The organism is Roseibium sp. AWQ4_290 (assembly GCF_056160985.1).
Map to the genome: position 1 here is coordinate 115,343 of NZ_JBSWYG010000011.1, position 57,227 is coordinate 172,569.

Genomic DNA, 57,227 nt, shown 5'->3' on the forward strand with positions numbered 1-57,227 from the left:
ACCGAGTTCGTGATCGAGCAGTTCTGGATCCCGCAGCGCCCGCTTGTTCAGGTCCAGGACTATCTGGCCATTCACAAGCTCGGCATTGCGCCCCCAAAAGGTGCCTTTCACGGCAATTACTAGGGCAAAGGCGGGCAGGCGCGGCGGGCGGTCAGAGCCGATTCAAGAAGGCCGGGGTCGGCCAAGCATCTGCGGGCATACCAAGTTTCTGCTGCATGTCCTGAACTGCCGCCCGTGTGCCTGATCCCAAAATTCCGTCAATCTTGCCAACGTCATAACCCTTGGCGCGCAGCTTCGTCTGCAGCTGTTTCATCTGTGCGTCGCTCAAGCCCTGGTCCGGATTGCCCGCATCATAGCGCGGGGCTCCGGCCAGGCGTGTTGCAAAATAGGCGGCCGAGGTCGTGTAGATGAAGGACTGGTTCCATTCCAGATAGATGTTGTAATTTGGATAGGCGAGAAAGGCCGGACCCTTGCGGCCCTGGGGCAGCAGAAGCGAGGCCTGAAGATTTGACGAAATCTGCCCCCAGCGCGGTTTGACACCGAGCGCGGCCCATTGGGCTCCTGATTTGGTCTTGCCCAGGCCGCTGTCGGCCCAGTTGAGAGACTGGGGCACACTGACTTCCTGAAGCCACGGCTCGTCGCGCTTCCAGCCCAGATGCTCAATGAAGGCGCCTGCGGTGAGAATCGCATCGGGCGCACTTTGTTTCAGGCGCACATGGCCATCGCCATCGCCATCCTGGCCGAATTTGATGATATCTTCGGGAAGCATCTGAACCATCCCGATTTCACCGGCCCAGGCCCCGGTGGTGCGCTGGGGATCCAGATCCCCGTGCTGAACCATTTCGATGGCTGCGATCAGCTGCGGGCGGAACAGTTCCGGGCGGCGGCAGTCATGGGCAAGGGTTGCCAGGGCGTTGACCGTGTTAAAGTCTCCCTGGACAGCACCGTAGTCGGTTTCAAGTGCCCAGAAGGCAGTGATCACCGGGGCGGGCACCCCGTATTGCTGCTCGGTGCGCTGAAAGATACGGGCGTATTTTTTCATGTTCGCCGCACCGTTTTTCATGCGGTAGCTTGAGATGACCCGTTTGGAGAAATCCAGAAAGGTCATTTTGAAGACACCCTGGGACCGGTCTCGTGCAAGAACCTTCTTGTCGATCCGGGCGCCGGCCAGAGTCTTGTCTGCGGCGCGGGCGGACAATCCCTTGGCAACCGCTTCCTGTTTTACACCTGCCAGAAACTGCCTGAAGTCACCACCGCATTGCTGCGCCAGGGCCGCGCTCGAGGTCAGACATAGCCCGGCCGCAAGGGCCACACCAAAAAACGCGGTCGGAAGGGAGGGCGCGAAGGTTTTGCGGCGTGTCATGAATGGGTCCTGTCAGTCTCGAAATTGCTGTCAAGGAGCTCGAGGCCCCTCTCAATCGGGCACAGTTGACGTTGCTTCGCCCGCAAGGTCAACCATTGTGTTTCCTGGCGCGGCCATCATCCACCGGAGGGCTGCGAAACAAGGTTTAGAGCGAATTGCATTTCATCTGATTCGCATTTCGCTGTCTGATATCGAAGCTTTCAAAGCAAAGAGACGAAGCAGTTTGCTCCCGGATATTTACGGCATGTTTTAGTTGCAATCGCCGAAGCTGGAATCGGCTATGATCCCGCCCTCCGGTGTGCGTTTAAAAGGGGAGTTGACGCGCGCTGACGAGCGGCAGCTTGGGGATGGGGCGGGCAGAGGAGCAACGGGGCCAGCCGTGAGGCCGGAGCTTTGCTGAAGGCAAAGTTGATAGGCGGTATCATAAAGCGCTTGCCAGCCGCCCGGCAGCGATCCGAGATTGTTCAGGACGCCAAGGGCACCGCCTGCGCGGGCGCCGCGCGCAGCCCCGGAGTCACCGGCCCATTCACCGCCCAGAACCGACCCGGCCATGCCACCGGATACCGCATCACCCACCACATCCCCGCTGCCCATATGGGCGTTGGCATAATCGGTGGCGTAGATCACGCAATCGGTCCCATCCGCGTGGGCGGCGGCCGGGACCAGCATGACAAGGCTCAATAGGCCGATGCTTGCAGCGACGGTGCTCCGCTCACCCATGTCTGTTCCCCAATCCGGTTGTGCTCACTGGTCCAGCGAGACTAGGCGAGGGGACTTAACAAGCTGATACCTGCCTCACTCGCTGGCTACCTGCGGTTCGGCTTTTTCTATGTATTTCTGGCCGACAAAGCCGATCTTGTCGTTGTATCTCACCCCACACCACCAGGTGCCGCAGTCACTATAGTGGAGGATCGTGTCTTTCGGAATGACGGCAATGATCTCGCCGTCCTGGTTGCCGGTCAGGCGCATGTTGACGGCTTCAAGCGTCCGGCCTGCATTTGGATAGGCCGGGTCGGCGTTGGCAGGTGTCTGCGCTGGCGCAGCTGCGGCGGGTGCAGATTGTGAACGGACCGGGGTTGAGGGGGCCGCTTGCGCAGGCACGGGGGCTGAGGTGGCATCGTCAAGGGAAGACCGGTCCGCAAAGGCGGGGGAAGCGGCAATGTCACGCAAGACGTCAGCCGTGCGGCTTGATGGCTCTTGCGAGCGGGAATTTGACGATCCGGCCGGTTGCGCGGGCTGGACCGGCAGGGGGAAGGCCGGTGTGGTGCCGGACTGTGTCTGGGCAGCGTTTTCGGCCTCAAAGGCTGATTTGATCCGGTCTTCCGCCTTGCGCGCCCCACGGGGCGATGCCGGGCTGGGTGCAGCCTCTTCGGCTTGCGCGGCCTGAGCTGTCTGGGTGGTTGCAGCGCTCTGGGCAAAATGAACGGCCGGTCCGGACTGCGTGGGATCTGCAGGCTGGGCCGCTTTAGCCAGGGCCGCTTTTGCAGCGGCAAAGGCGGCGGCCGCACCGGACAAGGCTTCTTCAGCGCTCAGATCGCTGTTCTCCGCTTCGGACTTCAGGAAACTGCCGAGGTCCGTGGTCAGAACGGCGCCGCCAGCAAGGCCAAGGGCCAGGGTGCTGACCACCAGAAACTTGAAGCTTGGCCCACTGCCCAGCTTCGCCTTGCGCTCGCCCGCATCAAGGGCTTCGGGCCGCACCGGAACGCTTTCATATGTCTCTTCATCAGGTTGCTGAAAAACACTGGGAATATAGAACGTCTCGTCGTCGGATGGTTCGTTCAGCTTGGGCTGGCGGCGGGGAACCGGGCGCATGTCCAGCTTGTTGCTGCTCAATTGCAGGATCTTTGCTGCGAGAGCTGCCGGTTCGACCGCCTCAAGAGAGGTCTCGTCTGATTTGGTGTTGCTCAGTCCCAACGGCGGTTCAGTGTACAGAGGCGGAGGGGACCAGAGGTCTTTTGCCTTGCCCGTTTTGAGACCAGACATATTTGGTGCTGATTTGGCACGGAGTTTTTCATCCAGATCGACGGGGGTGGCTGGCGCTGAGACGGAAAACATGTGGCCCTCCTGTTTTACGGTTCGGACAGGTGATTGCGGTGACCTGTCTGGGTTACCTGCACAGTCAACGGGAGAGCTTGCATTCCAATGCGACCGGACACGGGCCGGATTGCGGCGATCCTTGGGAAATTTTATTAAAATATGTCTTGGCTGTGACTTATCCACCACAGGTTTGTCCCCGTTTGCAAATGCCTAACCTGTCTTTGCGATGCTGGACCCGGGATGGAGTGACTCGTGGTTGCGCTTTCGGGACGTGCAGCCGTAACCCTTTGGGGACAAACGGACAGATTGCAATGTTGCATACGCTTTTGCTGAAAACCGCCGGTGCCTTGTCTGCGCTCGTGATTCTGTGCCAGGGCGCGGGCGCGCAGCAGGCCCAGGAACTGAAAGTCGGCTTCATGGCGACCCTGTCCGGCCCGGCTGCCGTCTATGGCGAGCAAATGCGTGACGGCTTTATGCTGGCTGTGTCCCAGTCCCATGGGGCGTTGGGCGGGGTTCCCGCCAATGTGATTGAGGTCGATGACAAGCTGGACCCGGAATATGCGCTTGAACAGGCGACCAAACTGATCAACGAAAACGGTATTGATGTCCTGGTGGGGGTCAACTTCTCAAAGGTCATGCTCGCGATCCACGAAACGGTGGTTCGCTCCAAGACGCTGTTCATAGGTGCGGGCTCCGGTCCGGCCCCGATCGCCGGGCGCAAATGCAACCGGTATTTCTTTTCCACCGCCGCTCAGGATGATCAGGTGCACGAGACCATGGGGCGCTATGCCAGCCTCAAAGGGTATGACCAGGTCGTCACCCTCGCGCCGGACTATGAAGCCGCGCGGGATGTGATTGCCGCCTTTCGGCGCCATTTCAAGGGGCAGATCACGCGGGAAGTCTACACCAAGCTCGGACAGACGGATTTTTCAGCGGAACTTAAGGAAATCGGCGCAATCGAACCGGATGCGATCTTTGCCTTCATGCCGGGCGGCATGGGGGTGGAACTGATCCGGCAGTTCCAGACCTCTGGGATGAAAGGTATTGTGCCGTTCCTGTCCACCAGAACACTGAATGCGGTCTCGCTGCCTCACACACAGGAAGCCGGAGAGGGGCTCTTTTCTGCCTCTGTTTGGGCTCCAAATCTGGACAATCCGGCCAACAAACGGTTCGTTCGCGAATTCACGCGCGCCTATGGCTATCCGCCCTCGATTTACGCAGCACAGGGATATGATGCGGCCAAGCTCATCCACTTCGCTTTGGAATTGACCGGCGGTGTGAAGGACCAGGAAGCGCTCTTGTCGGCGATCAGCGCGGCGCCTTTTGAAAGTGTCCGTGGGGATTTCCGGTTCAACTCCAACCAGTTTCCGATCCAGGATTTTTATCTGGTGGAGGGGGTGCGCCGGACCAGCAAGCTCTACGAGATGGAGGCGATTGCCCGGGTCTTTGACGATGTGGGCGATGCGTTTGCCGGCTCTTGCCGCATGTAATCCACCGCTGCAGTCAGTCTCGCCTGCAAGAGGGGCGGAAAGGCGTCCATCTCCAACCCCCCTTGTATTCCGGACTGGATAGTCCATATTGGGGTGTATGATAAAGCATGCCCCCAACACGTCAGCTGCCGGCAAGCGTGCCTCCGGGCCGGGCCGTCCGCGTGCCTTTGACGAAGCGGCAGCCCTTGAGGCAGCTTTGGGGGTGTTCTGGAAAAACGGTTTTGAAGCCACATCCCTTGACGACCTGACCAAGGCCATGGGCCTGAGCAGGTCAAGCTTCTATGGAACTTTTGGCAGCAAGCAGGCTTTGTTCCTGCGGGTGCTCAATCAGTACTCCAGGCGGGGCCTTGCCAATTTGAAGGATGTTGCTGACACGGCGGGCGGCGATCCGGTCGCTGCCATGATGCAGGCGTTGTCCGATCCGGAGGGCGGGCCGAAAGGCTGCATGCTGGTCAATTGCATTACGGAACTTGCTCCCCATGATGAGGAGGTGGCCGTCATTGGCCGCCGCCATCTTGAAAGTATCGAGGAGATCTTTGCCAAGGCCATCGACCCGGACGATCCCGCCAGCGTCCGCGACCGGGCGCGTGCCTTTTCCTCCCTTGCCATCGGCACTCTGGCACTCCGCAAAGCGGGCATCCCAGCCGAGCGGATCGCAGAAACCTTGAAACAGGCCAGAACCATCCTGCCGGCCTGAGACACGCCCTTTAGCTAAAGCGAAAACCAAACGGTATGAGATGTGCAGAAATTTGGACTGAATGTTCCAATAATAGGCAAGCACCAACCTTTGAAAGGAAATGAAAATGTCTGAGGCAAACTTGTTCTCCCCGGCAAAAGCCGGCGCCCTTGAGTTGAAAAACCGTATCGTCATGGCCCCCTTGACCCGCAACCGGGCCCGGCCGGAAGACGATGCCCCCTTTGAGCTGCATGCGGAGTATTATGGCCAGCGCGCTGGCGCGGGGCTGATCATCACGGAAGCGTCGCAGATTTCCCCGCAGGGAAAGGGTTATGCCTGGACCCCGGGTATCCATTCCAAGGCCCAGGTCGCAGGCTGGAAGGCGGTGACAGAGGCCGTTCACGCCAAGGGCGGCAAGATTGTCCTTCAGCTCTGGCATGTCGGCCGCGTGTCACATCCGGTGCTGCAGCCCGGTGGAGCAGACCCGGTGGCCCCGTCTGCCATTGCGGCCAGGACAAAGAGCTTTGACGGGGTCCAGTTTGTCGACACGCCAACGCCGCGCGCGCTTGATCTTGAAGAGATCCCCGGCATTGTCGGGGACTTCCGGACAGCAGCGGAAAATGCCAGGCTTGCCGGGTTTGACGGGGTTGAGGTGCATGCGGCCAATGGCTATCTGATCGACCAGTTTCTGCGGGACGGATCAAACAGGCGTGAAGATGCCTATGGCGGCTCGCTGGAAAACCGGACCCGGTTCCTGAAAGAAGTGCTGGATGCGGTGACCGGCGTCTGGGGCAGTGGCAGGGTAGGCATTCGCCTGAGCCCGTTCTCCAATGCCAACGACATTGAAGACAGTGCGCCGCAGGCAACCTTCAGCCATGTGATCAAACTGGTGAACAGCTATGGTCTTGCCTATATGCACCTGATCGAGGGCCAGACCGGAGGGCCCCGCGATCTTCCCGAAGGCGGGGATCTGGCTGCGCTTTATGCGCTGTTTGACGGGGCAAGGATGGGCAATAATGGCTATGACCGGGAGATGGCCCTTGAGGCGGTGGCAACGGGTGCGCTGGATCTTGTGGCTTTTGGCCGGCCCTTCATTTCCAATCCGGACCTTGCCGAACGGCTGGCTGCCGATGCACCGCTCAACGCGCTTGACCCCGATACGCTCTACGGCGGCGGCGCCAAGGGATACACGGACTATCCGGCGCTTGCCGAAAGCACTGAAGCGGCGGAATAGTGACGGCCGCGCCTTTCTGGATTGGCCAGCCCTGATTTGACATCAGGATGGGCAAGGCAGGAGATTAAACGATACGAAAATCCATCGTTTCAGGCTGCCCGGTATCCACATCGTCTAGTTACCTGACTCTGAAGTTGGTCACATTTCCCGGTACGCTTCGAACGAACTTCAGAGTCAAGAAGGAGACTTGCAAGTTTATGTTTCTAGTGTGATTTTCAAATTTGAAATACGCTCCGGCGGTTCTTGCCAAAAGGGGGCGTGTTTCGAGTTCACCACACCAGGCGGCTTGAAGACCAGCCGGTGCCGGGCTCTGCCCGCACCGGCTGTTTTTGCTCAAACCGACACGCTCTTTCAATTCGCGTTCCGGAGAAACGGCTGAAAAGCACGTGCGAAAATAGGGAACCGTACCGTACCGTACACTTTTTTCGGTTTCCGGCCTTTCGTTCTGGACCGAAACCTGTCACACCCCATATTCAGATTGAATTTGGGCGCGGATACCTGTTCTGGAGCGGCTTTTTGCCAGCGGCCGGAGCAGACGCGGCCCGTTGATAAAACAGGGAGAGAAAAATGCCCCCTTACCGCTCCAGAACGTCAACCCATGGCCGCAACATGGCCGGAGCCCGTGGCCTGTGGCGCGCGACCGGCATGAAGGACAATGATTTCGGCAAACCGATCATTGCCATCGCCAATTCCTTCACCCAATTTGTGCCCGGTCACGTTCACCTTAAGGATATGGGCCAGCTTGTGGCCCGCGAGGTGGAGAAGGCCGGTGGGGTGGCCAAGGAATTCAACACGATTGCAGTTGATGACGGCATCGCCATGGGCCATGACGGCATGCTCTACTCGCTGCCTTCGCGTGAAGTTATTTCCGACGCTGTGGAATATATGGTCAATGGCCATTGCGCTGACGCGATTGTGTGCATTTCCAACTGCGACAAGATCACGCCGGGCATGCTGAACGCCGCCATGCGGCTCAACATTCCGGTTGTGTTTGTGTCTGGCGGGCCGATGGAAGCGGGCAAGGTCGTTCTGGAAAACGGCGTGGAAAAATCCATCGATCTGGTGGACGCTATGGTAGCTGCCGCCGATGACCGCATGTCCGATGCAGATGTCCTGTCCATGGAGCAAAATGCCTGCCCGACCTGCGGGTCCTGTTCGGGCATGTTCACCGCCAATTCCATGAACTGCCTGACCGAAGCGCTCGGACTGGCGCTGCCGGGCAACGGGTCGACACTGGCGACCCATGCGGACCGGGAGCGCCTCTTCGTGGAGGCGGGCCATCTGATTGTGGATCTGGCCAAGCGCTACTATGAGCAGGATGACGAGAGTGTCCTGCCACGCAACATTGCCAGCTTCAAGGCGTTTGAAAATGCCATGAGCCTCGACATTTCCATGGGCGGCTCAACCAACACCATCCTGCACCTTCTGGCCGCTTCTCATGAGGGCGAAGTCGGCTTCACCATGGATGATATTGACCGCCTGTCCCGCAAGATCCCGGTTCTGTGCAAGGTCGCGCCTGCGGTGGAAAACATCCACATGGAGGATGTGCACCGGGCCGGCGGGATTTTCGGCATCCTGGGCGAGCTTGACCGCGCCGGGCTTCTTCACGCGGACGTGCCGACCGTTCATTCCGGAACGATGCGGGAAGCTCTGTCCCGATGGGATGTGCGTCAGACCAATTCGGAAAGCGTGCACACGTTCTTCAAGGCGGCCCCGGGCGGCGTGCCGAGCCAGGTGGCCTTCAGCCAGTCCCGGCGCTGGGACGATCTGGACATTGACCGTTCGGCCGGGGTTATCCGCGATGCGGATCATGCTTACAGCAAGGATGGCGGTCTGGCTGTCCTGTTCGGCAACATCGCCGAGGATGGCTGCGTGGTGAAAACCGCCGGTGTGGATGATAGCATCTTGACCTTCACCGGCCCGGCGCGGATCTTCGAAAGCCAGGACAGCGCCGTTTCCGCGATCCTGACCAACAAGGTCAAGGAAGGCGATGTGGTGTTGATCCGCTATGAAGGCCCTCGCGGAGGGCCGGGCATGCAGGAAATGCTCTACCCAACCAGCTATCTGAAGTCCAAGGGGCTGGGCAAGGCCTGCGCCCTGATCACGGACGGGCGCTTCTCCGGCGGGTCCTCGGGCCTTTCCATCGGCCACATTTCCCCGGAAGCGGCCGAGGGCGGTGCAATTGGCCTGGTGGAGGAAGGCGATCTGATTGTCATCGACATTCCGAACCGGGTTCTGAAGGTGAATCTTGCCGATGACGAACTGGCCAGACGGCGTGCGGCCATGGAGGCCAGGGGCGAAGACGGCTGGAAACCGGTTGAAAAAAGAAAGCGCAAAGTGTCCAAGGCCCTTCGGGCTTATGCGCAGCTGACAACCAGCGCCTCCAAGGGCGCGGTGCGCGAGGTCGACTGATCCCCGGCGCGATCCGGGCCAAAGCTTAAGAGGCGGGAGTGATCCCGCCTTTTTGGTGGCAGACCCATTGCCCTGGCGCAGGACCGGCCCCATAACCGGCTAAGTCTTTTTCTGAGAGCAGTTGTCTTTATGGATTCCCTGACCCAATTTGTCCTCGGCGCTGCCGTCTCCACCGTCTGTCTTGGCCCGAAGATCGGCCCGCGCAAAGCGGTTCTGGTTGGCGGTTTGCTCGGAACGCTGCCGGATCTGGATGTGCTGATCCCCTTTGAAGATCCGATCGACAGCTTTGTCTATCACCGGGGCTGGTCCCATTCGCTCTTTGTCCATGCGCTGGCGGCACCTGTCATCGGAGAAGGACTCAGGCTTCTCTTCAAAGGGCTGCGAGCGCACCGGTTCCTGACCTGGGCGGCGGTGTTTCTGGTCTTGTCGACCCATGCGATGCTGGATGCGATGACCGTCTATGGAACCCGCCTGTTCTGGCCGCTTTATGCTAATCCGGTCGGGGTTGGCTCGGTGTTCATCATTGACCCGGCCTATTCCCTGCCGCTGCTTGGTGTGGTGATTTACGCGCTGTGCAAGTCCACCTGGAGCACAAGACTGCGCAGCTGGCTTACGGGCGTGCTTTTGTTTTCAGCAGCCTATCTGGGCCTCAGCGCGGTGCTACAACAGGTTGTCCAGGTCAAGGCGCGTGCACTGTTTGAAGCCGAAGGCCTCGCGCCGGAGCGCATTTATGCGATCGCGGCTCCGTTCAACATCCTTTTCTGGAAAGTGATCGGCCTCAGCGATGACCGCTATGACAATCTTTATCTGTCGCTTCTGGATGGCAGTGGTGCGCCGGAAATCTACGAGCATCCACGTCACCCGGAGCTGAGTGCCTGTCTTGAGGGAACCGCGTCCTTCGCCAAGCTGGCCTGGTTCAGCCGGGGCTATTTCCGGGCGGAACAGGCCGGTGACAAGATCGTAATCTCGGATCTGCGCATGGGGCTGACGCCAAGCTATGCCTTCCGCTTCGCCATTGGCGAGATCGGCAGCAGCGGGGTCAAGGAAATTCCGCCGGAACGGGACCAGGGCCTTGGGCGGATTGACAGTGCGGACTGGGACTGGTTCTGGACGCGGCTTCGCGGGGAACCGGCCGTTCGCAAGGCCGAAGCCGGTTCCGAGCCAGGAACCACGCCCGGACGTGAGCCTGACCCCGGCAGTCCGGCAAGAGAGTCAGCACCGCCGGGTCTTGCCTGCGGGCCGGAGACCTCCAGCACCGGCTGAGGTTGGGATCCAGGAGCCTCACCCCGTCATACTTGAAAGGGAAAGACACCGCGCGGTCGTCACTCTTCGGCAGGCGGTTCGGGCAGGGGGACCAGATGGATCTCTGCCAGCAGTGCAGCCGGATCATGCACTTCCGGCACTTGCTGGCAGTCCGCGGGCGGCTCGGACATCGTATCCTGATGCGCCTTGAGGACGGCGCAGATCGGTATGGCGGCCTGCCGGGTGCCGCCAATGGCAACCGTCATGGCCTCCTGCAGCGTCCCCTCGGTTTCTTTCAGGGCCAGAGCCAGGTGTTTTGCGAACAGGGAAATGGTCCTGTCGGCGGAATAGTTGGCGCTTTGACCGGCACCTGCGGAGGAAATCAGCGCTTCGGGCCGGTTCTTGTGGTCGGCCGAATGGGCATCAAGCAGATGCATGTTCACCGCATAGGAGCCGTTCGTGTCCAGGATCAGGATCACTTCGGCAGCCGGAAGGGTGTGGAGCATGGCGGCAAAAGCCGGCGCGGAAATCCAGGTGCCATTGCTGATTGCCTGATCCGCTGTCTTCGGCTCCTGGTCGGCCCAAAGCTCCAGAACATAGCCATTTTCGGGGGCAGCCTGCGCATCATCCGGCAATCCGAGCGGCAGGTTGGCATAGATGATCAGCCGGTCTTCCGGTCCGAGGCGGTTGGCCAGTTCCGTCACCTTCCGTTTCAGAGCCGGAGCCGTGGCGCCTTCGTTGATCAGGCGGTGCAGGTCCGCGGGGGCAGTTGCCAGCCGGGGAGCCAGTGCTTCGGTGACCTTTTCCAGGCTGTTGCGGCACACTTCGGGCGCCTGGGCTTTCCAGGGGGGGCAGGTGCCGATGGCCAGAATCGTGTTTTTGAGTGGTTTGGCGGAATGCGCGTGGCCACCTGTCAGAAGGGCGCCCGCCAGAAGGATTGCCGCCAGACACGCAAACACCGCAAGCAGGCGGGATGATCTTCCTGCCTGAGCCTTGGTCCAACGGGGGGCTGCGGTCATTTTCTCTCCCGGAGATCCGGTAGGCCGGATCGTATTTCTTTTATGCGTCTGTATCTTATGCGCCCAAATCTTGGCGCCAGCCTGTGAAGGCAGAGCACATTTTTAGGATGAATTCCATAGAACGCTGTCGCGATCCGTTAATCAATGTCCTTTTGCCAAAGGGGGATCAGACCCTTTGAAACCTTCGGAACGGGAGGAAGGCCGGGTGGTTAGCCGCGCAGCTGTTTGAGCTTTTCGATGATATGCACGGTGTCGTCGGTCGGGGTGCCGGTATCCGCATTGCCAACGGCCGTGACCATCTGGATCAGGTCCGGCAATGTGTCCCGGCCGCCCAGGTTCACGGTTTTCTTGATCAGCCTGCGGATCATATCGTCCGGATTGCTGCTTTGATTGGCCAGCCATTTGGAGAATACATAAAGGTCTTCCGCATCCGCCGCCGAGAGCTGAAAGACTGTTTGCAGCTGCTCCAAAATGGCCGCCTGTTCGGCCCGGGAAATCCCTCCATCGGTTTCCGCTGTCAGAACCAGCAGGGCGGAGGCGGTCACACGGGGGTCGTCCACCCCTTCCGTTGGATGCTGATTGGCCCGCGTCCGGAACCCGAACCGGCGGGCGGCCGCCTTCACGTCCTGGGTGGCTTCAAGCACCACCCGTGTGCTGTCGGCAGCCTGCCGTGCCCGGTAAATCCAGAATGCGGCTCCCGCAACAACAGCCAGAAGCGCCAGCAAAATGTGCAAGGGATGTCCTTTCTTTTCTGATCATGTCCGCTGACACTAGATCAGGCTGTGCCAAGGAACCATGACATTTTTCACAGTCCTAAGCTGGGCGTGCGGGTTTTGCCGGAACCAGACGGGAGATAACATTCTCGATGATCTTGTGCCCGGCTTCCTGATCCAGCGACATGATGGATTCAGGATGAAACTGAACAGCTGCAATGGCTTCGCTCTGGTGCTCCACGGCCATGACAACTCCATCCTCTGTCTCTGCCGTGACCCGCAAGCTGTCCGGCAAGGTGTCCCGCTTGGCGAACAACGAGTGATAGCGGCCAACAACCACCGGGGCATTGAGCCCCTCAAAGAGAGTGGAATTTCCAGCCAGGCTGATGGGGGAGGGTTTGCCGTGCATGGGGATGTCCAGCTGGCCAAGTTCAGCGCCGAAATATTCTGAAAGGGCCTGCAGGCCGAGGCAGACGCCGAACATCGGCAGGGCCCGCGCGCGGGCGCGCCCGATGGTGGCCGCGCAGTCAAAGTCCTTCGGATTGCCGGGGCCGGGCGAGAGAACCACCAGATCGGGCGCCACATCGTGAAACACATGATCTGCCACCGGCGTTCTGTAGGTGACCACCTCCGCGCCAGTCTGGCGGAAATAGTTGGCCAGCGTATGGACAAAACTGTCTTCGTGATCCACCAGCAGGATTTTCAGACCCTTGCCCGGTTTGGCTTCTTCCCTGGTTTCGGCGGCACGGGTCGCCAGTCCGGCCTCTCGCACAGCCGCGCGCATGGCCTCGGCCTTCAACTCTGTCTCGGCTTCTTCATCTTCCGGAATGCTGTCATAGAGCAGGGTCGCTCCAGCCCGGATCTGGGCCGTTCCGTCCTTAATTCGCACCGTTCTGAGCGTGAGGCCGGTATTCATGTCGCCATTGAACAGCACGGCGCCGATGGCCCCGCCATACCAGGCACGGGGCGATTTCTCGTGGTCCTCAATGAATTGCATGGCCCAGCGTTTCGGCGCGCCGGTCACGGTGACGGCCCAGGTATGGGAGAGGAACGCGTCCAGCGCATCCATATCCTCACGCAAAATGCCTTCGATATGGTCGACCGTGTGGATCAGGCGCGAATACATCTCGATCTGGCGGCGGCCGATCACCTTGACCGATCCGGGCACGCAAACCCGGCTCTTGTCATTGCGGTCGACATCGGAACACATGGTCAATTCGGCTTCGTCCTTGGCCGAATTGAGCAGTTTCCGGATCTGGGCTTCGTCCTCAATGGCATTCTTGCCCCGCCGGATCGTGCCGGAAATCGGGCAGGTTTCCACCCGCCGGCCGCCGGTCACCCGCACATACATTTCCGGGGAGGCGCCAACGAGATATTCGTTTTGGCCGAGATTGAAGAAGAAGGAATAGGGGGAGGGGTTGATCTGCGCGAGCCGCCGGGAGACAGCTGATGGCGGATTCGCGCAGGGTTCATAAAAGGTCTGGCCAGGCACGGTTTCAAAGAGATCGCCCCGCCGGAAATAATCCTTCGCCTTTTCAACCAGCCGGGCATATTCCCCCGGTTCGTGATCACCGCGTCCAGGATCCCGGTTGGCGGGGGTATAGGGCTGGTTTTCGCCGGTGCGTGCCATGCCCTTTGTAGAGGTGCCGTCTACCACGAAGTCATATTCCAGCACATAGGCGCGCTTGCCGTGGTGATCGACGATCAGGATTTCGTCGGGCAGAAACAGGACCACGTCGCGCTGGTCTTCCGGGCGCTCCAGCTTCAGGTCAATCGGCTCGAACTGGAAGGCGACATCATAGCCAAAGGCCCCATAGAGCCCGAGCTGATCATCCCCGCAGGCAAACAGCTCTTTCAGCGCCCGAACAACGGAAAAGGTCGAGGGCTGGCGAGAGCGTTCCTCTTCGCGGAACGCCCGGTCCGGCTTTGTAACGGTCAGGGAAATCTGCTCCGCATCCGCTGAGAAGGTCCCAACGTCCTCAAGGGCTTCCAGCGTGCGCGCGATCACGGGAAGCAGAACCTTGCCCCGCTCATTGAGCGCACGAACGGTCACGGAGCGGTCAAAGGCTTCCAGAACCAGCGGCGGATTGACCAGGGCCATGTCCCAGCGTGTGTAGCGGCCCGGATATTCGTAGGACGAGGACAGAACCGCGCCCAGCTCGCCGTCGAGCCGGTCGATCCACTCAGACGTACCCTTGTCATAGTCGGAGGGACGCGACGTCCGCAAGATCGTGATCCCGCTTTTTGTTTCAAAAGTCTGGTCCGCCAGTGCCGGCATGGTCTTTGTGTTCCCGCTTCTGGTGGCCGCCGGGAGGGCTGGCAGCCTTTAAACCATCAGGGCCGCCAGCGGTGTCCCGCGGCGGCCCTGATGGTTTATGTCGATCTTGTCAGAACATGAAGGATCGCAGGCCGCCTATGTCGCGCTGCGCCACCACCATGCTGCTGAAAGGATCATGCTCATGCCAAGACGCATAGCCGACTGGGCGGGGGATGGCAATGGAATTGTTGCCGGTTAGCGCATGGGGAGCTGGAGACAGGAGCTTCAGCGCCACCGGCCCGGCCGTCAGTCCGTTTTCGGGGCGTGGGTGCCTTCATCTGGAAAGGGGTTCCAATCGGAAAGACCATATCTCTTCAAAATACGGTCCAGTTCACCACTGCGGCGCAAATCGGCCATACCGTCCGAGAGGGCCTGTGCGATCTCATGGGACTGGGCCTTGGCCGGAGAGAGCGCGATGAACAGATCGTCTTCCTCAAAGGCCTTGGCCAGTCTGAACTCGCCCGATAGCCCCAGCTCATTTGCCTTGTAGGCGAAGGTATTGATGTCTTCGACCACCATGTTGAGCCGGCCGGCCAGAAGTGTCTTGATATTCTGTTCAAGGGCATGCGTACCGCCCGTCTGGACCAGCTCTGAATGGTCTTTCAATTCCCGGTCAATGTCCTCGCCATAGCTGTAGTCGATGATGACACCGACAGATTTCTGGTCCAGCGATGATGGGCCGAGATAGCGCCAGGGATCGTCCTTGCGGACAAAGAGCCCAATCCGGTATTGGCCCTGAGCCTCGCTGGGAAAGACAAATCCTTTTGCCTCTCCCGGCGTGCTGGCATAGATGCCGTCAAAATGGCCGGAGCGGGTCATCAGAAGTGCGCGGGCCCAGGTGATCTGCTCGTAGCGCAGGCGGTAGCCTCGGGGTTCCAGAATGGCCTTGGCAATTTCAATCATATAGCCGGGAGCCTTGGCATCCGGGCCGCAATTGACAGGACACCATTCATCCGCAGCGAATGTGAGGGTCTGTGCCTGTCCGGGGGCGGACAGCACAAGTGCGCCCGTGCAGGTCATCCAGATCATTGTCTTGCCAAAGGAAATCACCTGTCACCCCGTTTGCTGAGTCTGCTCATTGTATTCCGTTAGGGAAATTATTCCAGATGGCAATTTCCGGTTGGTATTGCGGCAATTGTTCGGAACTTAACGGTTTTTCGCTCTACTGCTTGACCGGGACGCGCATATACTGTTTTGCAATGCGACATATTTTGTGCATAGCAATATGCACTGGCGGTGATGAGGGGCACATGGAACAGTACGATCTGATCGTGATCGGCAGCGGGCCGGCCGGGCGCAGGGCGGCGATTCAGGCTGCAAAATTCGGCCGCAGTGTTTTGGTTGTTGAGCGCGGGCGCAGGGTCGGCGGTGTGTCAGTCCACACCGGCACCATCCCCTCAAAGACTTTGCGCGAAACGGTGCTCAACTTGACAGGCTGGCGCGAACGGGGCTTTTACGGCAGCTCGTACCGGGTCAAACAGGACCTGACCGCCGCGGATCTCAGGGCCCGCCTGCATATCACCTTGAACCATGAAGTGGACGTTCTGGAGCATCAGTTCACCCGCAACAAGGTTGATACAGTGCGCGGGGAAGCCAGGTTCCTGGATTCGCATCAGATCGAGGTTCATGGTGAAGCAGGCGAGGTGCTGACCTACCGCGGGGACAAATTCATCATCACGGTCGGCACCCGGCCGTTCCGTCCGGACTATGTGCCCTTTGACGGCGAATATGTTCTCGACAGCGATGAAATTCTTGAGCTGACGGAGATTCCCCGCTCCATTGCCGTAATCGGTGCCGGGGTGATCGGGGTGGAATATGCCTCGATTTTCTCCGCTCTGGATGTTCATGTGACACTTGTCGAGCCGCGCGATTCCATGCTCGATTTTCTCGACAAGGAACTGGTGGCCGATTTCACCCATCAGCTCCGGGACCGGGGGATTTCCATGCGGTTCGGGGCCAAGGTTGAAAAGATCGTCAAGCACGGTCCGGCCGATTGTGAGATCTCCCTGGAAGGGGGGCGCAGCGTGCGCTCCAATGTGATCCTGTTTGCCGCCGGGCGTATGGGCGCAACGCGTTCGCTGCAGCCGCAAAATTGTGGTCTGGGCGTGGACCACAGAGGACGGCTGAAGGTTGATCCGGAAACCTTCCAGACGGAGGTTCCGCATATCTATGCCGCAGGGGATGTGATCGGCTTCCCGAGTCTCGCCTCGACCTCAATGGAACAGGGACGCATTGCGGCCTGTCAGGCCTTGGGCGAACAGGCCTATGATCCGCCGGAATATTTTCCCTATGGCATTTATGCGGTGCCGGAAATTTCCACGGTGGGCATGACCGAGGAAGAAATCCGGGAGCGCGGCATTCCCTATGAATGCGGGGTGGCCCGGTTCCGGGAAACCTCCCGGGGCCATATTATGGGCCTGGATACCGGCATGCTGAAATTGATCTTCTCGCTCAAGACACGGCGGCTGCTCGGTTGTCACATTGTCGGCGAGGGGGCGACCGAGCTGGTCCATATCGGACAGGCGGTCTTGAACCTGCGCGGCACGCTGGAATATTTCGTGGAGAACACGTTTAACTATCCGACCCTGGCCGAAGCCTACAAGATTGCGGCCCTGGATGCGTGGAACCGGATGCCGCCGCTGGCAGACTAACGGCTATCGGAAACAGCAGAAAGTGTTTCCGCTCCAGGCGCATGGCGCGATCGGACGGGGCGGGCTAGTGTGCCTGCCGATTTGGATTTCAGCCGACAGACCGGACCCCTTGCCATGGCCAAGACCCTGCTTTTGAAGAATGCCGACATTCTGGTGACAATGGATGAGGGGCGCCGGGAAATTGAAAACGGCGGTCTTTATGCCGAAGACGGCATGGTGACCCAAGTCGGCCCGACAGAGGACCTGCCTCAGGCGGCGGATCAGGTGATTGATGCGTCCGGCCAGATTGTGCTGCCCGGATTCATTAACACCCACCACCATCTCAACCAGACTCTGACCCGCAATTTGCCTGCGGCCCAGAACAATAATCTCTTTCCCTGGCTCCAGGCCCATTACCGGATCTGGGCGAAGACCCACCCGGCAGCCTCCCGCAGCAGTGCGCTTGTGGGGCTGGCCGAGTTGGCACTCTCCGGCTGCACCACGGTGTTCGACCATTCCTACCTTTTCCAGAGCGGTAACAAGGTCGACTACCTGATCGAAGCCGCCCGGGATCTCGGCGTGCGCTTTCACGCCAGCCGGGGCTCCATGTCCCTGGGTGAAAGCGATGGCGGGCTGCCACCGGATGACTGTGTTGAGAAGGAAGAAGGAATTCTGGCCGACAGTATCCGGGTGATCGACCGTTACCATGATGCGTCGCGTGGGGCGATGACGCGGATCGTGGTGGCCCCCTGTTCACCATTTTCCGTCTCCGAAGATCTTTTAAAGGAAAGCGCCCGCCTTGCCCGCGACAAGGGCGTGATGCTGCACACCCATTTATGCGAGACCGTGGACGAGGAACGCTACACACTGGAGCGCTTCGGCAAACGGCCGGTTGAGTGGATGGAGGGGCTGGACTGGACCGGGCCGGATGTGTGGTTCGCCCATGCGATCCATGTGGATGATGATGAGATCCGCCTGTTTGCGCGTACCGGCTGTGGTGCCGCCCATTGCCCCTGTTCCAACATGCGGCTCGCCTCGGGCATTGCACCGGTGAAAAAATATATGGCCGCCGGGGTCAAGGTCGGTCTGGGCGTCGACGGCTCGGCAAGCAATGACGGCTCGAATATGCTGATGGAAGTGCGCCAGGCCATGCTGCTCGCCCGGCTTCAGCTTGGCCTGATGCCGCCGGAAGGCCCGCGCAAACATGCGCTGCTGCCCCCGTCCCACCCCTTGCGGGCCAACGAGTGGATGACCGCCCGCGAGGCGCTGGAACTGGCAACACGCGGCGGTGCGGCAGTGCTCGGCCGGGATGATATCGGCTCCCTGAAACCTGGAAACTGCGCCGATTTCTTCACTCTGGATCTGGGCGCCCTTGAATTTGCCGGCGGTTTGCACGATCCGGTGGCAGCTGTGGTGTTCTGCTCTCCGCATTCGGCCAGAACAACGGTTATCCACGGCAAGGTGATTGTGGAGGACGGGCGGATCGCGACGATGGATATAGACCCGGTGGTCAGGGAGCACAACCGGATGAGCCAGGAACTCGCCTCGGCCTCATGATACCATTTTCACCTGGTTGAGACCTGTCTGAGGGCATAAGGCGCGAGTGTTTCAGCAGAGCCAGCAGCTCTCCGGCATGACCGCTTCGGTCAGGCCGCCCCCGGCGCTGATCCAGCCCAGAACCCCGCTTTTCACGTTGATCACATGGGAAAAGCCTGCCTGGCTGGACAGGTAATTTGCAACAATCTGGCTGCGGTGGCCAGACCTGCAAATTAGGACGACTTCCTCGTCCGGATCGGTGACGATCTGCTTGAGCCGGTCTGGAAAATGCGGGTTCACATTGCCGTCCGCATCGAAAAAGGTCACAAGACGGCTTCCGGGCAGAACGCCGGTTTCTTTCCATTCCTGGGGACTGCGGATGTCGATGACGGTGGTTCCGGCCGCAAGCTTCTTCTTCAGGTCCTCGTTGCCGATGTCGGAGAACTTTTTGCCCTTCACATCCAACAGTTCGATTTCAAATTTCAAGGTGGCATTGGGGGGGATAACACCGCCAGCGCCTTGGGCGCCATAGGCCAGATCGGGCGGGATGATCAGTTCCCGCTTGCCGCCCACCTGCATGCCTTCCACGCCTTTTTCCCAGCCTGGAATGACCCGGCGCTCACCAAGGGTGAAGGAAAACGGTTTGCCCCGGTCCCGGCTGGAATCGAATTTGGTTCCGTCCATAAGCCAGCCGGTATAGTGCACGACGACGGTTTCCCCGACATTGGCTTCTTCACCGGTGCCTTTTTCCAGATCGCGGATCTGCAACTCACCTTGTGCTGCGGCGGAGCCTGTCATCATCAGGATGAAGAGGAGGCTGGACAGCCATTTGAGCATCGTCATATCCGTTTTTCTTGCGCGGTCCCGAGCCGGGAGGCCGCTTCCCGTGTGCAGTGTCTCACGTGAGTATCAACATATCATGAGGGCCGCCTAGGCCCTTTGAGCAAGCGCAAGCGGTTCTCCACGAGTTGATTGCAGTGCACAATTTCAAGTGCCCAGAGCCGCTGCGGCAGCTTGAAAAAGGCCGGTCAGTTGCCAGAGAGCGGATCGCTGGCGGTGCGGATCAGCTTTTCCAGAAGAGAGGAGAGTTGCTCCTGTTCGTCCGGGCTGAGGCCGTTTACGGCGTCGCTCTGCATGTCAACATAGCCGGGGATCATGTCCTTCACCAGTTTGAGCCCTTTTGGGGTCACGCAGACGGTCAGCGCACGCCGGTCTTCAGGGTGCGGGCACCTGTCCACCAGTCCGGCCTTCTCCAGCTTGTCGACCCGGGCAGTCATGCCACCGGAGCTCATCATCGTGGAACGGTACAGCTCCGTCGGGGTGAGTTTGTAGGGCGGTCCGGAGCGCACCAGGGTGGCAAGTACATCGAATTCGCCAGATTTCAGGCCAATCTCCGCATAGGCAGGCACCAGATAGTCCCGGCTCATGATCTGAGCGGCCTCGTTGAGGCGCCCCAGCAGCACCATTGGTTGCAGTTTGCCAGCCACCTCCGGCACTTCACTTTGCCATTGCCGCTGTGCCCGGTCTGCGCGGTCGGCAAGCAACTCCTCCGGGTCCCCGAACAGATGGTCTTTCGATTTTGACGGGGCCTTGGCCGGTTTTTTCATGGTCGCGCTGCGTCTGGGCAAATCGTGTTTCCTGGGCTCCAGTCTCCTCTAAACAGAAGACTTTCCCTCAGGTTTCTAAGGGGCTGGGAGGGGAAAAGATCTCCTTTTTGGGATTGAAAGTCAAGAGATGTCAAGAATCTTGAAAATAAGTATCTTGATATCAAGATAAAAAGAGCTATCTTGTCATCAGCAAGGCGCGAGGCCGGCAGGGCCAGGTCTGCGCCCAAGAGCTGTCACACATGCATGTCCGGCACGCCGGGAAGCGAACTGGACGAGGAGCACAGATCATGACTATTCAAGCTGAAGCGCAGGACATGCGGGCCGGGGAGGCCGCTCCCGCAGAGCCGCATGCCCCCCAAAGGCCCTCTCAGAAGATGGTCCGGAAGGCACCCCAAGGGACAGCCCTCCTGGACAGACCTTTGCTGCTACTGGTGGTGGTCGGAGGGTTTTTGGGCCTGTCCACCCTCTTTGCCAAGGCCGCCCCAGCGTTTGGCTGGCATCCGCTCGCGCTGCTGCAGTGGTCGATGCTCGGGGGCGCAGCCGGGCTTTTCGCTGTCACCCGGCTGAGATACAGGGCCCGGAGCCCGCAGGCGCACGGGGCCGTTCAGCGGCACCATGCCCCTTTGCGGTCCATTCTGGTCTTCACGCTGATCTCCGGTCTGCTGTTCATAGCCCCCAACATGATTGCGGTTGTAGCCGCGCCCAAGGTGGGGGCGGGCTTTGTCTCCCTGTGTTACGCTTTTCCTCTGGTGCTCACCTATGCCTTTGCGGTGATCCTGGGTTTGCAGCGGTTGCAATTCCTGATGGGGGCAGGGGTTCTGTCCGGGCTCGCCGGGGGGCTATTGCTGGCCCTGTCGGGGGCGGAGCTTTCCGCAGAGGCGTCTCTCTGGTCTGCCCTGGCCCTGTTGATCCCGTTCTTTCTGGCGGCCGGAAACATCTTCCGCACGCTGAAATGGCCCCAAGGCGCCAAGCCGGTTGATCTGGCCCTTGGCATGATGGCTGTGGGCGTTGCCGTGCTGATGGTCTTTACCAGCCTGTGGGACATCCCCGTGCTGCCTTCGCATTGGAGCGCTGAGGCGGCCGCGCTGCTCGCCGCGCAAACGCTGATCTTCAGCTTGCAATACGGTCTGTATTTCCGCCTGCAGCAGTCGGCCGGGCCGGTTTATCTCAGTCAGATCGGGTCTGTCGCAGCCGTGTTTGGGCTTGCACTTGGCTATCTGGTCTTCAACGAAGTGCCGAATGGGGCAAAGCTGGCCGCTGTCGCCTTTGTGGGGCTGGGGATTGTTCTTGTCACTCTCGGCCAGCGCCGTTCCCAAGGACGGGGGAATGGGCGCGCCTGATCAAGCGCTCAGCAGTTGGTGGGCAGGCGCGTCAGGTCCAAAGCCAGGCCGCGCCGCGCACGCCGGAACTGTCCCCATGCACGGCCTTGCGGATCGGCGTGTCGAATGTATCGGAAAAGATGAAGGGGGCCATGGCAGCGGGAAGGTCACCGTAGAGCTCGTCAATATTCGACATGCCGCCGCCCAGCACAAACACATCCGGGTCCAGCAAATTGGCCGACATGGCCATTGCGCGGCCAAGACGGCTGACATAGGCGTCATAAACCGCCGTTGCCACGGCGTCCCCAGAGCGCTTGAGCTCCATGATTTGCGGCCCTTTCAGGTCCGTGCCGGTCCGCTCCGCATAGTCGAGTTGAAAGCCGGTGCCAGAACACCAGCGGTCAATCACGCCCTTGTGGCCGATCCAGCTGTCCGGGCCCGGAAACTCGTCCGCCCGAAGCCAGGGAACGGAGATCCCGCCCCATTCGCCGCCAATGCCGTTGGCCCCCAGATGCGCCTTGCCGTCAATGGCGATGCCAGAACCGCACCCGGTTCCGATAATGATGGCATGCACAATATGGGCGCCCGCGCCCGCACCATCGGTTGCCTCTGAGACCGCAAGGCAATTGGCATCGTTCTGAATGCGCACAGGCCGTCCAAGAAGGGTCTCAAGGTCCTTGTCGAGAGGCTGGCCGTTCATCCAGGTGGAATTTGCGTTTTTGACCACACCGGTTGTCGGGGACAAGGAGCCAGGAATGCCGAGCCCGAGGGTTCCGGTTGTTCCGGTGGCCAGTTCGGCCGCGGCCACAAGATGCTGAACAGCCTTCAGACAGCCCTTATAATCGTCTCTCGGCGTGTCGACCCTCTGGCGGAAAAGTTCTGTCCCCCCGTCGGACAAAGCGATGATTTCGATCTTGGTTCCGCCCCAGTCAATGCCCAGCCGCATCCCGTTCCACCCGTTTCCCTGTTTTGGCCGTTTCCCTGTTTTGGCCGCTTGCCTGTTCTGGCCGCAGCGGGACTTGTCTGAAGACCCGCTGGTCGCTCACACCTGTCTTGGCAGAGATAACCCCGCCTGCGCAAGCGGGCGGGGTTTGAAAGCTGGTGAAACAGAGGACTGCCAGTCAGGCAGTGTCAGGGGCCGGGACGGTCGGGAAGGGGAATGAACTCTTCCGCATCTCCCGGCACCGTGTCGAAGCGGCCCTGACGCCAGTCTTCCTTGGCCTGCTCGATCCGCTCTTTCGAAGAGGACACGAAGTTCCACCAGATATAGCGCTTGCCATCCATGGGGGCACCGCCCAGCACCACAAACCGGGCCGGGGCAGGGGCGGTGTTTTCGACCACCAGATGATCGCCTGCCTTGAACACCAGCAACTGGGCCGGGTCGAAGGACTGCCCGGATATGGTGATCTGGCCGGAGATTGTATAAAGGCCACGTTCTTCCCAGCCTGCATCCAGCGGCGCCTTGGCGCCAGGCTCCAGGGTGATGTCCGCGTAAAACATTTCAGATGCGGTGTTGACCGGCGCGGTGTGACCGAAAAGACTGCCCGCAATCAGTTTGACCGAAGCGCCCTTGTCGGAGAATTCCGGCTGTTCCTCCGTTCCGTGATGCTGAAAGGTCGGGTCGCCTTCTTCCAGGTGTTTCGGCAGCGCCACCCAGCTCTGCAGACCAAAGAGGGGACGTTTGGCGGTCAGGCGCTCCGGGCGTTCGCGTTCGGAATGCACGATGCCCTTGCCTGCGCTCATCCAGTTGAGGGCGCCGGGGGCAATGGCGATCTCGGTGCCGAGACTGTCCCGGTGATACATTTCGCCTTCAAACAGATAAGTGACTGTTGCCAGCCCGATATGGGGATGCGGGCGCACATCTATGCCGCCGCCCACCAGAAGCTCCGCCGGTCCCATCTGGTCAAAGAAGATGAACGGGCCGACCATGCGCCGCTTTGCCGAGGGCAGGGCGCGGCGGACGGAGAAGCCGCCGAGGTCAGAGGTGCGCGGGACTATGATTGTTTCGATCGGGTCACAGCTTGAGGCAACTCCGGGAATGGGATCAGGGCAGTTCAACCAGCTCATCAGTCTCTCCTCTCCGTCAATTCGCGTCTGACATCTCATTTGGGCCGCGTGTCGGGACGTGTCCATTGAACAGTCTGTTTCAGGTTTTCTTCTGCTCAGAAGCGGCTATAAAGACGGGCCTTTTTCTTCAAGGTGCAGGTCGGCATGAAGCGCGTCATGATTGTTGGTGGTCCGGGCTCTGGCAAGAGTACGCTTGCCGTCGCGCTGGGCAAAAAGACCGGCCTTCCGGTCTATCACATGGACAAGATCCAATTCCGCCCCGGCTGGGTTCAAAGAACCATGGCCGAAAAGGACCGGATGAGCCACGAGGTTCATATGGAAGACGTGTGGATTTTCGAAGGCGGCCATTCAAACACCTATCCGGAACGGGTCGCCCGTGCAGATACCTTCATCTGGCTGGATGTGCCGGTGGCCCGGCGGCTGTTCCGGGTCTTGAAACGCTCCATCCGGTATCACGGCCAGAGCCGTCCGGATCTGACCGAGGGTTGCCCGGAAGTCTTTGACCGACAGACCCTTGATTTTCTGAGCTATATCTGGCGAACCCGGCACAGCGCCCGTCTGAAACTTGAAAAGATATATCAGGCCCCGCCGGATCACCTGACGGTTCTGAGGATTGCGACAATCGGCGAGGTGGAGGCCTTTCTCTCCGGGCTTCCTGACCGGGTGCACGCCTCCCAACGGTAACTTGACAACAGCCGGGATCGGGCGGCACAAGAAGGTTTCACCCGGGGTGCCCTGACAAGGGGCTGAGATACTGCTGGCTCAAGAGGCAGCGCAGGGACCCGACGAACCTGATCCAGGTCATGCTGGCGAAGGGAGGGTGTGCGGCCCCGAGAAGGGCCGCGGCAGTTGGCTGCGAGCCTCCCTTCCAGAAACCACGGGACCGGACGGCCGGACCTTCTCAGGGTCCTTGCGGAGACACATCCTATGGCTTTTCTGATTTCAAGCGGGTCTTTCCGGCAGAAGACACATCTGCGTCCGACCTGGGCCCAGTCATGAGGCTTGGCATCAAGGGCGCAGGCGTTGCCGGTCTGGCGCTGGCGTACGAACTTGCCTCGCGCGGCCTCGAGGTCGAGGTGATTGAACGGCATGAGAGCCTTTGCGCCAGTGCGTCCTGGCTCGCAGGCGGCATGCTGGCCCCCTGGTGTGAGCGGGAAAACGCGGAAGAACAGGTGCTGTCCTGGGGCGAAAAGTCCATCGGCTGGTGGGACGCCGCCGTGCCCGACGAGGTCCACCGCAAGGGCACTCTGGTGGTGGCCGCTCCGCGGGATGCTGGAGAGCTGAGCCGTTTTGCGTCGCGCACCAGCGGCTTTGAGTGGGTGGAGGCCGAAGCGCTGGGCGTTCTGGAGCCGGATCTGGCAGGCCGGTTCGCAAGAGGGTTGTTTTTTGCCGGAGAAGCCCATCTTGATCCGCGCAAGGCCCTCAAGGCTCTTGAGGCCGGACTGGGCGAACGCGGGGGCCGGATTCGCTACGGCTGCCGGGACTTTTTTGCCGCCACGGGCTTGAACGTCGAGTGCACGGGCATGGCGGCACCAGATCCCGCGCTGCGTCCGGTGCGCGGGGAAATGCTGATCCTGCACGCGCCTGAAGTCACGTTCTCCCGCCCGGTCCGTTTTCTGCATCCGCGCATCCCGGTCTATGTGGTTCCGAGGGAGGGCGGGCATTTCATGGTCGGGGCGACAATGATTGAAAGCGATGACCGGGGTCCGGTCTCCGTGCGCTCAACCATGGAACTGCTTAACGCTGCCTACAGCCTTCATACGGGTTTTGCCGAGGCCAAGATCGTTGAGACCGGGGCGGGCCTGCGCCCGGCCTATGCTGACAATCTGCCGCGCCTTGTCTTTAGCGGCAATAGCGTCTCCCTGAATGGGTTTTACCGGCACGGCTTTCTGCTTGCTCCCCATTTTGCCGTTTCGGCGGCAGACAAGATCCTTCCCCTTTTGCAGGAGACCTCCCTTGAAGCTCATCATTAATGGCGAGGCGCAGGACCGGGCCAGTGCAACACTGGCCGCCCTGCTTGACGAACTGGCCTATGACCATGACTTTCTGGCCACTGCCAGAAACGGGGACCTTGTGGCCGCCGAAGAACGGGCCGGCTGTGTTCTCCAGGACGGGGACCGGATCGAGATCCTGTCGCCGATGCAGGGAGGGTAAGCCTATGCTGAACTTTTATGGCGAAACGGTCGGGTCGCGCTTTCTGCTCGGTACAGCGCAATATCCGTCCCCGCAGATCCTGGCGGAGGCTGTTTCGGCCTCAGGCGCGCAGATCCTGACCGTCTCCTTGCGCAGGGAAACGGCTGGCAGCGGCTCCGGCGGGCGGTTCTGGGCCATGATCCGGGAGCTGAAAGTCAAGATTCTACCCAACACCGCCGGGTGCCACTCGGTTCAGGAGGCGGTCACCACCGCCCGAATGGCTCGGGACCTGTTCCAGACCGACTGGATCAAGCTGGAAGTCATCGGCCACCACGACAGTCTCCAGCCCGATGTCTTCGCGCTGGTGGAGGCGGCCCGCATATTAAGCGGGGACGGCTTCAAGGTGTTTCCCTATACAACCGACGATGTGGTGGTCGGGGAACGGCTTTTGGAGGCGGGGTGCGAGGTCTTGATGCCCTGGTGCGCGCCAATCGGGTCGGCCAAAGGACCGGTCAATCCGGATGCCTTGCGCGCGTATCGCAGCCATTTCAGCGGCATTCCACTGGTGGTGGATGCCGGGCTTGGCCGTCCGTCCCATGCTGCGCAGGTTCTGGAACTCGGGTTTGATGCGGTGCTGTTGAACACGGCCGTTGCCAGGGCCGGGGATCCCGTTGCCATGGCGCGGGCCTTTTCGCTGGCGATTGAGGCTGGCCGGAGCGCTTATCAAGCCCACCCCTTGGAGCCGCGCGATGTTGCGGTTCCCTCGACCCCGGTTCTTGGAATGGCGGTATTTGAATGAAACTCGATCCCTTCTATCTCATCGTTGACAGTTCCGCTTGGATAGAGCGGCTGATCCCGCTTGGTGTCAAACTGGTGCAGCTGCGCATCAAGGACATGTCCGAGGAGGAGCTTCGGGTCGAAATCGCGGCCTCCAGGACGGTTTGCGAAAAGCATGGCTGCCAGCTGGTGGTCAATGACTATTGGCAGCTGGCCATCGAGGAAGGCTGTGACTTTGTCCATCTCGGCCAGGAGGATCTGGCGGAGGCCGATGCCCGTGCAATCCGCAAGGCGGGCCTGAAGCTGGGCGTATCGACTCATGACGGGGATGAGCTGGCAACGGCCCTGTCCGCCAATCCCGACTATGTCGCGCTCGGTCCTGTCTATCCGACCATTTTGAAGACGATGAAATGGGCGCCGCAAGGTGTCGAGAAGATCGGTCGCTGGAAGCAGGAAATCGGTGGTCTTCCGCTGGTGGCCATTGGCGGGCTCAATCCGGAGCGGCTGCCGGGCGTCTTTGAAAACGGGGCAGACATCGCGGCGGTGGTCACTGACATCACCCGTAGCGCCGATCCGGAAGCGCGGACGCTGGAATGGATCGCGGCAACGCAGCGCTGGCGCTAGAAGCTGAGCAAGGCGGCTGCAGCCGGTCAGAAGATTGATTTATCGCGGGCGACAAGGTCGCGCAAAAACTCCTGAGCCGCAGCCACGTGGCGCAGCGGTCGGGAGCTTTCATGGGTGACCATCCAATAGGCCCGGCGCAGTTTGACCTCCGGCAGAACAGGTACAAGACTTCTGTCTCCACGCGCGATAAAATCGTGCAGGATGCCGATCCCGGCGCCGCCGCGGACGGCTTCTGTCTGGCCAAGCGCGGAGGCGATTTCAAACCGAGCTGTCCAGTCCTTGAAGAACTCGGTGCCGTAGTTCAACTGCGGGGAATACAGCAGATCTTCCACGTAGCCGATCAGATCGTGTCCGCCGAGATCGCTGGCGGTATCCGGTGCGCCATGTTGCGCCAGATACTGTTTTGACGCGTAGAGACCGAGCGCATAATCCACGAGCTTGCCGGCGACCAGCCGTCCGGTTTCCGGACGATCAATGGTCACGGCGATGTCGGCCTCCCTGCGGGAGAGGGAAAAGGACCGGGAGACTGGCACCAGCTGCACGGTCAGGCCAGGATGCTTTTCGGTAAGCTCTCCGAGCCTTGGCGCCAGATAGGCAACGCCGAACCCGTCCGGTGCGCCGATGCGCACAGTGCCGGAAATCTCGGGCGTGTCGCCGCCCAGATCCGCTTCGGCGGCAAGCGCTTCGGCCTCCATCCGCTCAGCACGGTCAAAAAAACGGCTGCCCGTCTCGGTCAAAAGACAACCCGAGGTGGACCGGTCGAACAGCCGGGCCCCCAGGCTTTCCTCCAAAGCGGTGAGACGCCGTGCAACGGTGGCATGATTCAGGCCAAGGCGTTTTCCCGCTGCAAGAATCTGCCCTGTGCGGGCAATGGTCAGGAATATGCGAATATCGTCCCAGTTCATATCGTGTGCGATTCTCCTGGCCTATTGATGGGCCCTTACGGCCGTGTCCGTCACAGCCCATACGTGATCAAGTGAAGCTTACTATAAAAAATGCACAACAGATCCGAAAATCTGGATCTTGTATATGACAAAAATAAAAGCGAAAAAGACAGGAACACATGTACGGGCCATGTGCCTTTTGGCAAAGAAGCCCGGTTTCAAGGGAGATCTGGAACATGCAGACAATTGGTCATTTCATTGATGGCAAGCGCGTGGACGGCACGTCCGGCCGCTTCGCGGACGTCTATAACCCGGCAACCGGCGAAATCCAGGCGCAGGTCGCCCTGGCCAGCCAGGACGAAATGGACAAGGCGATTGCCAGCGCCGCAGCCGCGCAGCCGGCCTGGGCCGCGACCAATCCGCAGCGCCGCGCCCGCGTGATGATGAAATTCGTTGACCTCCTGAACCGGGACATGGACAAGCTGGCAGAAGCGCTGTCGCGCGAACATGGCAAGACCCTGCCGGATGCGAAGGGCGACGTAATCCGCGGCCTTGAGGTTGCCGAATTCTGCATTGGCGCACCGCATCTTCTCAAAGGCGAGTTCACCGAGGGCGCTGGCCCGGGCATTGACATGTATTCCATGCGCCAGCCGCTGGGGGTGGTTGCGGGTATCACGCCGTTCAACTTTCCGGCGATGATCCCCATGTGGAAATTTTGCCCGGCCATTGCCTGCGGCAACGCCTTCATTCTGAAGCCTTCCGAGCGCGATCCGTCCGTGCCGATCATGCTGGCCGAGCTGATGATTGAGGCAGGCCTTCCTGCCGGTGTTCTGAACGTCGTCAATGGCGACAAGAGCTCCGTTGATGCGATCTGTGACGATGATACGATCCAGGCCGTGGGCTTTGTCGGTTCCACGCCGATTGCGCAATATGTCTATGCAAGGGCAACGGCCAACGGCAAGCGGGCCCAGTGCTTCGGCGGCGCCAAGAACCACATGATCATCATGCCGGACGCGGATCTGGATCAAGCCGCAGACGCCCTGATCGGCGCAGGCTATGGCGCTGCCGGTGAACGCTGCATGGCTGTCTCCGTGGCCGTGCCGGTGGGAGAATCCACTGCAAACGCCCTGATCGAGAAGCTGGCGCCGAAAGTCGAAGCCCTGAAGATCGGGCCGTATACCGCTGGCAATGATGTCGATTTCGGCCCACTCGTCACCAAGGAAGCGCTGACCCGCGTTAAGGGATTGGTCGACCAGGGTGTCAAGGAAGGTGCCAAGCTGGTCGTTGATGGCCGCAATTTCTCCATGCAGGGCTATGAAAATGGCTACTTCATGGGCGGCTGCCTGTTCGACAATGTCACCAGAGACATGGACATCTACAAGACCGAGATCTTCGGACCTGTGCTGTCCGTTGTCCGCGCTGAAACCTACGAGGAAGCTCTGGAATTGCCGCTCAGCCACGAATATGGCAACGGCACGGCCATCTTCACCCGCGATGGCGACACGGCCCGCGACTTTGCGTCCCGGATCAATATCGGCATGGTTGGCATCAATGTGCCGATCCCCGTTCCGCTCGCCTACCACACTTTTGGCGGTTGGAAAAAGTCCGGCTTTGGCGATCTGAACCAGCATGGCCCGGATGGGATCAAGTTCTACACCCGCACCAAGACCGTGACGTCCCGCTGGCCGTCCGGCCTGAAGGATGGGGCGGAATTCGTCATTCCGACCATGAAATAACCGGCCCTGAGCAGGACTATGAACGGGCGGCCAAAGGGCCGCCCGTTTTGATTCAGGCCGCAAGGGCTCGGGCTGTTACGCTCCGGTCCGGGCGATAATGGGACAGGGAAATGATCCCGTCGATTTGCGCCAGCAGGGCTGCAAACACAGGATCTTTGAGGACTTTCTCAGAGGCCGCCTTGGCCGAGGCCAGATCCTTCCACAGGACCACATCGGCAAGCAATCCTTCATCTTCCAGCGCTTCATAGGCCGTCCAGGACAGGAACCCGTCATACTGGCACACAAGGTCCTGCGCCGCACGCCGGGCTTTGCGGGCATCTTCAGGGTCTTTGATCTTGAAAACGACGAGCTCAAGGCAATGATCCGTCATCTCTGTCTCCATTTTTGAAATATGCGTTTTATTGCGGATAGACAATGGCACACTCCTCCTGACAGCATCCTGTCAGCACTCTTGATGTGGTCAGGGGTCATGTGGACGGCATGGCTGCCTGCGGCTTTTACGCGCGCGTTCTGGTGCGAGGATTGGCAAGGCTGTATGTCGTGTCTGCGCGGTCTAGGTCCGTGCCGGACGCGTTTGCTGCGGATCTTGCAAAATAAATGGACGGAAGATGCGGGACAACCGTATCCCTCTTCAAGCATGGTGGGGAAGGCTTGAACACTGACACGCAGACAGAAGGCTTCATCGGGACGCCGGACAGGGCTGAGGCGTGGGCGCTCGGCCGGGCCGGGCGTTTGCTGGCCCTGGCTGACCTTATCTGGATTGTGCAGGCCGGTTTGATTGCCTGGGCGCTTGGGCATGTCTTGTCCGGCCTTGCCGGGCCCTCTGACGGCGGCGGCCCTCAGGCGGTCTTGATGCCGTTGCTGGCATGCACCGCCGGTATCGTGCTGACCGCCCTTTTGCGGGTCGCCCTGCAGATGCGCGGGCTGGCGCAGGCCCGCAAAGTGGCAGGGGATATCCAGACCCGGACCCGTCAGGCGCTTTTGACGGCGGCGGTTGCCCGCTCTCCCGCCGATTCGTTCCCGTCGTCCGGTGCGTTCTCCGCCCATGTGACGGATCAGATCGATCTTTTGGGTCCTTATTACCGAACTTATATTCCGCAACTGACGCGCCTCAAGACCGTGCCACTCGCAATTGTGCTGGTGACGGCCTGCTTCAGCTGGCTGGCGGCCCTGATCCTGCTTGTGACCGGACCCGTCATTCCCGTGTTCATGGCGCTGATCGGCAGCCGGGCGAAAGCGGCAAGCGAAGGCCAGCAAGAGGAACTGACCCGGTTGAGCGGCGTGCTTCTGGACCGGATCAAGGGTCTTGAGACCCTGACCCTGTTCGGAGCCGTGGACTTCACCAGATCAGAGATCGCAAGTGCAGGAGAGCGGTTCCGCCTTGGCACCATGCGGGTGCTGAAGGTGGCGTTTCTGTCCTCGACCGTTCTGGAACTGTTTTCCGCGCTCGGCATTGCCTTTGCGGCCGTCTATATCGGCTTTTCGCTCTTGGGCGACATCAGGACCGGCACCTGGGGCGGGCCTCTTGGATATTCAGCAGGTCTTTTCATGCTTTTACTGGCGCCGGAGTTTTTTGCGCCCTTGCGGGCTTTTTCCGCCGCCTATCACGATCGGGCAGCGGGCCTGGCCGCCTGCCAGAAACTGTCAGAACTGGCGGTTGAGCTTGGCGGCATCCAGACCGTTGCCGGAGACGCTACCGCAGCCCCCGTTTCTTCCGGGCAGCCGCTACAGGTCTTCAGGTCCGGCCGGGCGCCGCGTCTGGCCTTTGAAAACATGTCCTTGGCCCATGGCGATCAAACGGTGTTCCGCAATTTTCACCTTCAGATCGCATCCGGCGAAACCGTGTTTTTGACCGGCAGAAGCGGCAGCGGCAAGACCACTCTGATTGACTGTGTGCTTGGCTTCCGCAAGCCGCAACAGGGCAGAGTGCTGGTTGAGGGCATGGACGCAGGCGCGCTCTCAAAGGGGCTGCGGCAAAAGGTGATGTGGCTTGGGCAGGCCCCGCAGCTCTTCCATGGCAGTTTGAAGGCCAATCTTCTCAAAGCCGCCGTCGATCCGGAAACAGTCTCCGAGGCGGACCTCTGGCAGGCCTTGCACCTTGCCGGGGCGCAGTCCCTGGTGGAAGGCCTGCCGAACGGTCTGGCGACCCGGCTCGGGGAGAACGGGTTTGGCCTGTCGGTCGGCGAAATCCGACGGATCGCTCTTGCCCGTGCGGCGTTGCGCCAGGACGCTCTGATCCTTCTGGCCGATGAACCGACCGCAGGTCTTGATGCGCAGACGGCGGCAGATGTGATTGCCGGGCTGAAGATCCTGGCCAAGGGCCGCACAGCACTGATTGCAACCCACAATCCGGCTGTTCTGGATCTGCCCGGACGGGTGCTGGATCTGGACAGTCTGGACGGGACCGCCGCCCGGGAGGCCGCGTCATGAAAGCGATCTGGTATTTGATCCGAAGCCAGCAGCGGTTCGACCGGTTTTATTTCTGGATCGGCCTTCTGGTGGCGCTGGTGCCTGCAGCAGCCGGGCTGCTGCTTCTGGGCGTTTCCGGCTGGTTCATCACTGCTGCGGCCATAGCCGGTCTGACCGGAACCTTTTTGAATATTTTTGCGCCGAGTGCGGTCATCCGGGCCTTGGCCATTTTCCGCACTGCCGGGCGCTACGGCGAGCGGATGCTGACCCATGACGCCACTTTCCGCTTTCTGGGGGATCTCAGAAACAGGCTCTTTGCCAGACAGGCTGCGAAACTGCGCCACGGCCAGCGCTCTGCTCTGGCGCTCAACCGGCTGACCGCAGACATTGCGGCTCTGGACACGGTCTATTTGCGTCTCGTCGTGCCCCTGTGCCTGTGCGCCGTTGTGGCCTGCGGTCTGCTGCTGATCTGGTCAACGGTCTCGCTTGTGGTACTTGGCATCGGCTGTGTCTGCCTGAGCGCCTGGGCGCTTCTGGCAGCGCGGTCGGTTACGGCCGCAGACCGCAACAGCGCAAGACGGGCCGAAGCCGCGTCCGATGCCATGCGCCTGCGCGCCGCCGACCTTGCCAGCGCGCGCATGGATCTGGCGATCTACGGCGGGCTGGACGCGGAAGGCGAGCGGGTCCTGGCAGCGGGCAACCGTCTGCGGGACGCGCAAGACCGTCTGGAGCTGCGGGTTACCCGGCTCACCGGGGTGTCAAATCTGATTGGGCAGCTCTTTCTGGCCTTGATGCTGTGCGTGTGTGCCTATGGCGCAGCCAGCGGGACACTCGGCTTGCCCCAGGCGGTGGGGCTGGTGCTGGTTGTCATTGCTTTGCCGGAACTGATTTCCATGACCTTGCCGGGGCTGGCGAATCTGCCGCGTACGGTGCTGGCGGCCCAGAGGGCTTATGCCGGTGGAGCGCTTGCGGACCGGCCGGCTCTTGCGCCGCGAACCGCCTCCGGGCAGGCGCTCCAGCTTGACGCCTCCGCGCGATCCCAAACGGCCGCAGCCGCCACTGACGCCCTGACGTTCGATCATGTGTCCTTTGCCTATCCGGGCGCGGGTCGGCCTGTTCTGGACGATCTGTCGTTTCAGATCCGGCCCGGAGAGCTCGTGGCCCTGTCCGGGCGCAGCGGCTGTGGCAAAAGCACGGTCGCAGCACTGGCGGCGCGGATGCGCCGGCCGGACCAGGGCTCCATCCGCCTGATGGGGCAGGATGTGGCACATCTGGAGGAAGCGCTGCTGCGGGAAAAGGTCACGGTCGTGAGCCAGCGGGCATATCTTTTCAACGAGACGATCGCTGCGAATCTCAAGATTGCAGCCCCCAATGCTTCGGATACCGACTTGTGGCAAGCGCTTGAAAAGGCCGCCCTTGCGGCGCGTGTCGCCGGAAGTCCGCTTGGTCTGGCCACGGTTCTGGGTGAAGGCGGGTTGGGGTTTTCCGGCGGTGAACAGCGCAGACTTGCGCTCGCCCGCGCGTTTCTCACCTATCCGGACCTCTTCATACTGGACGAGATGACCGAAGGTCTGGACGAGGACACTGCACAGGACGTGCTAGCCTGTTTTCTTGCACACAGAAACGGGGCGGCCGTGCTCCTGATCGCACACAAGGCGCGTGAGCTGGAAATCGCGGACCGCGTTATTGCCTTGGAGGCGCAGGGCTCTGCAGTCAGGTCGCCGCGTTTGTCTTAGTGTTTCTGGTACGGGATGCGACGGGTTTGGTGCGGGCGTACGATGTGTCGCATTGACCCGAGCCGCGAAAACAGGGATCGGTGATCCTGTTCTCACGTCTCGCTTCGACCAGTCAGGCCTGAATTCACAAAAACTGCCATTTCTATTGGAAGCAATTGATTTGGCTCAAGGAATTTGGTCGTAGCCCGGTTTTATTAAACGCTCAAGCCACTACCGGCTTTAAAGGGGAAACACGATGGAACTCAACGTCGTTGACCTGTCACGGCTGCAGTTTGCTATGACAGCGCTCTATCACTTCCTGTTTGTGCCCTTGACCCTCGGTCTGTCCATTTTGCTCGCGACCATGGAAACGGTTTATGTGATGACCGGCCGCGAAATCTGGAAACGGATGGTCAAATTCTGGGGCACCTTGTTCGGGATCAATTTTGTTCTCGGCGTCGCAACAGGACTCACTATGGAATTCCAGTTCGGCATGAACTGGGCCTATTTCAGCCAATATGTGGGCGATGTCTTCGGTGCGCCGCTGGCGATCGAGGGTCTGATGGCCTTCTTCCTGGAGGCAACCTTTGTCGGGCTGTTCTTCTTCGGCTGGGACAAGTTGTCGAAACGGCAGCATCTGGCCGCAACCTGGGCGGTGGCCATTGGCACGAACCTCTCAGCGCTCTGGATTTTGATCGCCAATGGCTGGATGCAGCATCCCGTTGGTGCGGCGTTCAATGTCGATACCATGCGCATGGAAGTGTCCAGCTTCTTCGATGTGTTGTTCAATCCGGTCGCGCAGGCCAAGTTCGTGCATACGGTTTCGGCCGGGTATGTCACGGCTGCCATGTTCATGATCGGTATTTCCGCCTGGTACATGCTGAAAGGGCGGCATATCGAAATCGCCAAACGCTCCATTACCATCGCCTCGGCCTTCGGTTTTGCCGCAGCCCTGTCGGTGGTCGTGCTTGGCGACGAGAGCGGCTATGAAGCCAACCTGAACCAGAAGATGAAGCTCGCCACCATCGAGGCCATGTGGCACACCGAACCGGCTCCGGCCGCGTTCAATGTGATTGCCCTGCCGGATATGGAAAAGCGGGAAAACATCTTTGCCATCGAGGTCCCCTATGTCATGGGCCTGATTGCAACACGGTCTCTCGATAAGGTCATACCCGGCATCAACGAGCTTGTGGATGCTTCCAAGGAACGTATCCGTGAGGGCGTGCTTGCCTGGGATGCGTTGCAGAAGGTCAGGGCCAACCCGGACGCCGTTTCCGATGAGGTCCGTAAGGCCTTCTCCGAGAATGCCCATTCGCTCGGCTATGCCTATCTGCTGCTGCCCTATACAGACAATCCGTTGACAGCGACGGATGAGCAGGTGGATGCAGCAGCGTGGTCCACCGTGCCGAATGTCTGGCCGATGTTCTATTCCTTCCGCATCATGGTTGCCTGCGGCTTCTTCTTCATCTTGTTCACCGGGGTTCTGTTCTTCTATTCCTCGGCGGGACGGCTGGAGAAATTGCGGAACAACCGGCGCTGGCTGCTGCATGTGGCGGTCTGGTCGATCCCGCTGCCGTGGATTGCCTGCGAAATGGGCTGGTTCGTGGCCGAATATGGCCGTCAGCCCTGGATCATCGAAAGCATGCTGCCGACATCGGCGGGCGTGTCCAATCTGACGGTGACCGAGGTGCTGCTCACCCTTGCCGGCTTTGTCGCGCTCTACAGCACGTTGCTGGTGATCGAGGTCTCCTTGATGATCAAATACATCAAGATCGGCCCGGAAGACGGTGACCTTGGCCAGCCTGATACCCCTGTTGCGGCCCAGCCCCACTTGGGTCCAACACCTGTCCCAGCGGAGTAAACAGTCATGATACTCTATGAATTGATCGATTACTCGATCCTGAAAGTGATCTGGTGGGTGCTGCTTGGCGTGCTCTTGATCGGGTTTGCGGTCATGGACGGCTTTGATATGGGGGTCGGTGCCTTGCTGCCCTTCGTCGCCGAGACCGATATTGAGCGGCGTGTTGCAATCAACACGATCGGGCCGACCTGGGAAGGCAATCAGGTCTGGTTCATTCTGGGCGGCGGCGCGATTTTCGCCGCCTGGCCAGCGCTTTATGCGATCAGCTTTTCCGGCTTCTACCTGGCTATGTTTGTGGTCCTGGCGGCCCTGATCCTGCGGCCGGTCGCGTTTAAGTACCGGTCAAAGAAACCCGACCCGTCCTGGCGCACTGCCTGGGACTGGGCGCTGTTCACCGGGTCCTTTGTTCCGGCGCTGGTCTTCGGGGTCGCGGTCGGCAACGTCCTGCTTGGCGTGCCGTTCACGCTCGATAACGAACTGCGCATGACTTATGAAGGCAACTTCTTCGGTCTGTTCTCGGTCTTCTCGCTGGTCTGCGGACTTTTGTCTGTGTGCATGCTGGTCACGCATGGCGCTGTTTGGCTGGTCATGCGGGCAACGGGGGAGGTGGCCGCACGGGCCCGCCGGTTCGGAACCATCGCGGCGCTGGCAAGCATCGTTCTGTTTGCGCTTGGCGGCTATATGATTGCCAGCGGTTTCGTGGAAGGCTTCCGCATCACCTCCGAGATTGACCCGAACATGCCGGCCAATCCGCTCGCCAAGCAGGCGATTGTCGAAGGTGGCGCCTGGATGGCCAATTACGCAGCGTATCCCGCGCTGTGGGCCGTTCCGGGGCTCGGGTTTCTGGGGCTGTTTGCAACGCTGATCCTGCTGCAGACCCGGCTGGAAGGCCTGATCTTCCTGTTCTCGAAACTGGCAATTGTCGGGATTATCTCGACAGTGGGGATCTCCATGTTCCCCTTCATCCTGCCGTCCTCGATCCAGCCGGATGCGAGTCTGACGGTCTGGGATGCGCCTTCAAGTCATCCGACCCTTTTCAACATGCTGGTGGTTACCATCATCTTCCTGCCGATTGTGTTGGCCTACACGGCTTGGGTTTACAAAGTCCTGTGGGGCAAGGTCGATGCGGAAAGCATCGAACGCGACAGCCATACGGCCTACTGAGGAGAGACGAACGATGTGGTATTTTGCCTGGATGCTCGGAATGCCGCTGGCCTGTTGCCTGGCGATCCTGAACGCCATGTGGCTGGAGCTGCGCGCGGAAGACGAACGGCGCGAAGAGAGCATGCGGCGTTCGTGACGGGAGCGGTCAACCGGGTGTTCCTTTCTGTGTCTGCTATCAGGGATTTCAACACAAGAGTCTCCCAGACTGACCGTTAACAAACGCGGCCCGGCTCGATCCGATCAGGCCCGGCCGGCAGGCTGGCCTGTCTCCGCAAGGACAAGGGCTCGTACGATCAAGCGTCAAAAGACAAAAAAGGCCCCGGATCAGCATCCGGGGCCCTTTTTTCTTTCAGGGTTTTATCGCGTGCTGCGCTCATGAAACGCGATATGCGTCAGGCCTCAGGCGGCTTCGATCTTGGCAGCGCGCAGCTTTTCAAGAATGTTCTGCGGCGAGGACACGCCGTAAGGATCGCTTGCGCAGTTGTCGGAGAAGCCTTCTTCTTCGAACCACTGTTCAACTGTGCCGTCGGTGACAACCGCGCCATAGCGCCAGGAGCGCATGCCAAACCCAAGATTATCCTTGGCGACCAGCATGCCCATCTTGCGGGTGAATTCGCCGGACCCGTCCGGGATCACCTTCACATTTTCAACGCCTTGCGCCTTGGCCCAGGCGTTCATGACGAAGGCGTCATTGACAGAGATGCAGTAAATCTCGTCAACGCCCTCTGCCTTGAACTCTTCGTAGAGCTTCTCGAAATCCGGCAGCTGGAAGGTGGAGCAGGTCGGCGTGAAGGCACCTGGCAGGGAGAACAGGACAACTTTCTTGCCCTTGAAATAGTCGTCGCTGGTCTTGTCTTCCCAGCGGAACGGGTTGGGGCCGTCAACGCTCTCGTCGCGGACACGGGTGCGGAAGGTAACGGAAGGAACTTTTTTGCCGAGCATCATTGAACTCCAGGTGTGTCAAGATCTGATGGACGCTGAGAGGAGAGACAGCCGGAACGGCCGATGGGAGGGCGAGGTCCGGTCACGGCGTCTGCAGAAACGTCCAGACCCTTCCGGTAGCGCAAATGCTGCGCTGCCACAAGGCGCTCTTCAAACCCGACCCATAGTTCAGCTGACAATTCACAGCTCGTTTGGCTATTGTGAACTGGCGGAAAACCAGTGAGTTTGCCGCTGCTGAGCTGCCAAGAGGTTCGACTTTGAGGGGCCTGCCAAAGGGGACGCTTTGGTGCGTCGCAGCAGGTGCGGTCCTTACGTTAAGGCCTTCCAAGACGCGAGGGGCATGGTCTGGATCTGCCAGGGGCGAAAAAGTAGGCCTTGCGCCAAAGAAGTGTCAAAAGCCGCTATACAGACCGGCGATTGCCCAATAGTGTTTTTCCCAGATTCAGGCCAGATCAAGGGGACTTGCTCTTGGCCGATACGAGGCGGACACGGCGCCAAGCGCGCGGGAAGTGGGAATTTGACAGGACGAGTCTTTGGGGCGGTGCGGCGCCTGTGTATGGGATTGGCCATTGTGGTCTTTCTCGGGCAGCTGGCCATGGTGCTGATGCGCTATCTGCTCGGGTTCGGGCTTCTGGAACTTCAAGATGCGGTCAATTACGCCTTTGCGGCGTTGGTGGCCTTTTCAGTCGCCGTCTCCTTTGAAGGCGATAAACATGTACGGGTCGATGTCTTCCGCCAGCGCTTCAGCGTCCGCACCAACCGGCGTATTGACCTAGCGGGAGATCTGCTCTTCGCCCTGCCTGTCTTTGGCCTGATGCTCTGGAGCGGATTTCCCCTGGTGCGCAGTTCCTGGGAAATCCTGGAAGGCTCGCCTGAAACCGGCGGGCTGCCGGGTCTGTTTGTGGTCAAGACCTGTCTGCTTGTGCTGCCTGCTCTGGTGCTTTTGCTGATCCTGACCCGGCTGGCCGGCCTTGTGAGGCGCCCGGCCTCATGAGTATCGATATTGTCTGGCTTTTGCTGATGGCCTTTGCCGTCTTTGCCGCGATCCTGTCCGGCGTGCCGGTGCTTCTGGCAATTGCCGGGGCGCCGACACTTGTGGCGCTGCTGGCGGCGGCCGCTGGGGATTTTGATCTGGTGTTCTTTCAGGCGGTGCCCCAGCGTCTGTTCGGCATTATGTCCAATCCGCTTCTTTTGGCCGTGCCGCTGTTTGTCTTCATGGGGCTGCTTCTGGAAAAATCCAATCAGGCCGAGCGCATGCTCAAGAGCCTGTCGGCGGCCCTTGGCGGCAATCAGTCGGCTCTGGCGCTCGCTGTGGTTCTGGTCAGCGCGCTGATTGCTGCCTCCACCGGCATTATCGGAGCAACCATCGTCATGCTTGGCACGATCATGCTGCCTGCGCTGCTGGGGGCGGGGGTCGACAAACGCATGAGCAGCGGCCTGATCTGTGCCAGCGGCACCCTCGGCCAGATCATTCCGCCGTCCATCGTGCTGATCCTTCTGGGGGATCAGGTGTCGAACGCCTATTTCGAGGCCCAGCAGGAGGCCGGGAATTTTGCGCCCGATCCGGTGACAGTGGGCGATCTGTTTGCAGGCGCCTTGCTGCCCGGTCTGTTGCTGGTGGCCCTTTATGCGGCCTATGTGCTGATCCGGCTGCGCGGGAAGGGGGCGGCGGCTGCCGGGGAAAGGGCAGCGCCCGTGGAAAGGCCGGGCGCTAGTGAACTGATCCGCAGCATTGCCCCAACGCTCGGTCTCATTGTCGCAGTCCTCGGCAGCATTCTGGTCGGCATTGCAACGCCAACGGAAGCGGCCAGTGTCGGTGTTGCCGGGGCCTTGCTGATCGCCGCATCCGGGCAGGGCGGGTCTGTCAGCTGGGCGGCCCTTGGCTGCGCGATGCTGGCGCTTTTACTTCTGGGACTGCGTCAGGCCGGCCTGCTCGGGCTTGGCTTTTATGAAGGCCAGATCAACTGGACGGCGGGATCGGTCGTCTCCAGTGTCCTCACGGCTGCTGTTCTTGCCTTGATGCTGGCGGTGTCGGCACCCTTGCTGCGCTCCGGCGTTCTGGCGGCGGCATTGCGGGAGACGGTCACGATTACCGGCATGATCTTCGGCATTGTCATGGCCGCCAGCATCCTGTCGCTGGTGTTCCGGGGCTTTGACGGCGACGGACATGTGGCCGAATTGCTGGAGGCGCTGCCCGGCGGGGTCTATGGCATGCTGTTCCTGACCCTCCTGGTGATCTTCCTGCTCGGCTTCATTCTGGAATTTGTCGAGATCATCTTCATTGTGGTACCGATTGTCGGGCCGATCATTCTGCAGAGCGATATCAGCCCGGTCTGGTTCGCGGTTCTGATCGCGCTCAACCTGCAAACCTCGTTCTTGACGCCGCCGTTCGGATTTGCGTTGTTTTATTTCCGCTCCGTGGCCCCGGCCTCCATCCGCACCGGTCAGATCTATCTGGCCGTGATCCCCTTTGTGGTCATCCAGCTTCTGGCCCTTGGCCTTGTTGCCGCCTTTCCGGTGCTGGCGACCTGGCTGCCGGAGATCCTGTTCCGATGACCTGGTGTTCTATTATTGCTTGAAAAGGAGACACTTCATGAAAAGACGCGATTTCCTGAAAGCGGGGGCGGCTGCAGCCCCTGCCAGCCTGCTGGCGGCCCCGGCCGTTGCCAAGGGCAAGATCGAGTGGAAATTGCCGACCTCGTTTCCGGCCAAGGCCCCGGGTGTCGGCACCAATGTCACCACCTTCGCCAAGCGGGTGGAGGTCATGTCCGGCGGGGAGCTGACTTTCAAGATCTTCTCCAGCGGGGAGCTGGTGCCTCCCTTCGGCGTGGAAGACGCGGTTCAGCAGGGCACTACGGAAATCGGCCATTCAACGCCCTATTATTCGGCGTCCAAGAACTCAGCCCTGCATTTCTTCTCCGCCGTTCCCTTTGGCATGACCGCGCTGGAAATGACCGCCTGGCTGCGCTATGGCGGCGGGCAGGATCTGTGGGACAGCATCTATGAAGAGCGCGGCCTCAAGCCGTTTTACTGCGGCAGTTCCGGGGTTCAGGCCGCTGGCTGGTTCAAGACGCCGGTGAAAAGCCTTGAGGATCTGGCGGGCCTCAATATGCGCATTGCCGGGCTTGGTGGCGAGGCCATGCGCAAGCTCGGTGTCAATGCGGTTCTGCTGCCGCCTCCGGAAATCTTCCCGGCCTTCCAGTCCGGCGCGATTGATGCGGCCGAATGGGCTGGTCCCATGCTAGATATGGCCTTCGGCCTGCAGAAAGTCGCCAAATACTGCTATGTGCCAGCGTTCCACGAGCCATCCGCTTCCCTTGAGATTGTCGTCAACAAGGACGCCTTTGACAGTCTGCCCGCCCATCTTCAGGCCATCATCGCCAATGCGGCAGAGGCAGCCTCCGTCGAAACCACTTCCCAATTCGACTATTACAACGCGGTCGCCATGCAGAAGCTGATCGCCGACGGCATCACCTTTGGTCCATTCCCGGACGATGTGATTGCCGCGCTGCGCAAGGCGGTCACCGAGGTGATGGCCGAAAACGCGGCCGCCAACCCGGTCTTTGCGGACGTCCAGAAAAGCTATGATGCGTTCCTGGATCTGGCCAAGGACTATGCGGCGCTTGTCAAGGCGGCCACCTTTACCCAGCGGCTCTGACAACGCGCACCTGGCCCTGAAGACATTGAGGGCTTCCAAAACACGCCATTTCGGCGGCGCATTGGAAGCAGGGGCCAGCCCTGTTCACTTAGAGACAGGGCTGGCCCCTGTTTTGCGTGCTTGCGCTGCTGATGATATCTAGGCGGCCATGACAGCCGAACACCGCCTTTACACCGCCCACCAGCCCCGTCTGGCCGTCGCGCCCATGATGGATTGGATCTTACAGGTGAAGTTATTTTTATAAATCAATAGCTTGAACAAGTTGCAAACTAAATGTTGTACCCAGAAATCTGTTGTCCATCTGTTGTGAAGTAGTCTCGACCAAGAACAGTGCTAGATTGACCGCTTCATTTTTGTCGAAGAAATATCTGCTGGTAGGCCCGAGTGGCCGTTCAAAAATTCAGTGACACTTCACTCTCAAAAGGCGTACTTTGCAAGCTGAGCAACTATTGCGGTATTGAGTAGTTGGAGGCAAAATTGCTGAAGGGTGTAATTCAGAGAATGTTTGGACGCGAACCAGAACACTCAGTAAATTTGTTGCAGCAAATATCTAAGAGGGCGGAACACTTAACGAGAGAAGAACAAGCAAAGAGTTTTGTCGCTATCCGGCGTATTGAAGGCGCATTAAAAAGTCGCGACAGTCGAGTCTTGTTCGGTCGAAGAGGGACCGGAAAAACACACATTCTGTCTTTCGTAGCAAGCACTGCGCGTGATTCTGGCGATATTGCTGTTGTGCTCGACATGCGTACCCTCGGGTCAAATAATTCGATTTTTTCTGACCAGAGTGTCGATCCAAGTGTTCGTGCCACAACCCTCATCCGTGATCTTATTTCTGCGCTGAGCGAGAGCTTTCTCGAAACTTACACCGATCCGAAGTCGCCCTTTCGTGGCTCCGGTTTGGATAAGGCGATTGAAAAATTTGCGGACTGCGTCAAAAGCGTTGTGGCGACGAATATTGTTGAAACTCGTGTCAAAGGCGCCACCTCAGATTCAGCTGCTTTAACCGGTGAAACTGGTGTCGAGATTTCAGCAATTGGTGGGGGGGCAAGAGCTAAAGTAGCGACGGCCTTAGAACAAAAAGACGAGCGTGAAATCGAGACGCTCACCAAGGGTGTTCCCAAGCTGTCGATAAATCTAGGTGAGGCGTCGAAGGCGTTAAATGATATCGCGGCGAGCTTTCAAAACAGAATTTGGATATTGCTAGACGAATGGAGTTCTCTACCAGAAAATTTGCAGCCATATCTCGCGGATTTTGTTCGAAGAGCGATTTTGCCAGTACAAAATATTACAGTACAAATTGCAGCAATTGAATTTCGTTCTAAATTCCGGGTCGACTTCGAAGATTCTCGAATTGGATTTGAAGTGGGGTCGGATATCGCTGCAGACATAAATTTAGATGACTACTTCGTTTATGATGTGAACGCGGAGGCATCCCTAGAATTTTTTCAGAAATTACTCTTTCGACATCTTCAGGCGATTTCTGGAGATAATGGGCTTTTTGAGAAAAACGAAACAGAAATGCTTAATGCGGTGTTTTCGCAGGAACGGGTATTCGCTGAATTGGTTAGGGCTTCAGAGGGCGTTCCTAGAGACTTCATAAACATACTACAGCTCGCAGCGATGAGATCCGACCAAACTAAGCTGTCAATGAACGAAGTTCGAGCGGCGGCAAAAGACTGGTTCGAGCGAGATAAGCAGCGAAATTTGGATAACAACCAACGAGCTCAGGCACTTTTAGAATGGATCAGGGACACTGTTATTGACGGAAAGAAAGCAAGAGCGTTTATGCTTGAGACTGACGCAAGCGATGGAGCGATCGAGTTTCTCTTCGACGAGAGGATGCTGCACATCGCGAAACGTTCCTATTCCGCGAAAGACAAACCAGGTACTAGGTATCGAGTTTGGAAGGTGGACTATGGATGTTATGTTGATCTCATCAACACTACCAAGAACCCTACAGAATTTCTTTTTGAAGGTCTTGGTATGACGGACGCCGGTGAAATTGTTGTTCCGGAAGATGACTATCGCGCAGTAAGACGAGCTGTACTTAACCTTGAAGATTTTAACGAGTCCTATGGTGTAGCGTCCTCCATAGCTTAAAGGTCAGTACAACATCTTTGAATGAGTACAACAAATGTTGCACTCACTGCTAAAACCTCAAAGTTCAGTTGGATTGGACCGACTGACATTAGCGACAAAGATACTTAAGTGGCTGAAAAAATAGAGAAAAATATGCAACCATAGCGAGATTTTCGGTTGCACCCATGATGGATTGGATGGACGTCGCGAAAAACGGCGCAAAATCAATCGCTAAAGGTTCCGATATTAGCGAAGTTGTACCCTCGTTGTACTTCTTGGCGCTGGTATCGCCGATTCCGATGGAACTGGGGGTAGGACGGGCGAATAGCCATTGCGTGACCAAGCCTGGTGGTTATGCCGGGATCAGGGGGCAACCAGCGCGAAGCCGACGCCGAGGAATTATTTGGTGCGAAAGGCGCGAGCCTCGGACAATGCGATCTCGCGGCGGTTGTCTAGGTACAAGGCTAAGTCCTGCAGGTGCACACCCTTCGCGCTTTTCTGGAGGACAAGCTCAAACTGACGCTGAATATGGGCAAAACCCATAATACCCACGTCAATCATGGCTTTGTTTTTTTGGGACACGGTCTCATTCGTAAGCGGGATAGATGGGGACCATGCGTGTCTCAACCACAATACCCAAGGAAAAGGCTAAGGCGTTCACCCATAAACTCGTCAAAGCTTTATCCGGCAACCATGATGTCAGGACCGTCGCTATGATTGACCGCCTTAACCGTCAGCTGACGGACTGGGCGGGAAATTACAAGTTCGCGGGCTTTGCAGCCTATTAAATCCAACGCATCGACACTGGTGTGTTTTGGAAGTTTGCCCGAAACTGACCAGGCCGATGATAGGCTTCAAGGCGTTCCATTCGGCAAGCGCGATGCTGGACGGAATTGAAACAGCGCACATGATCCGAAAGGGACTATTGAACCAGCCGGGTGTCCCTGCTTACCGCCAGTTCATGGAACTCGCAGGATAAACGTGTCAAGACAGAGCCGCCACTCTGACCTCGAAAAAAAATGCGACACTACCAATATTTCAGCAAACTTCTGCGTTGACCGGAACAGCACGAAAAGACCTCTTTTTTCAAAACTCTGAACCTTTTTTCCTTTTGCTGGGACATACCTTTGAACCCTTCGGCTGCTTTGGGACCGAAGTTAATTTCATTCGGTTCCGGATTGACCAAATGCGGTATGTTATCGGCATTCTTCTCGCGCTCTCAATTGCCTCGACACCTTTTGCCTGGCATTGGGCAAGCCGGTATTTCGCTCCGCCACCTGTTGCGGTGGTTGATACCAGCAAGCTGGAATCCGAATTGGAAACCTTGCGGCGGGAGTTGACCCAACTTCAAAGCCGTGTGGATGGGCTCGATATTCGGATGTCATTGGGTCTTTCCCGGCAAACGGAAGAACCGGAGGCGGCCAAAGAAAACCCGGCTGCCTCGGACAGCTTGAAAGATTCTTTTGCCCAGGTGGTTCTGATTGCCGACCGAAGGTCTGTAAATAAAGGACTCACTGTAGCCTCCCCGTCCTTCCTGCGGGACCTTATTGGACTGCCTAGGGAAGGCCTTACGGACGATTGCCAATCGGCAACCAATCCGAAACTGAAAGGTCTTTTGAAGACCGAGGATGTCGGGCCGATCAAGGCGCGCATGCTGGAACCGGCACTGGTGTCGATCCGCCAGGTATTCGCCAATGTTCAGGTTTTTGAACCGGAACTTTACGACCGGATCAAAAGCGCCGGCTCCTTGTGCGTGCGCCGTATCCGCGGGTCCATAACTTCGGCGTCCTCTCACGCCTACGGTTTGGCGGTGGATATCAACATTGACGGCGTGCTCGACAACTTGGCCGATGGCAAGACACAGCTTGGATTGATCCTTCTGGCCGATTTCTTCAAGAAGGAAGGCTGGATCTGGGGAGCGGGCTTCAGTCGTGAGGATTCCATGCATTTCGAGGTCAGCCGGGAAAAACTGCTGCAGTGGCGCCGGCTCGGTGAAATCTAAGAACTTGCTCGCGGACTCAGCGACTTACCGTTGTGCACGTGAGAAACGGGTTTCGCTGACCCGAGGCGCGAGCTTCGGGGACCTCAGGAGCAAGGACACATGCTGCACATGTCGAAAGGCTCCATGTCGATTGCGAATTGCAGCGAACCCTGAAGCGCCAGCATGACATTCAGAAACGGTGAAATTGCCAGACGCGGCGGGCTGAAATGAAAGGACGGTGCGGCGAAGTTTGACGACCCGGCAATTCGCTCGCCCAGTTTAATGTCCTCCATCGGCGGCAATGTTTGTAGCATCTGGTTCAAACGGAGTGCCGGCAATGGGATCGGGATATTGAAGAACGACCAATTCTGAAGCATCAGGCGCACCCGCCTTACGGTCGCCGGGGCGAAGCCGGCATCACCGAAGGCCTCGTTGATAGTCGCCAAGGATTCCAACACCAGGGCCAGCTTTGTCAGGGTAGGAAACGGAATGGATAAGTGCGGCGGGCGCAAATTCGCCATCGCCCCGAAGAAGTTACTCAAGCCGGAATAGCTCTCCGGGCTACCCAGGGGCGGCAAATTGAGCGTTTCACTCAGCATTGCCAAAGCGGGGAGCCCCCCCATGAATTTGACCATTTCAAAATGGGGGCGGGAGAGGGCAAAACTGTAGCTGTGAGAAAACGGGACGGGCGGCTCGCTTGCCATTTCGAAGGGATCAAGTCCGAATCCCTGGAGGTCGAGCACCAGCCGGGCAACCAGGGCGTAATTTAACAATGGCTGGATTTTCAAGCTGGCGAGATAGCCCAGGCGCGGCCAGACATTGGACTCGATACTGGCGGCGGCCTGCTGCATCTGCATTTCGAACATCGGCAGGTCGTCGAGTTTGAAATTCCCCACCATGAGATTGAACATGGCCGACAGTTGAAAGGCCGCGCCACCGCCGAAGTCGATCCGAGGCATGCGCGCCAGGTCAAATCCGGCGGCAATTTGCATGTCGAGCCGGTTTGCAGGATCCAGCGCTGGGAGCGCGGCCGCCAGCCGGAGGGACAGCGGCAGTGTCGGCAGTAGCGGGGTAACTCCCCAGTCATAATAATTGCGGACATGCTCGGCCGGGACGGTGCAAAAACAGGGCATGGGTGTCAGACCTCCACCGCAATGACAGAGACATTGTCCGATGCCCCGGCGCTGAGAGCGACGGCCAGGAGGTCGTCGGCTAGAGTATCAATGGGTTTTTCCATCAGATACTGGCGCAGGAGCTGGTCGTTCGCATATTGCGACAGGCCGTCAGAACACAGCAGAAAGCGATCGCCCGGGAGGATGTTGCCCCGGCGCTTGTCGATTTCCAATACGTCGCCAACACCAACAGCCCGTGTGATCTGGTTGCTGATATCGGATTTATCAGCCTCTTCCCAGGTCATTTGCCCTTGTTCGACCAGTTCGCCGACAACGGAATGATCAAAGCTGACCATGCTCAGTACGCCTTCCCGGAGACGATATAGCCGGCTGTCTCCGACCCAAAGGCACAAAAAGTGTTCGTGCGATAGAGCGAGCAACACGACTGTAGCTCCGATGGTACCCTGCGCGCGCCGGCCAGCTTCGTCTTTTATCCTGGCATGAGCCTGATGGAGGGCCGTGCGTGCCTCCGTCATGACGTCGGCTGGCTGGAGGTCCGATGGAAGCTCGTTCAGGGCTTCCACGATTGCCTGGCTGGCAAACTCACCACCAATGTGCCCCCCCATGCCATCGCTGACGACCCAAAGTGCGATATCCGGGCGCAAGAGGATCGAATCCTCGTTTACCTTGCGAACCCGGCCGACATGGGTGCGGGCGCTGTGGGCTCGGATACGATCCGTCATTCATTGCCTTCAAGTTGATTGGAGCCCTGATGGCCGGGGTTCCAGACCGGAGCGTTGAAATCGAAAAATACCGCGGCCAGATTCCGGCTTTCAGGCATTCCCCGGCACACCATGGTCCGATGGATGTCCTCAATTGCGGAGACCCAAAGGGTCGCGCCACTTCGGGCCGCGAGGTTGGTCAATTGGCGTTCGACGGTGTCATCGCAAGCAATCAGATCTGCGTTTCCCAGGTGCGTTGCAGTGACGGACACAGTTGTCTCCTGGCGTTCCGGCAAGGTGCTCAATGCTCCCTGGAGTGCATCAATTGTCGCGCCGTCGTCGAGCATGGAAAGGGCTATATTTTCCAAGTTCTCGTAGATCGGGGAGAGACCCTGATAGAGATCCCAGGCGGATGCCTGCCCATCTTCGGATTGATCTTCGACACAAAGGCAAAACGGAAATTGCCTTCCCACCCGGTCAACGCTTGGCATGAAGATACCGGCAGCCGCATTGGGGCCACAGACATCCCGTGGCAGGGCAAAGCGCCATATGGGTGCTGTCATGTAACTGCCCAGCCAGTTCTCCTGGAGTGCTTCGCTGCCGGCGGCCACCATGGTTTGCATCCAGCTATCCCAGGCCGAAATGAATTGTGGCGACAAACCTGCGCGGATGAAATCACCCACGCAAGGAAGCTTTCCGAACCAGCCGACCGTCCATTCATTCTGGGTCATAGGGAACTCGGGCAGGCGAAATTCTCCAGAGCGGTGACAGTGAACGGGTTCAAGGCGGATCCTGCGCGCAGCTGAAAGATCGCGATGCGTCCTCCAAGATTGAAGATCACCCGGTTACGGTCTGACACATTGGTTCGGCGCACCTCTGCGGTATCGAGCAGGCGGAACCAGGCCCAGGGTCCATCCATCTGAATCGTGTTCTTCAGGTCCGGACGGGACGGAGAGACTGTGACACGCGTGCGGCCACCGCTGCCTTGCCCAGGCCATACGAGAGGCGTGACTTCGGGTGGTCCGTGGGCATAAGTCACCGGTTGTCCGTCAATTTCGACCACGACCTGTTCAACGTTCGGATCAAGAGCGACCGGTTTGATGTCGAACCTGATAGAGGGCGGACCGGCTGTCAAAAAGAAGCTGTCGCGGATTTCGCGTGCCTTCTGAAACTGGGCAATGACAGCGTTGGAAATCCCGATATCGACACCGTTCACCCGCCGAAGCCGCCAAGGATCGGTGGTGGTGTCGACGAAGGGGACAAGGTTCTCCTTGAAAAAACCGTCGATCAGTCCGTCGGGGGCAAACAGCTTGCCGAAGTCCGCGATTGTGATGTCCGCCTTTGCTTGCGGATCGATTGGATACCGCCCATTGATTGCCTGTTGGCAAAAGGGAAGAACATCAGCTTGCCATTTGCCGTTGAGTTCGGTTCTGGCTCCGCCAACAGCCGCGCCGGAGGACACTGCGACCACCTGGTTGGCCCAACGCTGCAACGGATTGGGAAGGAGCGTCGCGGTTGCCTGAAGTTCGTCAGAAGGGGTTGCCCGGTTGCTGACGATCGCTGTGCCGGAGTTTTGGCCAAGGGACAAACGATTGAGCTGGTCAAAAATGGCGACCATCTGCTGCATCACCTCGTCGAGACGGGATGGTACACCTTCGGAAGAATTCACCAGTTCATGCAGTGGGCGGAACCGTTCTTCAACAAAGAATCCTGGAGGAATTTCCTTTGCACCGCCACTTGCGGCTTCTACGCTGGAGACCAATGCGCCAACAACGGAAAGCCGGGTTGCGTCGATCGATGAGATTGCTTCGTCTTTGGCAAAGCCTGCTGCCGCCGACACAGCGGAGCTTTTGGCAGCTACGCCGCCGGGGAGACGGGTCAGCCGGGTTTCTCTTGCGACAGAGTTCAGGATGTTGCGGATTGGGGACGTCGGGCCGGACAGAATGTTGACGACCTGGGTTGCTTGTCCGACGCTTTCCATCGGGATGATGTCGACGTCTGAAAGAAGCTCGTCATAGCGGGAGACGAAGTCGTTTTCATAAAGGGCCAAAACATCCCGGTCGAGACGGTCGAGTGTTTCCGGCGTGACTTCTTCTGCCTTTGAACCGAGCACAAGGCTCTGGAATTTCACCCGTGTCTCGACGGTGGCGAGTTGGGGGAGAAAGTACTCGTAGAACCCCGCGTGGGTGTAGACTCCTTCTACGCCCGCGCTCAGCGGCTTGCCTGATGTTCTGAGAAAGACGCGCGACACGGCCGGGCCACCCGCATCCGTGATACGGAACGGAGGCAGGGCCTTGGCCACCGGAGACGTGACAATGCTCTGATAGATACGTTCCGCCAGCGGGGTTTCAGCCAGAAGGGACTGGATTTGCTCCACGAGAGGGCCGTTCAGGCCAATGCGGCGCATGGGCCGGCTCAGCAGCTCATCCAGGTGGTCGGCGAGATCCGCCTGCAATTCGGTCTGGCCAGGAAATTCCAGCGCCCAGTCCGCGGTCATCCAGCTTCTGACTGTTGGAGCATCCATGGCGCCTTGCAGGCCGAGCATCAGGTAGACTTTCAATCCTTCAAACAAAAAATCGGGATTGTTGATGTTGGCCTGCAACTGTTCTTCCAGGCGGAATAAAAGGCGCGGAAGCAGGAGGGCATTGAGGGCACCCCGATAGGTCTGTGCGGACACGGTGCCGATCGTGTCACCTTGATAGAGACCGAAGGTCAGCTCCAAGGGCGGCTCGGGGTCAGTCGCCGCCGGGTTGCCGGGGAGGTCTCTTAGTTTGTTCAGGGCTGGAACAACAGGTACCAGGTTTGCATCGGCAATCGGATTGCCTGGTATCTCGCGGCGGATTTCCTGAAACTCTTCGATCTGCGCGCGGGCACCATCAACCAAAGTAACGTTTCCAAGATAACTGTTGGTCCAGACACCACCTGTAGCGAAAAGGGCAACCACTCCTGTGGCAATGATGCCGCGCTTGAGCCACCGATACCGGCGTTCAACAACGTCGTCGGCCGAGACAAGTCCGGATTCGGGAAAAATAACTTGGTTCAGCAACCGGGTCAGGAAATAGCTTCTCCCTTGCCCGCGCCCGGTTCCGATTGCCTGGCGACCGATGCCGAACGTCTGGGACATGCCCATCATCATCCGGTCGATCGGCGTACCTTCCTGGGTGCCGGAAGTGAAATAGACACCGCGCAGGAACTGGCTGTCCTCGTATCGGCTGTCCTGAAGGATTTCACCGAGAAAGCCCTCGGCGGTCGAACGCAGCGACGCGAACTGGTCCGGAAAACCTGCAATCAGGCTGCGACGCTGATAGTCTGTTTCGGCCTGCATACGCTCCAGGCTGAGATTGGAGATTTGGCCAACGAGAGCCGTAAATTCCGTATCAAAAGCAGAGATCGGGTTGGTCGAACGGTCATTTTTGTCGTGGGTCAGAGTAAAGCCCCAAACCTGCTCGCGGTCTTGTGCTCCCAGATTGTCGAAAAATTCCTGGAAGCCGGCGATCAGATCGACCTTAGTGAAGAGAATATAGACCGGGAACCGCACGCCAAGCTTTTGGCGCAGCTCATGCAGACGAGTCCGTATGGCCTGGGCGTGCTCCTGCCGTTCTTGTTCATTCGACAGGGATAGATCAGACAGGCTGATTGCGATCATCACGCCATTGATGGGCTGACGGCGGCGATACTTCTTGAGCATATCGAGAAAACCGGTCCAGGCCTTGGCGTCCACATCCCGCTGACTATCCTGGGTCGTGTAACGGCCAGCGGTGTCAATCAGAACGGCTTCGTTGGTGAACCACCAATCACAGTTCCGCGTTCCGCCAATTCCGCTGATCGCCGTCTTGCCCATGCGTTCGGCCAAGGGAAAGCGGAGCCCGGAATTGACGATTGCGGTCGTCTTTCCCGCACCAGGAGGGCCGATGATGATGTACCAGGGGAGCTGGTAGAGATAGCGTGTTCTGAATCGCCCACCGAGCTTGGATTTGCGCAGGAAAGCCATGGCTTCGGTAAAGCGCTTGCGCAGCTCGTCCAGTTCCGCCTGAACAGTTTCATCCTCGGTATTCCGGGGCGCTTGAGCACCGCCGCTTGTTATGGCATCGGCCATTTTCCGGTCGCGGGAGCGCCGCACAAGCAATATGGCTAGGATCGCAATCGCGTTGATTGCGGCAATCGCAGCCAGGGCGACAAGACGCTGGCTGATGCTGTCAAGGGGGCGGAAATTGCCGATGGCGAGCAGGGGCCCCAGATACCAGATGCTGATGGCCAGGATCAGGCTGAAGATGATCAGAAGGCCGATGGTGCTGAAGACGCGGGCAATGATTTTGTTCAACATGGTCAACCTGCCTTCACGAGGATGATTTCGATGCGACGGTTCTTGGCTCGGCCGTCAGCCGTGTCGTTGGAAGCAACTGGGTTCCGATCCGCGCGGCCTTCGGCGCTGATGCGGCCCTTGTCTTCCAGTGAAGTCGAAATGCGCTGCATGACGGACTTGGCACGGGCGAGGGAGAGTTCCAGATTGGATGGAAACCGTGCCGTTCGGATTGGAATGTTGTCGGAGTGACCAACCACGCTAATGCGGCCTTCCTCGTCTCCGAGGGCTTTTGCCACCCGATCCATGATTTCTTGGAAACGCGGATCGAGCTGGTCGGAGGCAGACGCAAACATGCCCTTTCCGGCAATGTTGATGGTCAGGGAGTTGCCTTCACCGGTGACGGTAACCAGGCCTTCGTCGATCTCCGGCTGAAGGAAGGCCGAAACGTTTTCGATCGTCTTCACTTCTTCGGATTCAGGCGGCGGTGGCGGCGGTGGTGGTGGCGGTGGTGCCGGTCGGTCCAGTTCGATCGGTCCATTGAAATCGAGCGCTGCGATTTGTGCGCCGAGGGCTTGAGTGTCTCCTCTCAGCAAAAAGGAGAAAATGAAGAAGGTCAGACAGATAGCTGCAAGAGCCGCTCCGCTGGTGATGAATAGGGGTGTCCAGACTGACAAAAGCCGGTGCGGCGAATGCTGGCCCCTCCAGTGCGGAGACAGGGACGGATCGGCCGAGCCCCGATGGGTGCGGATAAGGCGTGCCAGACCGTCGCGGATGGACAGGTGTTTTTCGTTTCCGCGGTCTGCGACACGAAGCCGGCCCTCGAAGCCCAGGCTGAGGCAGACATAAAAGAACTCCAGCAGGACCAGGTTTTGCGAGGGAGCCTTTTCCAAACGAGTTAGAAGATCGAAAAAGCGGTCACCGCCATAGGTTTCCTTGTGGAAGGTGCCGACAATGCTCTGCTGGGTCCAAATGCTCTGTCCGCCCCACGGCGTATTGAGGACGACATCATCGATAGTCGCGCAAATGGCATAGCGGGCGAGACGCACGGTTTCGGCAGCGATGCCCGCTTCCAACGCTCTGTTGCCAAAGGCGCGGACCTCGGCGATCACGCTTTCGCGCAGGTCAGCGGGATTGGAGTGCTGCGCGCGGTTGCGGATACGGGCGGCGAGTGCAAAGAGAGGTGACGCAGCGGCATTGAGCGGGTTCATGCCGGCATAGGCCTGGTTCAGCGGAATTGCCGGCGAAGGACCGGAAGGCTGAGTGGATGGTGCTTGTGGTTGAGGAGAGCGTCCGCTGACATTTTGCGATGCTTCCTGACGTTCAGCTTGCGTTCCGGAATTCCCGCTGGCGCTGGGCGGCGGCATTGGGGTTGGCGCAGCCGGCCGGCGTCCGGCCGGGTTGGGACGGATCACCGTTTTGTCCGTGTCGAATGGTTCGGCAAAAGGATCGTCGCGATTCATCGGTCTTTCCTCAAAGTTCAGCGGGTTAGCGGATAGCCCAGAGTTGCAGGTCCAGGTCTGGGAAATCGCCAGCCACGTGGATGGCGAGGCCGCCGGATGTGGTCATTTGTTTCCAGTAGGTGCTGTCGGAATCGAGCTCGAAATAGACAACACCGGAGTGATAGGGGACTTGCCGGGGGGCAACCGGAAGAGGCCGCATGGCAATCCCGGGCAACGCGGAATTGACGAGTTGCCGGATTTGTTCGACCGGGCCGAGCTTGGCTTGTGTGGGAAAATACCGCCGGACACTTTCCGCCGGGACGGACGCTTTCGCGGCAAGGACGAATGTTGCCGATGCCAAAAGGCGCTTGTCCGTGATCATTGCCACCGACACGCCGTATTTGCGCGGTTCGATCGGAATGGACACAGCTCCCTGTTCCAGAACCGAACTGAGGTGCTGGCGCAAGATGCGGAAGACGGGCTGAAAGACATTGGTCAGATCATTGTGCTGGTAAGCCGGAAACTGGCCAGACAGCTTTTCAGCAGTCATGAAGGTCGCCACCTCGCCGGTGAGGCTGACCAGCATCTGATAGATCATCTGAGGATGTGCGTTTTCGATCGCGAGAATATGCCGGACGAGGGGAAGTGCGCGGTTGATGGAAACCAGCAGCATGAAGTCGGCAACCTCTGCAACGCCCTTTCCGCCGCCCTCGCCCAGACGGCCTGCAAGGGCTTCGGCCCGGTGGCTCAACAGACCTTCGAGTTCGCTTAAAAACCCGTGAAGCGGCGGGGCAGCGCGGGCATCCAGGCATGTGGGTATGAAGGAACGGTCGAGGATGATTTCCCCGTCCTGCCGGACTTCTATGATCCGGGCTATCGGAATGACCATCTGGTCCGACAGGTCGTCGAGATCAAGGGCCAGTTGCAGGCGCAATTTGCCGACGGCCACCGGGACAGTGCGGCGCTCATGACCCATGCTGTCAGAAATCTCCACCTCTTCGACCAGATAGCGGGTCATCGTGGTTTCGGCGCCCGTCGTGTCGACTTCTACGGCACCCTGACGCCGTATCGGGATCGCAAGATAGACCACCGCGTTCTTGACAGTGTTCGGAACGTCGAGAGCAGTAGGATGGTCCTCTGTCTGAGGGACCCGGAAGGTCACCCCGTCAGGGGTCAGGCCCTTGCACGACTTTATGGCAATCTTTCCCAGTTTCAGGAGTTCCTCATCCAGCGTCAGCTCCCGCAGGCCCCAAAGATAGGGGGCGGAAGCGGAAGCGACACCGGACACGAGCGCCTCGACATAGCGATCATTTTGTTGGAAGTGGTGAGGCTGAAGGAAGAGACCCTCCTGCCAGACAACCTTGTTTTCCCAGGACACGCTCAGGGTCCTCCTTTGGCCGTGCCGTTGTTATCGAACCGAGACTGTGGTGCCGGAAATAGTCACGCGGACACGGTTTTCAGAGTTTGGAGTAAGCCGTTTGACGGCCTTGAAACGGGCGCCATCTATGTCGCGGAAGGCGGCTACAACACCAACGGCAACCGGGGTGCCGGCGACAGATCTTGCATCGGTCTTCGTGCGGCCCGGTGCGAGTTGGAATTCATCAACGGCAATGAGGTCCGTCCCGAGCGTTGCCTGGGCGGAATTGAACAGGGAGAAGAAATCCGAGGACCGGAAGGTCGCGGGCGACGCCAGGTAGTAGACCTTGACCTTCGCCGGTGCTCCGCCATTCATGTTTGCCGCGCCGGAAATCGCAAGATCAACCGTGGTCGGCGCCGGGCCGCTGGAGACGCAACCTGCCAGAAGGAAAAGGCTGAAAACGGCTATGATTGCTGATTTGATATGCATGATTGGTCCTGTCAAAGCTTCTTGAGTTGATCTTCGTAGGCGCGGATGAATTCACGCCCGAACGTGGACTGAAAGTCGTCTTCGGTTTCTCTTGAGATCTGGGAGTACATCTTCTCGTAGGCCTCCCAGTATTTGGCCTTTTTGCCGCCCAGCAGTCCTCCGAGAGAGGAACCGGTTTCAATTCGCGTCGAGAGTTGTGCCGGGTCGAGGCGGACGAGCAGATCCTTGAGCGCGGCCTCCATACCCGACATCATTGCAAGCTCATGGGCCCGAATGTCGCCAAAGGCCTGGATCGTAGCTGTTTCAGCGTCGAGATAGCCTCGTACGGACGGGCGGATCATGGCTTCCACGGCCTGTTCCGGACTGATCGAGAACTTCAGCGGATTATTTTCGCCGCTTCCGACCATAGTCCGGTTCATCCGCATCTCGCTTTTGATGGACGCCCGCGCCATCAGGATCTCGCGCATGCCGGTGACCATCGCCGCGAAGACGCTCCCCATGCGCTCCATGGTTTCCAGAATTTCATCTTCGGGAATCTTGAGATGATCGGCACCGGAACCGGTCAGAAAGGCACGCATTGCCGCATCTTGCGCAGATGCTGGTGTTGCTGCCGGTGCTGGCGCTGGCGGTGGCGCAGATGCAGGAATTTGTGCCGGTGTTGGCACATCTTGCATTGATTGCTCGTGCTGAGGGACCGGCGATGCGCGTGGCGGGACATGCTGGGCTTCGGCAGCCGGAGCAGGGGGCGTTGAAGAGGCTGGCTCCTGGGTGTCGAATGGACCGGATATCCCGCCAGACAGGTCGTCAGGTTCTGATTTCAAAAAATCGTCCAGCGGATCGGATTCCGGAAAACCTGATATCGCATCGGGCGCTGAAGATTGTGCCGGGGGGATCTGTGTTTCCGGTTCGGGTGCTTGGGCCGAAACACCATGCGAGGTCAACGGGCTGTCCCAGTCGTCGGGGATCATCGAGGACTGGACAGAGGGTGCCGGGAAATAGTCCTGTTCGGAGCGGCTATGGTCCGCGGCACTTGAACCGCTGTACTGGGCGGGCGGTGCGAAATCGCCCAGCAGCGATGATCCACGAGAGGGTCCAAGTAGATCGTCCGCACCGATGGGAGCGCCCGCATCAAGAGGGTCTTTCCAGTCGAGCGGGTCGCTTTGGTTGCTGCTTCGCGCAAGGGCAGATGGCGTTGCATCCGGACTAGGACCGTCCAGAGGTTCGTCAAAGTAGGAATCCCAGGGTTCCGAGCCGTTGTCGAGCGGATCATCCAGGTCGGTCGGAGTGGCTTCTTGCAGCCGGGCGTTGGGAAGGGCGAGGCTGTCTTCGGCGGGTGGAAGCGGTTCCTGTGAAGGCGCCGCATCCGAATAGATTTCCACAATAAGCTCGAAGCCGCCCAGTTGCAGCACATCGCCATGGCTGATCGGCGTCGGAATGTTTCCGATCCTCTCCGTTCCATAGTTGAGGTACGTGCCGTTTGTACTCGTGTCGATGATGACATAGTCGCCGTTGCGTTCTTCCAGGACGCAGTGGCGCTTCGAAAGCAGGCGATCCGGATCGGGCAAGGACAGGTCGTTTTCCTCGCCGCGGCCGATGGTCAGGACACCATCCTTCATGGCCACTTCGTTCTGGTTGTTTGGCAAGGTGCCGGAATTCAACGCGCGCAAGACCAAGTTCATCGCTTTAGCCACCGATCAGAACGGTTGGGCAGCCCATGACAATCATGCCGCCATGGCTGCAGGTGTCGCTGAGGCGTGCCTGGGGTTTCTTGCCGGTAAGTACCTTTGTCGATCCCTTGGCGATCAAGTCCGGAGGGCCGATGCAGACAGCCATGGCGGTGGCTGTTGCTGCAGGCATCTTTCCGATCAGGACGGTCGGGCAGGGGACAACGATTGGACCGCCAACATGCGGGATAACGCCGGTGATCATTGGACAAACGTGATTGTCGCCGACCCGGGCAGCGGGCAAGGTCATGGATGAGACTCCTCTTCGGAGGTCCGGGCAGAGCGGTCGGCCTGTTTGGTGGATTGGGGAACGTTGCCATTGCCGCCGCGGGCGATGTCGAGCGCGCGGGCAAGCAGGCGCTGACCACGTTCTTCCACCCCGTCTTCGTGGTGATAAAGCGCGGTCAGGGCCATGCCGAAGGCCGCTGCGCCGACGGCGCCTGGCGGTGCGTCATA

Annotated in this window: 51 protein-coding genes, 1 pseudogene and 1 riboswitch (2 of these 53 running past the window's edge); of the genes and pseudogenes, 25 read left to right on the forward strand and 27 right to left on the reverse strand. The window is 59.2% G+C overall.

The window, feature by feature from the left end:
* Positions 1-123: the 3' end of a hypothetical protein gene (locus ACXAH0_RS12915; protein WP_475191754.1), read on the forward strand. The gene continues 801 nt to the left of window position 1, outside the view; the window shows 123 of its 924 coding nt (coding positions 802-924); its start codon lies off the left edge, out of view; the stop codon is at positions 121-123.
* A gap of 28 nt (positions 124-151) precedes the next feature.
* On the opposite strand, the gene ACXAH0_RS12920 is transcribed toward ACXAH0_RS12915, so the two are convergent.
* The 3 genes from ACXAH0_RS12920 to ACXAH0_RS12930 all read right to left on the reverse strand — a co-directional run bounded on the left by ACXAH0_RS12920 (position 152) and on the right by ACXAH0_RS12930 (position 3,277).
* Positions 152-1,363, reverse strand: a complete 1,212-nt coding sequence (locus tag ACXAH0_RS12920) for a lytic murein transglycosylase (RefSeq protein ID WP_475175115.1) — start codon at positions 1,361-1,363, stop codon at positions 152-154.
* Positions 1,364-1,612: 249 nt separating this feature from the next.
* On the reverse strand, positions 1,613-2,083 hold the full coding sequence (locus ACXAH0_RS12925; RefSeq protein WP_475191759.1) for a hypothetical protein: 471 nt from the start codon (positions 2,081-2,083) through the stop codon (positions 1,613-1,615).
* A gap of 75 nt (positions 2,084-2,158) precedes the next feature.
* Positions 2,159-3,277 carry an SH3 domain-containing protein gene (locus tag ACXAH0_RS12930; protein ID WP_475191761.1) on the reverse strand — a complete coding sequence of 373 codons (1,119 nt, stop codon included), beginning with the start codon at positions 3,275-3,277 and terminating at the stop codon, positions 2,159-2,161.
* A gap of 434 nt (positions 3,278-3,711) precedes the next feature.
* On the opposite strand from ACXAH0_RS12930, the gene ACXAH0_RS12935 reads away from it, so the two are divergent.
* From ACXAH0_RS12935 to ACXAH0_RS12955, 5 genes are all read left to right on the forward strand, one after another.
* Complete coding sequence (locus ACXAH0_RS12935) at positions 3,712-4,890, forward strand: ABC transporter substrate-binding protein (RefSeq protein WP_475191764.1); 1,179 nt, start codon at positions 3,712-3,714, stop codon at positions 4,888-4,890.
* Between the two features lie 97 nt (positions 4,891-4,987).
* A complete protein-coding gene (locus ACXAH0_RS12940; RefSeq protein WP_475175106.1) occupies positions 4,988-5,587 on the forward strand; it encodes a TetR/AcrR family transcriptional regulator in 600 nt (199 codons plus the stop codon).
* A 106-nt stretch (positions 5,588-5,693) separates the two neighbouring features.
* Entirely contained in the window at positions 5,694-6,800 is a 1,107-nt protein-coding gene (locus tag ACXAH0_RS12945) for an alkene reductase (protein WP_475191769.1), read from the forward strand.
* 567 nt (positions 6,801-7,367) lie between these two features.
* Entirely contained in the window at positions 7,368-9,212 is a 1,845-nt protein-coding gene (gene ilvD, locus ACXAH0_RS12950; protein ID WP_475191772.1) for a dihydroxy-acid dehydratase, read from the forward strand.
* Between the two features lie 129 nt (positions 9,213-9,341).
* The gene (locus ACXAH0_RS12955; protein ID WP_475191776.1) at positions 9,342-10,475 is read left to right on the forward strand and encodes a metal-dependent hydrolase; all 1,134 of its coding nucleotides are present in this window, start codon (positions 9,342-9,344) and stop codon (positions 10,473-10,475) included.
* Between the two features lie 59 nt (positions 10,476-10,534).
* Here the strand turns inward: ACXAH0_RS12955 and ACXAH0_RS12960 are convergent, their stop codons facing one another.
* The 5 genes from ACXAH0_RS12960 to ACXAH0_RS12980 form a co-directional block, all read right to left on the reverse strand.
* Positions 10,535-11,473 (reverse strand): hypothetical protein, encoded by a 939-nt coding sequence (locus tag ACXAH0_RS12960; RefSeq protein ID WP_475175096.1) that lies wholly within the window; start codon positions 11,471-11,473, stop codon positions 10,535-10,537.
* 209 nt (positions 11,474-11,682) lie between these two features.
* A complete protein-coding gene (locus ACXAH0_RS12965) occupies positions 11,683-12,207 on the reverse strand; it encodes a TerB family tellurite resistance protein (RefSeq protein WP_475191781.1) in 525 nt (174 codons plus the stop codon).
* Positions 12,208-12,286: 79 nt separating this feature from the next.
* Positions 12,287-14,464: an anthranilate synthase component I gene (locus ACXAH0_RS12970; RefSeq protein WP_475191784.1), complete on the reverse strand. Its 2,178-nt coding sequence runs from the start codon at positions 14,462-14,464 to the stop codon at positions 12,287-12,289.
* A 109-nt stretch (positions 14,465-14,573) separates the two neighbouring features.
* Entirely contained in the window at positions 14,574-14,738 is a 165-nt protein-coding gene (locus ACXAH0_RS12975; protein WP_475175092.1) for a hypothetical protein, read from the reverse strand.
* A gap of 11 nt (positions 14,739-14,749) precedes the next feature.
* The gene (locus ACXAH0_RS12980; RefSeq protein WP_475191788.1) at positions 14,750-15,532 is read right to left on the reverse strand and encodes a substrate-binding periplasmic protein; all 783 of its coding nucleotides are present in this window, start codon (positions 15,530-15,532) and stop codon (positions 14,750-14,752) included.
* Positions 15,533-15,753: 221 nt separating this feature from the next.
* Here ACXAH0_RS12980 and sthA point away from each other — a divergent pair, with 221 nt between their 5' ends.
* Positions 15,754-17,154 (forward strand): Si-specific NAD(P)(+) transhydrogenase, encoded by a 1,401-nt coding sequence (sthA, locus tag ACXAH0_RS12985; protein ID WP_475191790.1) that lies wholly within the window; start codon positions 15,754-15,756, stop codon positions 17,152-17,154.
* Between the two features lie 114 nt (positions 17,155-17,268).
* Positions 17,269-18,690 (forward strand): 8-oxoguanine deaminase, encoded by a 1,422-nt coding sequence (locus ACXAH0_RS12990; protein WP_475191794.1) that lies wholly within the window; start codon positions 17,269-17,271, stop codon positions 18,688-18,690.
* Positions 18,691-18,741: 51 nt separating this feature from the next.
* On the opposite strand, the gene ACXAH0_RS12995 is transcribed toward ACXAH0_RS12990, so the two are convergent.
* The 3 genes and pseudogenes from ACXAH0_RS12995 to ACXAH0_RS13005 all read right to left on the reverse strand — a co-directional run bounded on the left by ACXAH0_RS12995 (position 18,742) and on the right by ACXAH0_RS13005 (position 20,297).
* Positions 18,742-19,128 carry a rhodanese-like domain-containing protein gene (locus ACXAH0_RS12995; protein WP_475191897.1) on the reverse strand — a complete coding sequence of 129 codons (387 nt, stop codon included), beginning with the start codon at positions 19,126-19,128 and terminating at the stop codon, positions 18,742-18,744.
* Positions 19,123-19,467: pseudogene (locus ACXAH0_RS13000) on the reverse strand (FKBP-type peptidyl-prolyl cis-trans isomerase); the annotation flags it as partial. The pseudogene ACXAH0_RS13000 and the gene ACXAH0_RS12995, both read right to left, overlap by 6 nt.
* 230 nt (positions 19,468-19,697) lie before the next feature.
* The gene (locus ACXAH0_RS13005; protein WP_475175083.1) at positions 19,698-20,297 is read right to left on the reverse strand and encodes a MarR family winged helix-turn-helix transcriptional regulator; all 600 of its coding nucleotides are present in this window, start codon (positions 20,295-20,297) and stop codon (positions 19,698-19,700) included.
* Between the two features lie 266 nt (positions 20,298-20,563).
* On the opposite strand from ACXAH0_RS13005, the gene ACXAH0_RS13010 reads away from it, so the two are divergent.
* Entirely contained in the window at positions 20,564-21,616 is a 1,053-nt protein-coding gene (locus ACXAH0_RS13010; RefSeq protein ID WP_475175082.1) for an EamA family transporter, read from the forward strand.
* 31 nt (positions 21,617-21,647) lie between these two features.
* Here ACXAH0_RS13010 and ACXAH0_RS13015 read toward each other — a convergent pair whose 3' ends face one another.
* A complete protein-coding gene (locus tag ACXAH0_RS13015) occupies positions 21,648-22,541 on the reverse strand; it encodes an ROK family protein (protein WP_475191798.1) in 894 nt (297 codons plus the stop codon).
* A 185-nt stretch (positions 22,542-22,726) separates the two neighbouring features.
* Entirely contained in the window at positions 22,727-23,662 is a 936-nt protein-coding gene (locus ACXAH0_RS13020; RefSeq protein WP_475191802.1) for a pirin family protein, read from the reverse strand.
* Positions 23,663-23,806: 144 nt separating this feature from the next.
* Here ACXAH0_RS13020 and ACXAH0_RS13025 point away from each other — a divergent pair, with 144 nt between their 5' ends.
* The 5 genes from ACXAH0_RS13025 to ACXAH0_RS13045 all read left to right on the forward strand — a co-directional run bounded on the left by ACXAH0_RS13025 (position 23,807) and on the right by ACXAH0_RS13045 (position 27,196).
* Positions 23,807-24,346, forward strand: a complete 540-nt coding sequence (locus tag ACXAH0_RS13025) for a P-loop NTPase family protein (RefSeq protein WP_475191805.1) — start codon at positions 23,807-23,809, stop codon at positions 24,344-24,346.
* Between the two features lie 32 nt (positions 24,347-24,378).
* Positions 24,379-24,498: riboswitch (TPP riboswitch) on the forward strand.
* A gap of 159 nt (positions 24,499-24,657) precedes the next feature.
* Positions 24,658-25,635: an FAD-dependent oxidoreductase gene (locus tag ACXAH0_RS13030; protein WP_475191808.1), complete on the forward strand. Its 978-nt coding sequence runs from the start codon at positions 24,658-24,660 to the stop codon at positions 25,633-25,635.
* Positions 25,619-25,816, forward strand: a complete 198-nt coding sequence (thiS, locus tag ACXAH0_RS13035; protein WP_475191812.1) for a sulfur carrier protein ThiS — start codon at positions 25,619-25,621, stop codon at positions 25,814-25,816. The genes ACXAH0_RS13030 and thiS overlap by 17 nt, the downstream gene beginning before the upstream one ends.
* A gap of 4 nt (positions 25,817-25,820) precedes the next feature.
* Positions 25,821-26,594: a thiazole synthase gene (locus ACXAH0_RS13040; RefSeq protein ID WP_475191815.1), complete on the forward strand. Its 774-nt coding sequence runs from the start codon at positions 25,821-25,823 to the stop codon at positions 26,592-26,594.
* Positions 26,591-27,196, forward strand: a complete 606-nt coding sequence (locus ACXAH0_RS13045; protein WP_475175069.1) for a thiamine phosphate synthase — start codon at positions 26,591-26,593, stop codon at positions 27,194-27,196. The genes ACXAH0_RS13040 and ACXAH0_RS13045 overlap by 4 nt, the downstream gene beginning before the upstream one ends.
* Positions 27,197-27,222: 26 nt before the next feature.
* On the opposite strand, the gene ACXAH0_RS13050 is transcribed toward ACXAH0_RS13045, so the two are convergent.
* Positions 27,223-28,101 (reverse strand): LysR family transcriptional regulator, encoded by an 879-nt coding sequence (locus ACXAH0_RS13050; RefSeq protein ID WP_475191821.1) that lies wholly within the window; start codon positions 28,099-28,101, stop codon positions 27,223-27,225.
* A gap of 215 nt (positions 28,102-28,316) precedes the next feature.
* On the opposite strand from ACXAH0_RS13050, the gene ACXAH0_RS13055 reads away from it, so the two are divergent.
* On the forward strand, positions 28,317-29,816 hold the full coding sequence (locus tag ACXAH0_RS13055; protein ID WP_475175067.1) for a CoA-acylating methylmalonate-semialdehyde dehydrogenase: 1,500 nt from the start codon (positions 28,317-28,319) through the stop codon (positions 29,814-29,816).
* A 52-nt stretch (positions 29,817-29,868) separates the two neighbouring features.
* Here the strand turns inward: ACXAH0_RS13055 and ACXAH0_RS13060 are convergent, their stop codons facing one another.
* Complete coding sequence (locus tag ACXAH0_RS13060; protein WP_475191824.1) at positions 29,869-30,186, reverse strand: hypothetical protein; 318 nt, start codon at positions 30,184-30,186, stop codon at positions 29,869-29,871.
* A 281-nt stretch (positions 30,187-30,467) separates the two neighbouring features.
* Here ACXAH0_RS13060 and cydD point away from each other — a divergent pair, with 281 nt between their 5' ends.
* From cydD to cydX, 5 genes are all read left to right on the forward strand, one after another.
* Positions 30,468-32,246 carry a thiol reductant ABC exporter subunit CydD gene (gene cydD / locus ACXAH0_RS13065; protein WP_475175062.1) on the forward strand — a complete coding sequence of 593 codons (1,779 nt, stop codon included), beginning with the start codon at positions 30,468-30,470 and terminating at the stop codon, positions 32,244-32,246.
* Positions 32,243-33,961 carry an amino acid ABC transporter ATP-binding/permease protein gene (locus ACXAH0_RS13070; RefSeq protein ID WP_475191827.1) on the forward strand — a complete coding sequence of 573 codons (1,719 nt, stop codon included), beginning with the start codon at positions 32,243-32,245 and terminating at the stop codon, positions 33,959-33,961. Before cydD ends, ACXAH0_RS13070 begins: the two co-directional genes overlap by 4 nt.
* Positions 33,962-34,196: 235 nt before the next feature.
* Positions 34,197-35,801: a cytochrome ubiquinol oxidase subunit I gene (locus tag ACXAH0_RS13075; protein WP_475191830.1), complete on the forward strand. Its 1,605-nt coding sequence runs from the start codon at positions 34,197-34,199 to the stop codon at positions 35,799-35,801.
* A gap of 6 nt (positions 35,802-35,807) precedes the next feature.
* Complete coding sequence (gene cydB, locus ACXAH0_RS13080; RefSeq protein ID WP_475175058.1) at positions 35,808-36,965, forward strand: cytochrome d ubiquinol oxidase subunit II; 1,158 nt, start codon at positions 35,808-35,810, stop codon at positions 36,963-36,965.
* Positions 36,966-36,978: 13 nt separating this feature from the next.
* Positions 36,979-37,101 carry a cytochrome bd-I oxidase subunit CydX gene (cydX, locus tag ACXAH0_RS13085; RefSeq protein ID WP_475175056.1) on the forward strand — a complete coding sequence of 41 codons (123 nt, stop codon included), beginning with the start codon at positions 36,979-36,981 and terminating at the stop codon, positions 37,099-37,101.
* Positions 37,102-37,364: 263 nt separating this feature from the next.
* Here cydX and ACXAH0_RS13090 read toward each other — a convergent pair whose 3' ends face one another.
* A complete protein-coding gene (locus tag ACXAH0_RS13090; protein ID WP_475191832.1) occupies positions 37,365-37,907 on the reverse strand; it encodes a redoxin family protein in 543 nt (180 codons plus the stop codon).
* 556 nt (positions 37,908-38,463) lie between these two features.
* Between ACXAH0_RS13090 and ACXAH0_RS13095 the strand changes: the two genes are divergently transcribed.
* The 4 genes from ACXAH0_RS13095 to ACXAH0_RS13110 all read left to right on the forward strand — a co-directional run bounded on the left by ACXAH0_RS13095 (position 38,464) and on the right by ACXAH0_RS13110 (position 43,665).
* Positions 38,464-38,901 (forward strand): TRAP transporter small permease subunit, encoded by a 438-nt coding sequence (locus ACXAH0_RS13095; RefSeq protein ID WP_475191834.1) that lies wholly within the window; start codon positions 38,464-38,466, stop codon positions 38,899-38,901.
* Entirely contained in the window at positions 38,898-40,463 is a 1,566-nt protein-coding gene (locus ACXAH0_RS13100) for a TRAP transporter large permease (protein WP_475175053.1), read from the forward strand. The genes ACXAH0_RS13095 and ACXAH0_RS13100 overlap by 4 nt, the downstream gene beginning before the upstream one ends.
* Before the next feature lie 37 nt (positions 40,464-40,500).
* Positions 40,501-41,565: a TRAP transporter substrate-binding protein gene (locus tag ACXAH0_RS13105; RefSeq protein ID WP_475175051.1), complete on the forward strand. Its 1,065-nt coding sequence runs from the start codon at positions 40,501-40,503 to the stop codon at positions 41,563-41,565.
* A 477-nt stretch (positions 41,566-42,042) separates the two neighbouring features.
* Positions 42,043-43,665, forward strand: a complete 1,623-nt coding sequence (locus tag ACXAH0_RS13110) for a hypothetical protein (RefSeq protein ID WP_475191838.1) — start codon at positions 42,043-42,045, stop codon at positions 43,663-43,665.
* Positions 43,666-44,043: 378 nt separating this feature from the next.
* Here ACXAH0_RS13110 and ACXAH0_RS13115 read toward each other — a convergent pair whose 3' ends face one another.
* Positions 44,044-44,205, reverse strand: coding sequence for a hypothetical protein (locus ACXAH0_RS13115; protein ID WP_475191840.1), 162 nt, complete (start codon positions 44,203-44,205; stop codon positions 44,044-44,046).
* Between the two features lie 625 nt (positions 44,206-44,830).
* On the opposite strand from ACXAH0_RS13115, the gene ACXAH0_RS13120 reads away from it, so the two are divergent.
* Positions 44,831-45,646, forward strand: a complete 816-nt coding sequence (locus ACXAH0_RS13120; protein ID WP_475175050.1) for a M15 family metallopeptidase — start codon at positions 44,831-44,833, stop codon at positions 45,644-45,646.
* Between the two features lie 83 nt (positions 45,647-45,729).
* Here the strand turns inward: ACXAH0_RS13120 and ACXAH0_RS13125 are convergent, their stop codons facing one another.
* The 10 genes from ACXAH0_RS13125 to ACXAH0_RS13170 all read right to left on the reverse strand — a co-directional run.
* Complete coding sequence (locus tag ACXAH0_RS13125; RefSeq protein ID WP_475175049.1) at positions 45,730-46,758, reverse strand: hypothetical protein; 1,029 nt, start codon at positions 46,756-46,758, stop codon at positions 45,730-45,732.
* 5 nt (positions 46,759-46,763) lie between these two features.
* The gene (locus tag ACXAH0_RS13130; RefSeq protein ID WP_475175047.1) at positions 46,764-47,480 is read right to left on the reverse strand and encodes a PP2C family protein-serine/threonine phosphatase; all 717 of its coding nucleotides are present in this window, start codon (positions 47,478-47,480) and stop codon (positions 46,764-46,766) included.
* A complete protein-coding gene (gene tagF, locus ACXAH0_RS13135; RefSeq protein ID WP_475175046.1) occupies positions 47,477-48,190 on the reverse strand; it encodes a type VI secretion system-associated protein TagF in 714 nt (237 codons plus the stop codon). Before tagF ends, ACXAH0_RS13130 begins: the two co-directional genes overlap by 4 nt.
* Entirely contained in the window at positions 48,187-51,783 is a 3,597-nt protein-coding gene (tssM, locus tag ACXAH0_RS13140) for a type VI secretion system membrane subunit TssM (RefSeq protein ID WP_475191844.1), read from the reverse strand. The genes tagF and tssM overlap by 4 nt, the downstream gene beginning before the upstream one ends.
* Positions 51,784-51,785: 2 nt before the next feature.
* On the reverse strand, positions 51,786-53,222 hold the full coding sequence (tssL, locus tag ACXAH0_RS13145; protein WP_475175043.1) for a type VI secretion system protein TssL, long form: 1,437 nt from the start codon (positions 53,220-53,222) through the stop codon (positions 51,786-51,788).
* Between the two features lie 25 nt (positions 53,223-53,247).
* Positions 53,248-54,579 carry a type VI secretion system baseplate subunit TssK gene (gene tssK / locus ACXAH0_RS13150; protein WP_475175042.1) on the reverse strand — a complete coding sequence of 444 codons (1,332 nt, stop codon included), beginning with the start codon at positions 54,577-54,579 and terminating at the stop codon, positions 53,248-53,250.
* Between the two features lie 30 nt (positions 54,580-54,609).
* Positions 54,610-55,047 carry a type VI secretion system lipoprotein TssJ gene (gene tssJ, locus ACXAH0_RS13155; protein ID WP_475175041.1) on the reverse strand — a complete coding sequence of 146 codons (438 nt, stop codon included), beginning with the start codon at positions 55,045-55,047 and terminating at the stop codon, positions 54,610-54,612.
* Positions 55,048-55,058: 11 nt separating this feature from the next.
* On the reverse strand, positions 55,059-56,663 hold the full coding sequence (gene tagH / locus ACXAH0_RS13160) for a type VI secretion system-associated FHA domain protein TagH (protein ID WP_475191901.1): 1,605 nt from the start codon (positions 56,661-56,663) through the stop codon (positions 55,059-55,061).
* Between the two features lie 67 nt (positions 56,664-56,730).
* Positions 56,731-57,021, reverse strand: coding sequence for a PAAR domain-containing protein (locus tag ACXAH0_RS13165; RefSeq protein WP_475175038.1), 291 nt, complete (start codon positions 57,019-57,021; stop codon positions 56,731-56,733).
* Positions 57,018-57,227, reverse strand: partial view of a DUF6931 family protein gene (locus ACXAH0_RS13170; RefSeq protein ID WP_475191846.1) — the final stretch only. It continues 432 nt past the right edge of the window; the window shows 210 of its 642 coding nt (coding positions 433-642); the start codon falls outside the window, past its right edge; its stop codon occupies positions 57,018-57,020. Before ACXAH0_RS13170 ends, ACXAH0_RS13165 begins: the two co-directional genes overlap by 4 nt.

Coding starts and splice junctions, on each gene's coding strand:
- ACXAH0_RS13165 (WP_475175038.1), bottom strand. CDS start 57,021: ATGACCTTGCCCGCTGCCCGGGTCGGCGACAATCACGTTTGTCCAATG.
- ACXAH0_RS13130 (WP_475175047.1), bottom strand. CDS start 47,480: ATGACGGATCGTATCCGAGCCCACAGCGCCCGCACCCATGTCGGCCGG.
- ACXAH0_RS13030 (WP_475191808.1), top strand. CDS start 24,658: ATGAGGCTTGGCATCAAGGGCGCAGGCGTTGCCGGTCTGGCGCTGGCG.
- ACXAH0_RS13015 (WP_475191798.1), bottom strand. CDS start 22,541: ATGCGGCTGGGCATTGACTGGGGCGGAACCAAGATCGAAATCATCGCT.
- ACXAH0_RS12980 (WP_475191788.1), bottom strand. CDS start 15,532: ATGATCTGGATGACCTGCACGGGCGCACTTGTGCTGTCCGCCCCCGGA.
- ACXAH0_RS13090 (WP_475191832.1), bottom strand. CDS start 37,907: ATGCTCGGCAAAAAAGTTCCTTCCGTTACCTTCCGCACCCGTGTCCGC.
- ACXAH0_RS13040 (WP_475191815.1), top strand. CDS start 25,821: ATGCTGAACTTTTATGGCGAAACGGTCGGGTCGCGCTTTCTGCTCGGT.
- ACXAH0_RS13050 (WP_475191821.1), bottom strand. CDS start 28,101: ATGAACTGGGACGATATTCGCATATTCCTGACCATTGCCCGCACAGGG.
- ACXAH0_RS13075 (WP_475191830.1), top strand. CDS start 34,197: ATGGAACTCAACGTCGTTGACCTGTCACGGCTGCAGTTTGCTATGACA.
- tssM (WP_475191844.1), bottom strand. CDS start 51,783: ATGTTGAACAAAATCATTGCCCGCGTCTTCAGCACCATCGGCCTTCTG.
- ACXAH0_RS13070 (WP_475191827.1), top strand. CDS start 32,243: ATGAAAGCGATCTGGTATTTGATCCGAAGCCAGCAGCGGTTCGACCGG.
- ACXAH0_RS13095 (WP_475191834.1), top strand. CDS start 38,464: ATGGGATTGGCCATTGTGGTCTTTCTCGGGCAGCTGGCCATGGTGCTG.
- ACXAH0_RS13060 (WP_475191824.1), bottom strand. CDS start 30,186: ATGACGGATCATTGCCTTGAGCTCGTCGTTTTCAAGATCAAAGACCCT.
- ACXAH0_RS12935 (WP_475191764.1), top strand. CDS start 3,712: ATGTTGCATACGCTTTTGCTGAAAACCGCCGGTGCCTTGTCTGCGCTC.
- ACXAH0_RS13125 (WP_475175049.1), bottom strand. CDS start 46,758: ATGCCCTGTTTTTGCACCGTCCCGGCCGAGCATGTCCGCAATTATTAT.
- tssJ (WP_475175041.1), bottom strand. CDS start 55,047: ATGCATATCAAATCAGCAATCATAGCCGTTTTCAGCCTTTTCCTTCTG.
- ACXAH0_RS12940 (WP_475175106.1), top strand. CDS start 4,988: ATGATAAAGCATGCCCCCAACACGTCAGCTGCCGGCAAGCGTGCCTCC.
- ACXAH0_RS12960 (WP_475175096.1), bottom strand. CDS start 11,473: ATGACCGCAGCCCCCCGTTGGACCAAGGCTCAGGCAGGAAGATCATCC.
- tssL (WP_475175043.1), bottom strand. CDS start 53,222: ATGAATCGCGACGATCCTTTTGCCGAACCATTCGACACGGACAAAACG.
- ACXAH0_RS12920 (WP_475175115.1), bottom strand. CDS start 1,363: ATGACACGCCGCAAAACCTTCGCGCCCTCCCTTCCGACCGCGTTTTTT.
- ACXAH0_RS13045 (WP_475175069.1), top strand. CDS start 26,591: ATGAAACTCGATCCCTTCTATCTCATCGTTGACAGTTCCGCTTGGATA.
- ACXAH0_RS13020 (WP_475191802.1), bottom strand. CDS start 23,662: ATGAGCTGGTTGAACTGCCCTGATCCCATTCCCGGAGTTGCCTCAAGC.
- ACXAH0_RS12945 (WP_475191769.1), top strand. CDS start 5,694: ATGTCTGAGGCAAACTTGTTCTCCCCGGCAAAAGCCGGCGCCCTTGAG.
- ACXAH0_RS13120 (WP_475175050.1), top strand. CDS start 44,831: ATGCGGTATGTTATCGGCATTCTTCTCGCGCTCTCAATTGCCTCGACA.
- tagH (WP_475191901.1), bottom strand. CDS start 56,663: ATGAAGGATGGTGTCCTGACCATCGGCCGCGGCGAGGAAAACGACCTG.
- ilvD (WP_475191772.1), top strand. CDS start 7,368: ATGCCCCCTTACCGCTCCAGAACGTCAACCCATGGCCGCAACATGGCC.
- ACXAH0_RS13115 (WP_475191840.1), bottom strand. CDS start 44,205: ATGATTGACGTGGGTATTATGGGTTTTGCCCATATTCAGCGTCAGTTT.
- ACXAH0_RS13105 (WP_475175051.1), top strand. CDS start 40,501: ATGAAAAGACGCGATTTCCTGAAAGCGGGGGCGGCTGCAGCCCCTGCC.
- ACXAH0_RS13025 (WP_475191805.1), top strand. CDS start 23,807: ATGAAGCGCGTCATGATTGTTGGTGGTCCGGGCTCTGGCAAGAGTACG.
- sthA (WP_475191790.1), top strand. CDS start 15,754: ATGGAACAGTACGATCTGATCGTGATCGGCAGCGGGCCGGCCGGGCGC.
- ACXAH0_RS13055 (WP_475175067.1), top strand. CDS start 28,317: ATGCAGACAATTGGTCATTTCATTGATGGCAAGCGCGTGGACGGCACG.
- ACXAH0_RS13010 (WP_475175082.1), top strand. CDS start 20,564: ATGACTATTCAAGCTGAAGCGCAGGACATGCGGGCCGGGGAGGCCGCT.
- ACXAH0_RS12925 (WP_475191759.1), bottom strand. CDS start 2,083: ATGGGTGAGCGGAGCACCGTCGCTGCAAGCATCGGCCTATTGAGCCTT.
- ACXAH0_RS12970 (WP_475191784.1), bottom strand. CDS start 14,464: ATGCCGGCACTGGCGGACCAGACTTTTGAAACAAAAAGCGGGATCACG.
- ACXAH0_RS12990 (WP_475191794.1), top strand. CDS start 17,269: ATGGCCAAGACCCTGCTTTTGAAGAATGCCGACATTCTGGTGACAATG.
- cydX (WP_475175056.1), top strand. CDS start 36,979: ATGTGGTATTTTGCCTGGATGCTCGGAATGCCGCTGGCCTGTTGCCTG.
- ACXAH0_RS13100 (WP_475175053.1), top strand. CDS start 38,898: ATGAGTATCGATATTGTCTGGCTTTTGCTGATGGCCTTTGCCGTCTTT.
- ACXAH0_RS12955 (WP_475191776.1), top strand. CDS start 9,342: ATGGATTCCCTGACCCAATTTGTCCTCGGCGCTGCCGTCTCCACCGTC.
- cydB (WP_475175058.1), top strand. CDS start 35,808: ATGATACTCTATGAATTGATCGATTACTCGATCCTGAAAGTGATCTGG.
- tagF (WP_475175046.1), bottom strand. CDS start 48,190: ATGACCCAGAATGAATGGACGGTCGGCTGGTTCGGAAAGCTTCCTTGC.